Source organism: Massilia sp. TSP1-1-2, assembly GCF_049896185.1.
In the GTDB taxonomy this organism is placed as follows: domain Bacteria; phylum Pseudomonadota; class Gammaproteobacteria; order Burkholderiales; family Burkholderiaceae_D; genus Telluria_A.
The window spans coordinates 115,343-170,723 of sequence record NZ_JAFCTU010000009.1; the positions used below are offsets into that span (position 1 = coordinate 115,343).

The following is a 55,381-nucleotide window of genomic DNA, read 5'->3' on the forward strand; positions in this document are numbered from 1 at the left end:
TTGCCCTGGCCGCCGTGCTGTTCGGTGCAATCCTTCCGCTGACCTTTACCTATGCGAACGAGATCGCCGCCGCCATCGTGATGGCTGTTTCGGTCGGCATTGTGGGCTACCGCATCCTGGAGCTGCGCAGCGTGCAGCTGTATTACGACGACGTGGGCGTGTGGGTATTTTCCGGCGTGCTGCCCTGGAAAAAAGGCCTGGCCGGCGTCAAGTGGCGCGACATGGATGAAGCCACTTTCGAACAGGGTTTCTGGAGCTGGATCTCGCGCTCGTATACGATCCGCATCGGCCACCGGTTTACCAAGGCAAGTGAAATCCGCCTGACTAACATCGCAGGAGGCAAGGATGCCGTGGGCACGCTGAACGCCAAACAGCAGGCCATGATCAGGGCCGGCGACGGCGACTGACGCAATCGGCGCATTGCACAACGCGCCGCCATGCTGGTCCCTGTTACAAATGCGCTCAAACAGCCTGATTGATGCTACTCTGGCGCGCGCTACAACGCTGCGGCATCAGTATTTTTTGCCCATCTTTTAAGAGGCTTTCACACAATGATCAAAACCAAAATCGCCCTTGCTGTCCTGTTGACGACATTCGCGCTGGCGCCTGCGGGCGCCGCCAAGTCCAAGAAGGCAGGCAAGGCTACCATCAGCAAATCGGTCAAGCCGGGCAAGGCCGGCAAGGCGGTCAAAGCGCCCAGGGCCAAGCCGGGCAAGGGCAAAAGCCACGCAGCCGCTGCCCCGGTGCGCGAACGCGCGCAGAGCGTACCCGTCGCCGCGCCATACGAAGCGCCGGCCAGTTCGGAAGGCTCGGTCGACAAACGCTTCAATACCGTCAGCATGCAGTTCCTGACAGCGCTGTGGCGCATGGACCCGGAAAGCGCAATCTATGTCGGCAAGTACGACAGCGCCGCCAGCGTCACCATCCCAAGCCCTGAGACGCGGGCAAAGCAGCTTGCCTTCATCGACGAGTGGCTGCAAAAGTTTGCCAAGATTGATACGGCAAAGCTGTCCGACAAGCGCCGCACGGACCATGCGCTGGTGATCAACAAGCTTAATTCAGACCGCTGGTACCTGACCACGTTGCGCGAATTCGAATGGAATCCGGCGTCCCACAATATTGCCGCGCCGCTCGACCTGATTCTCGGTTCCGAATACGCGGCCAAGCCGCAGCGCTTGCGCACGCTGTCCAAGCGCCTTGAGGCGGCGCCGGCGTTTTACCGCGCGGCCCAGGCCAGCATCGTCAACCCGACCCACGAACACACCGAGCTCGCCATCGAGCAGGCGCCCGGCACCCTGGTGGTGCTGGCCGACCTGGGCAAGGCGGCGCAAGAGTCGATTCTCACGTCCGCCGAGAAAGCGCAGTTCGCGCAGCGCATCGCCGCTGCCGGCAGCGCGGTGCTGGGCTATGTCGACTTCTTGAGCGCGCTCGACAAAAAACAGCAGGCCGCGAATAACGCGCGCTCCTTCCGCATCGGAAAGGCGCTGTACGAACAAAAATTTGGCCATGATATCCAGGCCGGCGTGAGCGCCGAGCAAATGTACCAGAAGGCGCTTGCCGCGCGCGAGCAGCTGCTGCAGCGCATGGATACCCTGGCCGACGAATTGTGGACCAAGGTCATGGGCGCTACGGCCAAGCCGGCCGAGCGCACCAAAAAAATCGGCATGGTGATCGAGCGCCTGTCGGGCAACCACGTGGCGCCGAAAGACTTTGTCGCTGAAGTCAAGCGCCAGATTCCGGAACTGTCGGACTGGGTCGTGAAGAACAACCTGCTCACGCTGGACGCCAGCAAGCCGCTGGTGGTGCGCGAGACGCCGATGTACCAGCGCGGCGTGGCCATGGCCAGCATCGACGCGCCGGGACCGTACCGGCCGCAGGACCGCACCTATTACAACGTCTCGCCGCTGGACGGCATGACGCCGGCGCAGGCGGACAGCCAGCTGCGCGAGTACAACCAGTGGATCCTGCCGATCCTGAACATCCACGAAGCCATTCCCGGCCACTACGCGCAGCTGGTGTATGCGAACAAGTCGCCGTCGCTGATCAAGTCCTTGTTCGGCAACGGCGCCATGGTCGAGGGCTGGGCGGTGTACGGCGAGCGCATGATGCTCGAGTCGGGCTACGGCGGCAACACGCCCGAGATGTGGCTGATGTACTCCAAGTGGAACCTGCGCACCGTGTCCAACACCATCCTCGACTACAGCGTGCACGTGCTGGGCATGACCGAAGCGCAGGCCATGGACCTGCTCGAGCGCCAGGCCTTCCAGTCGCACACCGAAGCGGTCGGCAAATGGCGCCGGGTGCAACTGAGTTCGGTGCAGCTGACCAGCTACTTCAGCGGCTACAGCGAGATCATGGACCTGCGCGAGCAGCGCAAGCAGGCACTCGGAGCGCGCTTCGATCTGAAGCAGTTCCATGAGCAGTTCCTCGGCTACGGCAGCGCGCCGGTCAAGATGATCAAGGAACTGATGCAATGATGCGCACCGCGGCCGGGATCCTGATCACCGCCGCAGTGCTGTATGCGTTCGCCTGCCTGGTGCTGTTCCTCAGCCAGCGTTCGCTGATTTTCTTTCCCCAGCCGCGCCGCGCCGGCAGCGAGGCCGGGATCATGAAACTGCGGGTGGACGATGGTGAGCTCAATGTCACCACGCGCGCGCTCACGGTCCCGGACGCGGTGCTCTACTTTGGCGGCAATGCGGAGGACGTGTCGGGCAGCTTGCCGGACCTGGCTGCCGCGTTTTCGCAGCAGGCGCTGTACCTGATGCACTATCGCGGCTACGGCGGCAGCGCGGGCAAGCCAAGCCAGGCAGCGCTGTTTGCCGACGCGCTGGCGTTGTTCGATCAGGTTCAGGCGCGGCATGCCCAGGTCACCGTGATCGGTCGCAGCCTTGGCTCCGGCGTGGCGCTGTACCTGGCCAGCGCGCGGCCGGTGGCGCGCCTGGTGCTGGTCACGCCCTACGACAGCATGGTGGAATTGGCCGCCGGGCAGTTCCCGCTCATGCCGGTGCGCTATCTGATGACCGACAAGTTCGAATCCTGGCGCTACGCGCCGCTGGTGAAGGTGCCCACCACGCTGGTGACGGCCGAAAACGACGCCGTCATCCCGCGCGCGAGCACCGACTTGCTGCTCACGCGCTTCCAGCCGGGCATCGCGCGCCAGGTCGTCATTGCAGGGACCGGCCACAATACCGTGTCGGACAGCCCGCTATACGCGCTGGCGCTGGACGCTAGTACTCGTTAGGAATCCAGGCCAGCAAGTCCGTCATGCCCAGATCGATGCCCGCCTGCGAGAGCAAGGTGCTGGCCTGGCCGCGGTGATGGGTCTGGTGATTGAAAAAGTGCAGCACCAGGCTTGAAAAGCGCTTTTGCGCCGGCACGCCTTTGGTGTTTTTATACTGCAGCACATGCTGCAGGTCGGCGTCGGCCAGCCCGGCCACCCATTGCCTGATGATCGCGTCGAGCTTGCCGCGCTGCACGGACAAGGTCGCCAGGTCGCGACTGTAGATGGCCGTCAAGCCGGCCGGCGCCGCCATTGCCAGCACTGGCTGCAGCGCCGCAAAGCGGGCCGGGTGGCCGGCAAAACGCTGCAGCCAGATGGTGTCGCCGGCCACAATATGGTTCATGGTGCCGCTCAGCGAGCCGAAAAAAGCCCCCCTGTCCTCATTCAATTGCTCGGCTGACAGCTGCCCCGCAGCCTGGTAGAGCTTGGTGTTCATCGCCTCGTTGTATTCGGCTAACAAGCCAAATAGTGCGCGTTCTGACATCTGATTTCCTTCCGGTGAGAGAGAAGTCTTGCCCGTTCCCGTGCAATTTCGCACACAGGGCGTGCCGATACCCCCCGTCAATCTTAGCATCCAGAAATTATTAACTGCGTAGAATAAATTCGATCGGTTGACGCTGCGGGCACCAATGCGCGCCGCGACGGTCGTACCACAAGAGCGAAAAGCCACCTCACAATCAGAAAATAATGGAGACTATCAATGGTAAATACAACACACGCCGTTCTGCGGCGGGCCGCTGCATCGCTGCTTATCCTGTTGCCCCTGCTTCCCCAGTCCGCCCAGGCGCAAGTGGCAGCGGGCCCCGGTACGTGGAGCGCCAACCAGACCTGGGCGGCGGACAGCATCAACGGCGGCAACCTGACCGGCTACTTCTACTGGCCCGCAAGCGCACCTACCCTGGGCGGCAAGCGTGCACTGGTACTGGTACTGCATGGCTGCGCGCAAACGGCGGCCGGCGATATTATTGACTCGACAGCGGACAAAGGGTTCAACTGGAAGGCGGCGGCGGACCAGTACGGCGCCGTGGTGCTGGCACCAAATGCGACCGGCAATGTGTACGGCAGCCACTGCTGGGATTACACCAGCACCAACCACAATCGCACATCGGGGCACGACGCCGTCCTGCTCAATCTGATCAACCGTTTCGTCACCAATCCCCAATACGCGATCGATCCCAAGCAAGTCTACGTCACCGGCCTGTCGTCGGGCGGTGGCCAGACGATGGCGCTGGCCTGCATGGCGCCGGACATTTTTGCCGGCGCCGGCATCAACGCCGGGCCGCCGCCGGGCACCACCACCGGCCAGATCGGCTTCGTGCCATCCGGCTACACGGCAGCGACGGCAACCACCAATTGCAGGAACCTGGCGGGCGCCAACGCAACGAATTTTTCAACGCAAATAGCCAGCGTGGTCTGGGGCACGGGCGACTACACCGTGGCCCAGGCCTACGGCCCTATGGATGCGGCGGCCATGCGCGGCGTGTACGGGGGCGCTTTCACCAAGGCAGCGGCGGTGACGGTGCCGACCGGCGGCAGCAATATCGCCTATACCGACAGCAACGGCAAATTGCGCACGTCTGAAATCACCGTGACCGGCATGGCACACGCGTGGCCCGCCGGCCCTGGCGGACAGAACGCCAACTATGTGGATGCAACCAAAGTCAGCTATCCCGGCTTCGTGATGGATTTCTGGTTCAAGAACAACTTGCGCGTGAGCGCCGTCGCGGCGCCTGTGATGACGGCATGTAATGCCGCGGTCTCGGGCAATGCCGCCACGGTGACCGGGTCGGCCAGCGGCACCATCGGCAGCTATCGCGTGGTGCTGAACGGTACGACCGGCGTGCATGACCCGGCTGCCGGCAGCGGCGCCAGCTTCAGTATCGGCTACGCGCTTGCCAACGGCTACTACAGCGGCAGCGTGACGGCAACCGACAGCGTCACCGGACAGACCTCGGCGCCATGTGCCATCGGCCAGTTCCTGGTCGGTCCCGTGCCGGCGGTTCAGCCACCTGCCGGTTTGGCCGTCACTGGCAACAGCGCCAGCTCGATCGCCCTGGCGTGGAGTGCCGCCAGCGGCGCCACTGGCTACAACGTCTACCGCAATGGCGCCAAAGTCACACCGGCCCCGCTGACGGGCACCACGTTCAACAACACGGGCCTGGCGGCCAGCACCAGCTACAACTTCCAGGCGTCGTCGGTCAACGGCAGCGGCACGGAAAGCGCATTGTCGGGCGTGGTGACGGGAACGACGACGTCGGGCTTTGTCTGCACGGCGACGAGCGCGACCAACTATGCGCATGTGCAGGCCGGGCGCGCGCATGACAGCGGCGGCTATGCACTGGCGAACGGCTCGAACCAGAACATGGGGCTGGACAATACGTTCTACACCAAGACGCTGGCGCAGACGTCCGCCGGGTTCTACATCATCGGAAATTGTCCCTAGCATGAAGGACTAGGCTGACGAGCGCCTGCGACGAACGCTTACTGACGTCGCAGGCTGCACTGGCTATGATGACTGTTGACCCTACAAGGAGAAACAGCTATGTTTTCTTTGAGTAAACTCAGTCCGTCGATTACCGACATGATCCGCTTCGACCATTCGCATGTGCTGGTCACGTTTCACCAATACACCGGCACGGCAAAAACCAGCGTCAAGAAGGCACTTGCAAAGACTATCTGCGATGCACTGGAGATACATGCCACGCTGGAGGAAGAAATTTTTTATCCCGTCATGCGCCGCCTTGACGACAGCCCCGTGTTGCAAAAAAGCGAGCCGGAGCATATGGAGATGCGCCGCTTTATCGACGAATTGCGTCAGACCAAGGCGAGTGACGCCCGCCATGACAAGCTGATGCATGAATTGATGCGCGACGTGATGCACCACGTCGCCGATGAGGAAACGGTGCTGCTGCCGCAGGCGGAGCGCTTGCTGGGAAAGGACCGGCTGAGCGAACTGGGCGCGCAGATGACGAGCCGCCGCATTGAGCTGCTCAAGCCCAAGGCGGGCAAGATCGCCAGGAACACGGCGGTGGGTTTTTCAGGCAGTACGACGGCGATTGTGGTTGGCTTGGCCGGCGCCTTAATGGCGGCGCGTTTTGTCTCCAGGCATACGCCTGAGCTTAGCAGCCGGCACTGAGGGGCGCGTGCGCTTGTTGCTTACGCTGGTGCCGTGATCGGCGCGGAAAACGTCAGCAGGTTGCCATCCACATCGAGAATTGAAAATTCCCGCAATCCCCATGGCTTGTCGCTGAGGGGATCGTCGGGATGAATAATGTCGAGCAGCTGGAATTCGGCGTACAGCTTGTCGATGCCGTCCACGTTGACGCGGCAACCCGTCAATTTGGGGATCGCAGGATCGGTCGTCAGCCAGAAATGGATGTCGACGCTGTCGCGCGTGACCATGGCGGCCGTGGGATAGACGGCGGTGCGGGTAAAGCCGATCTGCTCGAAGAACGTCACGCTGCGCTCGATGTCGAGCGACGCCAGTTTGGGAATGGCGGTTTTCAACCACGCATGCATAAACGGCTCCTCAGCTTGGATCTTCAGGGGCTTGGGTCGCTTTTACGAAAACGGGCGCCAGCAGCAGGCCCAGTTCATACAGCAGGCACATCGGGATAGCGAGCGCCAGCTGGCTGACGATATCGGGCGGCGTCACGATCGCGGCGATCACGAACGATCCCACGATAGCGTAACGGCGCACTTCCTTGAGCTTGGCCACGGTGACAATACCCATGCGCACCAGAATCACCACCACCACCGGCACTTCGAAAGTGGCGCCAAAGGCCAGGCACATGGACATGACGAAATCGAGATAATTTTCGATGTCCGGCATCATGTGAATGGAGTCGGGCGAGAATGACGAAATAAATTTGAAAACGCGTCCGAACACGAAAAAGTAGCAGAAAGCGACGCCGCCGATGAACAGCAGCGAGGACGACAGCACCAGCGGCAGCACCAGGCGCTTTTCATGCTGGTACAGCCCGGGCGCGACGAAGGCCCACATCTGATAAAACACCCACGGCAGCGAGATGATAAACGCGAGCACCAGCGTGACCTTCATCGGCACCAGGAAAGGCGAAATGACGCCGGTGGCAATCATCATCGACTTGGGGCCGAGCGAGGCGACCATTGGACTGGCGATGAAGTCATAAATTTCGCGCGCGCCGGGCCAGGCAAACAGAGCGGCGCACACGACAGCAACGCCGATCAGCGCCTTGACGATACGGTTGCGCAGTTCAATCAGGTGCGATACGAAAGTCTCTTCGACGGGGGCGTGGTCTGTCATTTAAAAGAACGAAGAGGTGGAGGAAGCGCGCGGACGGAACTTCTTGACGCGGGCCGCGCCGGACATAATGTGCGACTTGCCACCGTGACGCTGTTTGTACCAGCCAGGAACGGCCGAGTTGCGCACCAGTTTCTTGCGCCGGAAGTCGCGCGCCTTGCGCTCGAGGTCCGACATGCTCGCGGTCGCCACGGTCGGGGCCGTGGACGAGGGCAGGTCGCGCCAGGCGGACTCGACGTCGTCAATACTTTCCTTGATCGACGATTCGACATCGGAGCGGATGGTGTTGGCCGACTCCTCGAATTCTTTTTTGAGGTTACGCAGCTCGTCGAGTTCGATCTCGCGGCTGACTTCGGATTTAACTTCGTGCAGGTAGCGTTGCATGCGGCCATACAAACTGCCGGCCATGCGCGCTACTTTCGGCAGCTTTTCAGGGCCGATGACAACCAGCGCGACAACGCCGATGATGGCGAGTTTCGAGAGTCCAAGATCGATCATGCGTGTTCAAGTCAGCGAGGCGCGTGGCGGACACGCGCGCTCATCAAAACTTGTTTTTCTCTTTCGCTTCAACGTCGATCGTCGTCTTGTCCGCAACTTGCGACGGAGGGACAACGACGGTTGGCTTTTCCTCTTCGCCCTTGACGCCATCCTTGAAGCCTTTGACAGCCTTGCCGATGTCGCCACCCATATTGCCCAGCTTTTTGGTGCCGAACACCAGTACCACGACCAGCAGCACGATTACCCAGTGCCAAATACTCAATCCACCCATCATTTTCTCCTTGCCAGGCGAACACGCCTGAAATCGTCAAGCCTAAGCGGGTATTTTACGCGATGCATGCCCTGCGTGCCCTAACGCCCACCCGCGCGAACAAATATTGTTCCGTGAAAATAATATCCGCGATCTCCACCGGGGTCTGAAGTGCGCTGTGAAGGGATTAGCGCTGGCCTTTCCACGGGTGGGCGCCGCCAATCAGGTGCACGTGCAGATGGTACACCTCTTGCCCGCCGTCAGGACCACTGTTGATCAATGTCTTGTAGCCACCGCCCGGCGTGCCGTCGGCGTCGAAGGTGACGGCGCAGCCGTGCTCGGCGGCCAGCCTGGGCGCCAGCGACAGCATCTTGCCCAACAGTGGGGTATGGGTGCCGTTGCAGTCGGACAGGGTGGCTATGTGCTGCTTGGGAATGATGAGCAGGTGCACCGGCGCCGCAGGGTGAATATCCTTGAATGCCAGCAACTCGTCATCTTCAAAGACGATGGTCGAGGGAATCTGTTTTGAGGCGATTTTGCAAAAGAGGCAGTTGTCCACGAATGCTCCGGATTAGTGTTTGTCAGTCTCGAGGGCGTCGCGCAATTCGTCCTTGCGGGCAGCTTTTTCTTCGATGCCGGACACGCCTTCGCGCCGCGCCAGTTCATCCAATACTTGCTGGGGCGTCAGGTTGAAGTTGGCCAGCATCACCAGCGAGTGGAACCACAGGTCGGCGCATTCGTAGAGCACCTTGCTGGTGTCACCGTCCACCCGCGCATCCTTGGCGGCCATGACCAGCTCGGTCGCTTCTTCGCCAATCTTTTTCAGGATGGCGTCGTCGCCCTTGGCAAACAGGCGCGACACGTACGATGCGGCCGGGTCGCCGCCGTTTTCAATTTTGCGCGACTCGATGACCGCGGCCAGCCGGGAAAGTGTAATGCTCATGGTTATTTCTTCGGTGTGGTGTAAATGGTCGCGGGGTCTTGCAGCACCGGGTCGGTCACTTGCCAGTCGCCGCTCTTGGCGTCGCCATCGAATTTTTGATAGAAGCACGAGTGGCGCCCCGTGTGGCAAGCAATGCCGCCCTTTTGCTCGATTTTCAGCAGCACCACGTCTTCGTCGCAATCGAGCCTAATTTCCAGCACTTTTTGCGTGTGGCCCGACTCTTCACCCTTGTGCCAGAGTTTCTTGCGCGAACGGCTCCAGTACACCGCTTCACCCAACTCGACTGTTTTTGACAAGGCGTCGCGGTTCATCCAGGCAAACATCAGCACGTCGTTCGATCCTGCTTCCTGCGCGATCACCGGCACCAGGCCGTTCTCATCCCACTTGACCTTCTTGAGCCACTTCGCATTCGCGGCACTTGCAATCGTTCCATTAGGCATAATTGCTCCTCGCATCGCCCTCGCGCACGCGGGGGGCCATATTAATCTAGCCTCATGGGAATACCTTGCGCGGCCATGAAGCGCTTCGCTTCCTGGACCGTATGCTTCCCGAAGTGGAAAATGCTCGCCGCCAGCACCGCATCGGCACGGCCAATCTTGATGCCGTCGGCCAAATCCTGCAGGCCGCCCACGCCGCCCGAGGCGATCACGGGAATCCCCACCGCGTTCGACACGCCGCTCGTCAAACCAAGGTCGAAGCCGATCTTGGTGCCGTCGCGGTCCATGCTGGTGAGCAGGATTTCGCCGGCGCCCAGGCTTTCCATCTTCATGGCCCAGGCGATCGCGTCCAGCCCCGTGGCTTTGCGCCCGCCGTGGGTGAAGACTTCCCACTTGCCGGGCGCTACCTGCTTGGCATCAATGGCCACGACGATGCATTGCGAGCCATGCTTTTGGGAGGCGTCAAACACCAGTTCGGGATTGGTCACCGCCGACGTATTCATGCTGACCTTGTCGGCGCCGGCATTTAACAGCCGGCGCACGTCTTCCACCTTGCGCACGCCGCCGCCGACGGTCAGCGGGATGAACACTTTCGAGGCCACCGCTTCAATGATGTGCAAAATCAGGTCGCGGTTGTCGGAGGTGGCCGTGATGTCGAGGAAGGTGATTTCGTCGGCGCCCTGCTCGTCGTAGCCGCGCGCGATTTCCACCGGGTCGCCCGCATCGCGCAACTCGGTGAAATTGACGCCCTTGACGACGCGGCCATCGGTCACGTCCAGGCACGGAATGATTCGTTTTGCAAGCATAAGATTTTCTTAGCCTTTAGGCCAAATCGCCTTCACTCAGTTCGTCGGCGCGCGCTTGCGCTTGGGCCAGGTTGATGGTGCCTTCGTAGATCGAACGCCCGCAGATCACCCCTTCGATGCCTTCTTCCTGCACCGCGCACAGCGCTTCGACGTCGCCGATATTGTGCAGCCCGCCCGAGGCGATGATGGGAATGCGCACGGCCTGCGCCAGCTTGACGGTCGCCTCGATATTAATGCCGCCCATCATGCCGTCGCGGCCGATGTCGGTATAGATGATCGATTCCACGCCATAGGCTTCAAACTTCTTGGCCAGATCGATCACTTCGTGGCCGGACATCTTGCTCCAGCCATCGGTGGCAACCTTGCCGTCCTTGGCGTCCAGACCGACAATGATGCTGCCCGGGAAGGCGCCGCAGGCGTCGTGCAAGAACCCGGGATTTTTCACCGCCGCCGTGCCCACGATGATGTAGGTGATGCCGTCGTCCAGATAGCGCTCGATGGTGTCGAGGTCGCGGATGCCGCCGCCCAACTGCACGGGAATTTCATCGATGTCGTTCTCGAGCGCGAACGCCTGCACCACTTGCAAGATGGATTTGACGGCCGGCTCGTTCTTCGGCTTGCCGGCAAAGGCGCCGTTCAGGTCCACCAGATGCAGGCGGCGCGCGCCTTGCTTGAGCCAGTGCAGCGCCATCTCGGCAGGGTCTTCGGAAAAGACGGTGGCAAGTTCCATGTCGCCCTGTTTGAGGCGCACGCAGTGACCGTCTTTGAGGTCGATGGCAGGAATAAGCAGCATGATCGTTTGTCTTAAAGGTTAGGTTGGAAATCAAGGATTCCAGTGAACGAAGTTCTTGTACATCTGTAGTCCCGCCGCGGCGCTTTTCTCCGGGTGAAACTGGGTCGCAAAAATATTGTCGCGCGCCACGGCGCAGCAAAACGGCTGCCCGTAGTCGGTTTCGCCGGCAACCAGTGCTGCATCGGCCGGCTGCACATAGTAGCTGTGCACAAAATAGAAATACGCGTCGTCGGCAACGCCTTCCCACATCGGGTGTGACCGCACTTGCTTGACGCGGTTCCAGCCCATCTGCGGAACCTTGAAGCGCGAACCATCGGCCTGCAGCTTGCCGTCCAGCTGAAAACGCACGACCTTGCCAGGCATCAGGCCCAGGCCCGGCTCATCGCCTTCGTCGCTGATGTCAAACAGCATTTGCTCGCCCACACACACGCCCATCAAGGGCCGGGTGGCGGCGGCGCGCCGCAGCGCCGGTTCCAGGCCCGCCGCGCGCAGCGTGGCCATGCAGTCGCGCATGGCGCCCTGGCCCGGCAGCACCACGCGGTCGGCGCTGTCGATATCGGCCGGGTTGCTCGATACAATCACATTCGCTTCCGGTGCGACGGCGCGCAGCGCTTGCGCCACCGAGCGCAAATTGCCCATGCCGTCGACCACAACAATTTTATTCATAGATTTTCAATCCGGCGCGACGACGCTCAGAGGCTGCCCTTGGTGGAAGGAATCGTGCCGGCCGAGCGTGCATCGAGTTCGGCCGCCATGCGCAGCGCGCGCCCAAAGGCCTTGAACACGGTTTCGCACTGGTGGTGGGCATTCTCGCCGCGCAAGTTGTCGATGTGCAGGGACACCAGCGCGTGGTTGACGAAGCCCTGGAAAAACTCATGCGCCAGGTCGACGTCGAAGGCGCCGATCATCGAGCGCTTCCAGGGCACGTGCATTTCAAGGCCGGGACGGCCGGAAAAGTCGATCACCACGCGCGAGAGCGCTTCGTCCAGCGGCACATAGGCGTGGCCATAGCGGCGGATGCCTTTCTTGTCGCCGATCGCCTTGGCGACCGCCATGCCGAGCGTGATGCCGGTGTCTTCGACGGTATGGTGGGCGTCGATGTGCAGGTCGCCCACGCATTCGATGTCCAGGTCGATCAGGCCGTGGCGCGCGATCTGGTCGAGCATATGGTCAAGAAAGGGCACGCCCGTATTGAGCTTTTGAATGCCGGTGCCGTCAAGGTTGATGGCGACGCGGATTTGCGTCTCGTTGGTGTTGCGCGTAATTTCTGCGGTGCGGGTCATGGACGTTTGCTCGATTGTTGGTAAGCTGAAGATTGGTAAGCTTAAGATTGGGGCATCAGCGATGCCTTGAAGGCATCCAGGAAGGCGGCATTTTCTTCGGGCGTACTCACGGTCACACGGATGCAGTTGGCAAGCGTCTCGTGCATTTTACTCACATTTTTGACAAGGACCTTGTCCGCATTGAGTTGCGTGATCGTCGCCCCCGCGTCGGGCACGCGCACCAGGAGAAAATTGGCCGAGGACGGGTACACCGTCACGCCGGGAAGTGCACTCAGCTCGGCGGCCAGCGCGCCGCGCGCCGCCACGATCAGGGCGGCCTGCTCGTTGAGCAGGTCGATATGGTCGAGCGCAAACTCCGCCGCCAGCTGGGTCAGCACATTGATGTTGTAGGGCGGGCGCACTTTTTCAAACTGCGCCAGCAGCGCGGGCGCCGCCGACATGTAGCCGAGCCGGATGCCGGCCAGGCCCAGCTTGGACACGGTGCGCATGACAATCATGTTCTCGAACTCGGGCAGGCGCGCCATGAAGCTCGAGCGCGCAAACGGCGCGTACGCTTCGTCGAGGATGGCAATGCCCCGCTCGCCCAGCTCTTGGATGATCTCGACGATGTCGTTTTCATCGAACAGGTTGCCGGTCGGGTTGTTCGGGTAGGCGAGAAACACGGCGGCCGGGCGGTGCTCCCGGATGGCGGCCAGCATGGCGTCCTTGTCAAGCGTGAAGTCTTCGCGCAAGGGGACGCCGACAAATTCGCAACCGGCCAGCATGGCGGTGCGCGCGAACATCACGAACGCCGGCACCGGCGCCATGATCACGGGCCGGCGCTGGCCGCCGGTAATCGCGGTGGCGATCATGGAAATCAATTCGTCCGACCCATTGCCCAAGATCACGTCGTACCCGTGCGGCACGCCCATGCGGGCGCACAGCTTGTGCTTGAGGCTTGCATAGCTTGGCACCGGATAGCGGTTCAGCACCGCGTCGGCCAGGCGCCGGCCCAGTTCGGCACGCATGTGCAGCGGCAGCGCGTACGGGTTTTCCATCGCGTCGAGCTTGATGAAGCCGGTGGAATCGGGCACGTGGTACGACTCGTCGTTGCGCACGACGTCGCGGATGGTATTGGCAATCAGTTTGTCGAGAAAAGGCATGTCAGCTCTCCATCAGCGGCAGTTCGAGGTTCAGGTTTTCCGGGTCCGGCTTGGAGGCTGGTTTGCGGGCTGGCTTGGTTTTCGCCGGCTTGGGCGCCTGGTCTTGCGGCGCGGCCAGGCGGTTGCGGATCACCTCGCAGTAATCGGGGTTCAGTTCAAAGCCGACAAAATCGCGCCCGCAGTTCTTGGCCGCCATCGCCGTGGTGCCGCTGCCCAGGAACAGGTCGAGCACCACGCCGCCCTGCGGACACGATGCCTTGACCATGCGCTCGATGATTTCCAGCGGCTTTTGGGTCGGATGGTCTTCGCGCTCGGGATGCTCCTTGTGCAGACGCGAGACGCTCCACAAATCCTTCGGGTTGTAGCCCTGCTCGAGCCACTTGGCGCCGACGAAAATGGAGCGCGAGCGCGCCTTTTTTGTCTCGGCGTCGTATGGAATGCGCACCGCGTCCAGGTCGAAATAATAGTCCTTGCGCTTGACGAAAAAGCCGATCGTGTCGTGCACCGACGTAAAGCTGCGCACGCTGCCGCCCATCGAGGGTACGCGCCGGTCCCAGATGATCTCGTTCATCATCGTCATGCGCTGCTTGAGCATCACGAAAATCTCGGGCGAAAAGCGCCACGTCAAAAAGATATACAGGCTGCCGTTCGGTTTGAGCTTGGGCAGCGCCTTGGTGATCCAGTCCTCGGTCCAGGCCAGGTAGGCGGCCACGCTTTGCTGGTCCGAGTCGTTGCCGTAGTCCTTGCCCAGGTTGTAGGGCGGATCGGTCAGGATCAGATCGATGGCGCCGTCGGGAATGCGCGCCAGGCCTTCCAGCGCATCCTCGCAAAACACCTGGTTGATCCAGGGCGCGCTCATGGCAGGCGCGTCAGACGCAGTTCGGCGCTGAGGGCGTGCGCCTGCAAGCCTTCGCCGTAGGCCAGTTCGGCGGCAACTTTGCCCAAGGTTTGCGCCCCCGCTTCGCTGACAAAAATGATCGATGAACGCTTCTGGAAGTCGTACACGCCCAGCGGCGACGAAAAGCGCGCCGTGCGCGACGTGGGCAGCACGTGGTTCGGGCCGCAGCAATAGTCGCCCAGCGATTCGGACGAAAAACGGCCCAGGAATATGGCGCCCGCGTGGCGGATCTGGTCGGCCCACTGCTGCGGATTGTCGGCCGAAATTTCCAGGTGTTCGGCGGCGATCGCGTTGGCGATCTCGCACGCTTCAGTCATGTCGCGCACCTTGATCAGCGCGCCGCGGTCGGTCAGGGAGGTGCGGATGGTGTCACTGCGCGGCATGCTCGGCAGCAGCTTGTGGATGCTCGCTTCGACCCTGGCAATGTAGGCTTCGTCGGGGCACAGCATGATCGCCTGCGCCAGCTCATCGTGCTCGGCCTGCGAAAACAGGTCCATGGCCACCCAGTCCGGGTCGGTGGTGCCGTCGCACAGCACCAGGATTTCGGACGGACCGGCAATCATGTCGATGCCCACGGTGCCAAACACGCGCCGCTTGGCCGCGGCCACATAGGCGTTGCCGGGGCCGACGATCTTGTCGACCGGGGCGATGCTGGCCGTGCCGTAGGCGAGAGCGGCCACCGCTTGCGCGCCGCCGATGGTGATCACGCGCGTCACGCCCGCAATAGCGGCCGCGGCGAGCACCATCTGGTTCTTGATGCCGTCGGGCGTAGGCACCACCATGATGATTTCCTGCACGCCCGCCACGTGCGCGGGAATGGCGTTCATCAGCACCGACGACGGGTAGGCCGCCTTGCCGCCCGGGACGTAAATGCCGACCCGGTCGAGCGGGGTGATTTTCTGGCCCAGCACGGTGCCGTCAGGCTCGGTATAGGTAAAACCGCCGAGCTCCTGCTTCTGGCGCTCGTGGAACACGCGGATACGTTCGGCCGCCGTCTGCAGGGCGGCGCGCTGGGCCAGCGGCAGCGACGCGAGCGCGGCGTCGAGTTCAGCCTGGCCAACGTCGAAGTGGGCCATGCTTTGGGCGCCGCCAGGGATGCGGTCGAAGCGGTTGGTGTACTCGAGGACAGCGGCGTCGCCGCGGGTTTTCACATCATGCAAAATGGCCGCTACGGCTTGTTCGAGCGCTTCATCGGCGTGCGCTTCAAAAGCGAGCAGCGTCGCCAAGCGTTGTTTGAAGTCCGGCTGGGCCGAATCGAGTTTGCGGATCTGTAGCGACATAAGCTTGACTTGAGTTCTTCAGTTTAGTTTTTCAACTTCGCGGCGCGTTCGAACGCCTCGAGGATGGGTTGCAAACGCTCGCGCTTGAGCTTGAGCGCGGCCTGGTTGACGACCAGGCGCGACGAGATGTCCATGATTTCTTCGACTTCCACCAAATTGTTGGCGCGCAGCGTGCTGCCGGTCGAGACCACGTCGACGATGGCGTCCGACAGGCCGACAATGGGCGCGAGCTCCATCGAGCCATACAGCTTGATCAGGTCCACGTGCACGCCCTTGGAGGCAAAATGCTGGCGCGCCGTTTCGACGAACTTGGTGGCCACGCGCAAGCGCGCGCCGGTGCGCACGGCCTTTTCGTAGTCAAAGCCCGCGTTCACCGCGACCGACATGCGGCACTTGGCGATATTTAAGTCAATCGGCTGGTACAGGCCTTCGCCGCCGTGTTCGAGCAGCACGTCCTTGCCGGCCACGCCAAAGTCGGCCGCGCCGTGCTGCACGTAGGTGGGCACGTCGGAGGCGCGCACGATGATCACGCGCACGTTCGGGTCGTTGGTCGCCAAAATCAGTTTGCGCGACGTTTCCGGATTTTCCAGCACGGTGATGCCGGCCGAGGCCAGCAGCGGCAGCGTGTCCTCGAAAATGCGGCCCTTCGACAGCGCAAGAATGAGCTGCGAACTGGCCGGGATGGTGCTAAATGGGTTCATCGCTCTCGCTTTACGTAATATCGGTTATTTGACGCGCACGATATCGGCGCCCACCGCCGACAGCTTCACTTCCATGCGGTCGTAGCCGCGGTCGAGGTGATAGATGCGGTCGATGATGGTTTCGCCACGGGCGGCCATGGCGGCGATCACCAGCGAGGCCGAGGCGCGCAGGTCGGTCGCCATGACGGGCGCGCCGATCAGGTGGTCGACGCCCTTGATGAAGGCGGTGTTGCCTTCGGTCGAGATCGACGCGCCCAGGCGCACCATTTCCTGCACGTGCATGAAGCGGTTTTCGAAAATGGTCTCGGTCACGCGGCTGGTGCCGGCGGCGATCACGTTGACGGCCATGAACTGCGCCTGCATGTCGGTTGGGAAGCCCGGGTATTCAGTGGTGCGAAACGACACCGGCTTGGGACGGCCGCTCATTTGCGCGCGGATCCAGTCCGGGCCGGACGTCATTACCACGCCAATGTCGCGCAGCTTGTCGAGCGCCACGTCAAAAATGTCGGTGCGAGTGTTTTTGAGCAGGATGTCGCCGCCGGTGGCCGCCACGGCGCACAAAAACGTGCCCGCTTCAATCCGGTCCGAGATCACGGCGTGGCTGGCGCCATGCAGTTCGGGCACGCCCTGGATCACCAGGCGGTCGGTGCCGATGCCTTCGATTTTGGCGCCCATTTTCACCAGCAGGTTGGCCAGGTCCGTCACTTCCGGCTCGCGCGCGGCGTTTTCCAGAATCGTCTCGCCTTCGGCCAGGGTGGCGGCCATCAGCAGGTTCTCGGTGCCGGTCACGGTGATCATGTCGGTGTGGATGCGCGCGCCCTTGAGCTTTTTGCACTTAGCGTAGATGTAGCCGCCTTCGATGGTGATCTCGGCGCCCAGCGCCTGCAAGCCCTTGATGTGCTGGTCCACGGGGCGCGAGCCGATCGCGCAGCCGCCCGGCAGCGACACCTTCGCTTCGCCAAAGCGCGCCAGCAGGGGGCCGAGCACCAGGATCGAGGCGCGCATGGTTTTCACCAGTTCGTAGGGCGCTTCGAGCGTGTCGATGGCGCTGCCGTTCAAGGTCACCTGTTCGTCGGCGACCTGGTCCACCTTCAGGCCGGTCTTGGCCAGCAGTTTCAACATGGTCTTGACGTCGTGCAGGCGCGGCACGTTGGTCAGCACCAGGTCGCCGGCCGTCAACAGGCCCGCGCACAGGATAGGCAGCGCCGCGTTCTTCGCGCCCGAAATGCTGATTTCCCCATCAAGGCGCTTGCCGCCGACGATCTTGAGCTGGTCCATGTCTTATCCTTGGTATTCGTCGGGGGTGAGTGTCTTCATCGACAGGGCGTGGATCTCTTCGCGCATGCGCTCGCCCAGCGCGGCGTAGACCAGCTGGTGGCGCTGGATCGGGCGCTTGCCGGCAAATGCGGGCGAGACGATCAGGGCGTTGAAGTGCTGGCCGTCGCCGTCCACTTCAAGGTGGGTGCATTCGAGGCCGGCCTGGATGTAGCCGTGAATCAGTTCGGGAGTGGTGGTCACGAGGTTTCCTTGTCTTGGCTGATGTTAGTGGCGCAGATTGTAGCCGCGCTTGAGCAGATTGATGGCGATCCCCGCGAGTAGCGCGAAGAACACCGACACGATGGCCAGGCTGGTCCACGGCGAAATGTCGGACTGGCCGAAGAACCCGTGGCGAAAACCGTCGATCATGTAGAAGAAGGGATTGAAGTGCGACACCGCCTGCCAGAACGGCGGCAGCGACTTGATCGAATAGAACACGCCCGACAAAAACGTCGCCGGCATGATCAGGAAGTTCTGAAAAGCGGCCAGCTGGTCGAATTTTTCGGCCCAGATGCCGGCGATCAGGCCCATGGTGCCCAGGATGGCCGCGCCCAGCAGCGCGAACACGATGATCCACACCGGCGCCGCAAAGCTCATGCTGGTGAACCAGATGGTGACGATGAACACGCCCAGCCCCACCGCCAGGCCGCGCACGACGGAGGCGAGCACGTAGGCGGAAATGATCTCCCAGTGCGACAGCGGCGGCAGCAAAATGAACACCAGGTTGCCGGTGATCTTGGACTGGATCAGCGAGGACGAGGAGTTGGCGAACGCATTTTGCAGCACGCTCATCATCACCAGGCCGGGAATCAGGAAGGCGGTGTAGCTCACGCCGGGCAGCATGTTGACGCGCCCCTCGAGCACATGGCCGAAGATCAGCAGGTAGAGCATGGCGGTGAGGACCGGCGCGGCCACGGTTTGCGTGGCCACCTTCCAAAAGCGCAGCGTCTCTTTGTACAGCAAGGTCTGGAAACCGACGGAGAACACACTCATACCGCCCCCTTGTCCATGATCTGCAAGAAGATGTCTTCCAGGTCCGCTTGCTGCAATTGCATTTCATCGATCACGGCGCCGCTTTGGCGCAGGCGCGCAAGAATCGGCTCGACTTCCGCGTATTCATTCACGCGCAAGCTGTATTTGTTCGCCTGCCCACTATCTTGCTCGTCGTGCGCGACCAGATGGCGCAGGTCGTCGGGCAGTTGGCCGCCCGCCAGGTGCACGATCAGCTGCGAACCGGAGATGCGGCGAATCAGCGCGCTCATGGTGTCGAGTGCCACCACGGTGCCGTTCTTGAGCATGGCCACGCGCTGGCACATGGCTTGCGCCTCTTCCAGGTAATGGGTGGTCAGGACCACGGTGTGGCCTTCGCGGTTCAGGCGCGAGATGAACTTCCACAGCGTCTGGCGCAGCTCCACGTCGACCCCGGCGGTCGGCTCGTCGAGCACGATCACGGGCGGTTTGTGCACCAGTGCCTGGGCCACCAGCACGCGCCGCTTCATGCCGCCGGACAGGGCGCGCATATTCACGTCGGCCTTGTTGGTCAGGTCCAGGTTGTCCATGACCTCGTCGATCCACTTGTCGTTGTTCTTCAGACCGAAATAGCCCGACTGCAGGCGCAGCGTTTCGCGCACCGTGAAGAAGGGATCGAACACCAGTTCCTGCGGCACCACGCCAAGCTTGCCGCGCGCGGCGCGAAAGTCGGTGATGACGTCGTGGCCATGGATCTTGACGCTGCCCGCGTCGGGCCGGATCAGGCCTGCGATAGTCGAGATGAGCGTGGTCTTGCCGGCGCCGTTGGGCCCGAGCAGTCCGAAGAATTCGCCTTCTTCAATCGTCAGGGTAACGCCGGCCAAGGCCTTGAGGGACTTGTAGCTTTTTTCGACGCTGTTAATCTGAATCGCTGTCATGCTTTAAGTAGTAGTTGTTGTATATACAGCATGCCACTGTATAAGGAGGTGCGCGACGAGGTGAGCCGTCAATTATAGGTGATATCGGGGGGTAATGAAGTGAGCCAGCAATAACAGCTCGTATAGACATGTCCCGAACCAGGCACCGTTGCGGCACATGGTTCGGTACATAAAAGGCAGGATCAATGGTGCTGCAAATTGGCGGGCGTATCCACCAGCAAGGCATCGACACCGTACAGCGCCGACAGGCTGATCAAGCTGGCCGGCAAATTAACATACGACAGCGCAACGCCCGACTTGCGGGCAGCGCGTTTCCACGCCAACAGCACCGCGACTGCGGACGAGTCGGCCGTTTTCACGGAACCGAAGTCGAACACGGTCTGGCCGCCCTTGATGGCAGCGAGACCCTGGCCCAGCGCCGCGGTGGCGTTTATGACGGTCAGGGTTTCGATGCTTTCCAGCTTGTTGGTCTGAGACATGGCTTGCCGGCTTTACTTTGGCGACTTCAGCGGCTTGTCGGCCAGCTTCTTGTTACGCTCGGCCAAGGCCTTGATCAAGCCATCGATACCGGACTTGCCAATTTCAGTGGCGAACGTACCCTTGTAGGTCTCGACCAGCCATGCGCCAAGCACATTGATGTCAAAGATTTTCCAGCCTTGCGGACCCTTGGCCAGGCGATAGTTCAGCGTCACAGGCTCGCCACGGGCAACATTGACCGACGAACGCACTTCCACTTCCTGGTCGGCCGGGTCGGCGCGCAGCGGCTTGAACTCGACGGTTTCATTCTTGATCTGCGACAGCGCGCCCGAGTACGTAAAGATCAGCAGGGTGCGGAACTCGTTGGACAGCTGCTTTTGCTGCTCAGGCGTAGCGGTGCGCCAGTGGCGGCCGGCTGCCAGCGAAGTCATGCGCTGGAAATCGACGTGCGGCAAGATCTTGCTCTCGACCAGGTCCATGACTTTCTTTTGATTGCCGGCCTGGATATCCTTGTCGTTCTTGGCCGTGTCGATGACGTCGGCGCTGATGCGCTTGACGAGCGCGTCCGGTGCTTCGGCAGGAGCGGCAATGGCGTTGGTGGCTAGCGCGACAGTGGCGACGGCGATAAGTTGTTTGATCAGTTTCATAAGCTCTTTTCTGAATAGTTGCAATTTAGGAAGGCCGCAACCCGATGAGGCGGGTTCAGTTCCCCTGTTAACTACTTGGTGACAGTTTCGGATGACACAGGCTTGCCGTTTTCCTTCGCAGCATTCTTGTCAACGCCTTTCGGTGCAACCTTGACGCCATCCTTGGGCGCTGGTTGCGGGTCTTCGTCGTCGGCGTAGGCCGCGGCGATCGCCTTGGCATCAGGCACGGCATCCGAATCTTCCTTGCGCGCTTCTTTCGCTTCGGCGCGCGAGCCTTCGCCATCGAATGCCTTACTCTTACGCTGCTGCAGATAGCCGTCACGGATAAATTCGTAGCGGTCCAAGGCAGCGCCTTCCAGAATATTACTCGCGTCCAGTAACACGGCACGCTGATCAACTACCCTGACCAGCGTACCGATGTTGCGTGCACGAGAGGATATACCATAACCCCAGGGATCCCCCGCAATGTCGAGCGGCAACGCGGCGGTATCGCGCAGCGTGGACGGCCCGAGCAGCGGCAGCATCACGTAAGGACCGGGCGGTACGCCCCAATAACCGAGGGTCTGGCCGAAGTCTTCCGTATGGCGCTGCAGGCCTGCGTCAGACGCGATATCGATCAGGCCACCCAGGCCGAAAGTGGAATTGATGATCACCCGGGTGAAGTCGGACAGGCCGCGTTCGCCCTTGCCCTGCATCAGGTTATTGGCGCTGCTCCAGACGTCGGACAGGTTGAAAAAGAAGTTGTTGACGCCCGTTTGCACGAACGACGGCAACACCTTTTTGTAAGCAGTTGCGGCCGGCTTGAGCGCGTTACGGTCGATCGCATCGTTGAACGTAAATACCGAACGATTAAACTTTTCGTACGGGTCTTTTTCGCCCATTGATGCACAACCCGTCAGGGACAGGGCCAGCGCCGCCAGGGCGCCCAGTTTAGCTAAAGTCATTTTGCGCTCTTTTCTTCTTTGCCGTCGGCGGCCTTGCTGTAGATGAACTGATTGATCAGGTCTTCCAGTACCGTGGCCGACTGGGTGCGGGAAATCTTGTCACCATTGGCCAGGTTGACCGTGTCGCCGCCCGCTTCAATACCGATGTACTGCTCACCCAACAGGCCGGCAGTGAGAATTTTCAAGGAGCTATCTTTTGGAAATTTATAGCCCGCTTCCAGTTCCAAGGTTACCAGCGCCTGGAAAGTCTTGTCATCAAACTTGATGTCGCCGACGCGCCCCACAACAACACCTGCGCTCTTGACGGGCGCCTGCGGCTTGAGGCCGCCGATGTTGTCGAACTTGCCGGTGATGGCGTAGGTATTGGCAAAGGATAGGGTGCTCATATTGCCCGCCTTGAGTGCGAGAAACAACAGTGCGGCCAGTCCCAGCAGGACAAACATTCCAACCCAGACGTCGACAGATTTACGATGCATTTTTATTTCCTAATACTTGTTATTCGGTGCGGCAGCCGCGCCGGATTCAGGTTTGTTTGATTATGTGCTTATTTGTTAAACATGATTGCGGTCATCACGAAGTCCAGACCCCAGACCATCAGCGACGCAATCACCACGGTACGCGTGGTGGCGCGCGAAACGTCTTCCGGTGTCGGCTGGGCGTGGTAACCCTGGAACAGTGCGGTAAACGTCACCGCAATGCCGAACACAAAACTCTTGACCACGCCGTTCATCACATCGGCCTGGACATCCACATTGGCTTGCATCTGCGACCAGAAGGCGCCTTCGTCCACGCCGATCAGTTGCACGCCGACCAGATAGCCGCCGAGCACGCCAACCGCGCTGAAAATCGTTGCCAGGATCGGCATGGCGATCACGCCGGCCCAGAAACGGGGCGCCAGCACGCGCTGCACAGGATTAATGGCCATCATTTCCATCGCTGACAATTGCTCGCCGGCTTTCATCAAGCCGATCTGCGCGGTCAGCGAGGTACCGGCGCGGCCGGCAAACAGCAGTGCCGTGACGACCGGACCCAATTCGCGCACCAATGCCAATGCGACCACCTGGCCAAGCTTTTGTTCCGCCCCGTAGGGCGTGAGCGTGATGTAACCCTGCAGGCCCAGCACCATGCCGACGAACAAGCCGGAGACAATGATGATAACGAGCGAGTAGTTGCCGATGAAGTGAGTCTGCTCGGAAATCAGGCCCGGACGGCGGAACGCGCCGGGCGACACGCCCAGCAGGTTCAGGAAGAAGCGGGTGGCAAAGCCCACGCTTTCCACGCCCTCGCGCAGGTAGCGGCCGATGGCGGCAATCCAGTCGAGAACGATCATGCCGGCGCTCCCAAACCCAGGTCGTCGGCCAGCGACTTGCCGGGATAGTGGAAGGGCACGGGTCCGTCGGGCTGGGCATTGACGAATTGCTTCACGTACGGGTCGTCGGAGACGCGCAGGTCAGCTGGCGTACCTTGGGCCACAATTTTTCCAGCAGACATAAAGTAGACATAATCAGCGATCGCAAAGCACTCATGCACGTCGTGCGAGACCAGGATCGAGGTGGAACCGAGCGCTTCGTTGAGGCGCTTGATCAGGTTGGCGGTGACGCCCATCGAGATCGGGTCGAGGCCGGCGAACGGTTCGTCATACATCACCAATTCCGGGTCGAGCGCGACGGCGCGGGCCACGGCCACGCGGCGCGCCATGCCGCCCGAAATCTCGGCCGGTTTGAGCATCGCGGCATTGCGCAGGCCCACGGCGTTGAGCTTCATCAGCACCAGGTCGCGAATCAGTTCGTCAGGCAGGTTGGTATGCTCGCGCAGCGGGAAGGCGACGTTTTCAAACACCGACAGGTCGGTAAACAGCGCGCCGAACTGGAACAGCATGCCCATCTTGCGGCGCAGCCGGTACAGGCCGTCGGTATCGAGTTCGTGCACGACTTCGCCGGCGACCTTGACCTCGCCTTTTTGCGGGCGGATCTGGCCGCCGATCAGGCGCAGCACCGTGGTCTTGCCGCAGCCGGAACCGCCCATCACGGCGATCACTTTCCCGCGCGGGAAGTCCATGTTCAGGTTCGACAGGATCGAACGGTCACCATAGGCAAAGTGGAGATTGCGGATTTCGACAAGATTAGGCACGGCACTGTTCATTTTTCGAGAATGCCGTATTGTAGTGCAGAAAGGTCAATCTCTGCTTGTGAGGGGGCCGTTTGTCCGGGCCGAAAAGGGTAAGAATACAACACTAATGAACAGCGGGTCAGATATTTCCGCGCGCAAGTGCTTGTTTCATTTGGGGAAATTTTAGCCATCCTCACGGAGCGCCGTGATTTTGTTGTCACCCGGGAATCTTGTGCATATAAAAACATCTGACAAAAAGTGTCGTCTGATGAGCCCTGCGGTATCGCCTCAAGGTACCTGACATAAGTTGTTACAAAGCCGCTGACCCCTTCCGTGCGCGCCCTGCGTTTCACAGGTATTGGCCCCGCATGTGCGCTGCCACCTCACGGAGAAGAAAATGAACCCCTTGCGCCACCCCGCCTTGATCGCTGCCATGATGCTGGCCGGCTTTGCCGGCATGCCCGCCCAGGCTGCCCAGCCCCATTTGTCGCAAAACGCGCCCAACGGGCAACAAGCGGCACGGCGCGCGACCATCGAACTGCTGTTTGTGCTGGACACGACCGGCTCGATGGGCGGCATGCTGGAAGGCGCGAAGGCCAGGATCTGGGGCATTGTCAACGATGTTCTGCAACAGCAAGGCAATGGCGGCGCCACCATCCGGGTGGGACTGGTGGCCTACCGCGACCGGGGCGACGCCTACGTGACGCGCATCACCCCGCTGACCGACAATCTTGACGCGGTGTATGCGCAGTTGATGCGCTTTCGCGCGCAGGGCGGCGGCGACGGGCCGGAAGATGTGCGCAGCGCCATGGCCGAGGCGGTACGGGTCGGTGGCTGGTCGGCCCCGGGGCCGCGCACATCGCAGGTCCTGTTTTTGGTGGGCGATGCGCCGCCGCACAACGATTATCGGAATCTGCCGCCCACCGATACCAGTGCGCGCAATGCGGCCACCCGGGGCATCATCGTCAATACCATCCAGTGCGGGGATGACGCCGACACGACCCGGGCCTGGCGCACTATTGCCCAGTATGGCGGCGGGGAATACTTCGCCATCGCGCAGGACGGCGGAGTCGATGTGGTGGTCACGCCTTATGACGAGCCGTTGGCCCGGCTGGGCGAGCAGATCGGCGGCACCTACATGGCGTACGGCGCCAGCGACAAGCGGGTGGCGCGCCAGTCGGCGCAGGTGGCGATGGAGACGAGCGTGGCGGCGGCCGCGCCTGCTGCCGCCAAGGCAGAGCGGGCGCTGAACAAGGCGCTCAATGACAAGGCGTATGACGACAGCGACCTGGTGCAACAGGCCGAGTCGGGCAAGCTGGCGTTGCCGCAGATCGCCGAAGCCGAGTTGCCCGATTCCCTGCGCAAGCTGGCGCCGGCGCAGCGCCAGGTCGCGCTCGACAAAGCCGTGGCGCAGCGCAAAGCGTTGCGCGAGCAAATCGTGGCGCTGTCGAAGCAGCGCGAAAAGTATCTGGCCGAACAGCGCGGGAAAGGTGGCAGCAAAGGTGGTTTCGACGCGGCGGTGTCGCATGCGCTGGCGCGCCAGATCAAATAGGCCAGCGCCGCCTGCCAGAGCCGCGGGGTCTGGCCCCGGCCGCTGATCGCCGATGTTGTGGCCCGCCCTAGGATAATGCCGAGCGGCCAATAGGGCGGCGCCTCGCGCAGTCAACGGGCGTGGCGCAAGTTGTGCCATTTAGGTTGCGAGGGCAACTGCTGCCGCAGACGTGCCGATCGGGACAATTGCGTATCGTTGGTACGGCTGGCCTCATGAGCGTTCAACTAGTTTTGTATTTCACGTTACGTGAACGAAGAATTAAGTTGAACGCCCGCGTGTTTTCGGTCACTATAGAAAAGTGTTCACGTTTCGTGAAAAGGAAATAGATATGAACAAGCGAACAAATGCCGGGTTGATGCTCGAAGCGCAGCTAATCGGCGAGGCCTTGAATAGCTTGAAAGAAACGACAGGAATTTCGAGCGAGCTGCTGGCTGGCGATGAAGACCAAGCAGGCAGCGTATCCCTGCTAGTGGCTGGAACACGACTGGACTATGTTTGCGAAGTAAGGCGCAATGTCGACAGAATCGCCATCCTGAACGATATGAAAGCGCGCTGCGCCGCCGGAAAAAAACGGCTCCTTGTCTCCAGTCTATTGACGAACGCGATGGCAACGCGATGCCGGGAACTGGACATTGAATTCATAGACACGGCTGGGAACGCCTTGATCACCAACGGCGACGGGATCCTGATCAGTATTACAGGATACAAGATCGAAAAAGGATCAACACTCACTTCCGACAAAACCATCACGCCGGCCGCCCTGCGCCTGATGTTCGCCGCCCTCGCTCAGCCATCGATATTAAACGCATCTTATCGAGAAATATCTTCGTCAGTGCGGGTTGCAACCGGTGCAATCGGAACCGCCCTGCAAACCTTGGAGGCACGCGGATTTATCGGCACCACGCCAACCGGGCGCCGCATCATCAATGCACCCGAACTGATGTTGAGCGAATGGGCGACCGGTTACATCAGCCGACTGCGTCCCAAACTGAAAAAATTCCGATTTGCGACCGCCAACCCAACTGAGGTAATGCAACAGTGGAGTCCCGAAATGCGGGTTTCGGCGTTGGGAGGCGAGCGGGCCAATATGGCGTGGGGAGGCGAGGTCGCTGCGGAAAAAATAACACAGCATCTGAACCCGTCCACGTTCACCATCTATATGGAATTTAACGATACCCGAGACCTGACAGAACTGGTCAAACGTTTCAAACTGCGCGCGGACCCGCAGGGCACAATCGAAGTCATCCAAGCTTTCTGGAATATGGACTATTTTTTCGAGAGCTTTCCCACGGTTCCGCTTCACCTGATTTATGCCGACCTTCTGGCAACGAACGATTCACGCAATCTGCTTATTGCCAGGAAAATTTATCAAGAGGTGATCAACTATATACATGGTACAGAAGACTAGGCCCCTCAATTCTGTTATCCACATTATCCTCAAGGCACTGCACGACATTGCTGCAACGCATCAAGCCAGTTACTTCCTCATCGGTGCGATGGCAAGGGATATCGTGATGACCCATGTTTTCGGCATCGAGGCCGACCGGGCCACGCGCGACGTCGACTTCGCCATTGCCCTCGAGGACTGGTCGCAATTCGACATAATCCGACAGGCATTCATTCACAGCGGCGACTTTCAATCGCTGACCGCCACAACCCACCGCCTGTATTACCGACCAGGCGCGCATCAAACTGCCTATCCGCTCGACCTTATTCCGTTCGGGAAAATAGCCAGCGCCAACACGATAGCTTGGCCGCCGGATATGGCAGTCGTCATGAACGTTACCGGCTATGCTGATGCGCTGGAGCACGCAATTAAGGTGGATGTGGGGACAGGACTGATCGTCAATGTCGTGTCGATACCTGCCTTGGCTATCCTAAAAATACTTGCATGGAATGATCGGGGCCGGGGGGACAACAAAGACGCGCAGGACCTCCTTTACTTGCTAAGGAACTACCACGCTGCCGGAAACTCCAACCGCTTATTTGACGACGCGTCGTCAATTTTGGAAAGTTGCGACTTTGCGATCGACCTCGCTGGAGCAGCGTTGCTAGGTCACGATGCGCGCTTGTTCATGGAGGAATCTACACGCCGTAGCGTTCTGGCTGTGTTGAATGATCCCGTCAAACTAGACCGTCTGACGGTCCAGATGAGCAGATCGCTGAAAATTGATATCGCTATCCCCGCCAGCTTTATTCATCAATTCCAGCGCGGAGTCAATTTGGCCCAGCCTTGATGCACCAAGCCGACGTTCTCCGCACTGTCAATCCAATCAGCGCGGCAGCACCGATGAGCCCATCAGGAATTCATCGACTGCACGGGCCGCCTGGCGGCCTTCACGAATCGCCCACACCACCAGCGATTGTCCGCGCCGCATGTCGCCCGCCACGAACACTTTCGGCACGCTGGTCTGGTAGCAGCCTACGCCGTCGGTGGTCGCCTTGGCATTGCCGCGTCCATCTTTTTCCACACCGAACGCTTCGAGCACTTGCTGCACCGGCGAAACAAAACCCATCGCCAGCAACACCAGGTCAGCCTTCATCTCGAATTCGGAATTCGGCACTTCAGTCATCTTGCCGTCTTTCCACTCAACGCGGCAGGCGATCAGCTTGTCGACCTTGCCGCCCTTGCCTTCGAAACGTTTGGTCGCCACGGCCCAGTCGCGCTCGCAGCCTTCTTCGTGCGACGAGGACGTGCGCAGCTTGGTCGGCCAGTACGGCCACACCAGCGGCTTGTTTTCTTGCTCCGGGGGCATAGGCATCAGTTCGAACTGGGCCACGGAGGCGGCGCCATGGCGGTTCGAGGTGCCCACGCAGTCAGATCCGGTATCGCCGCCGCCGATCACGACCACATGCTTGCCGCTGGCCTTCATCTGGTCCTTGACCTTGTCGCCGGCATTGACCTTGTTTTGCAGCGGCAGGAAGTCCATCGCGAAATGCACGCCCTTGAGCTCGCGCCCCGGCACGGGCAAGTCGCGCGGTTGCTCCGCGCCGCCGGCCATGATGACGGCGTCAAATTCCTTTTCCAGGTCTTCCGGGAAAATCGTTTCTTTCGCCCAGTTGTTGACGCTGGCCGGGAAGTCCTTGCCGACCAAGACGCTGGTGCGGAACACGACGCCTTCGGCTTCCATCTGTTCCACGCGGCGGTCAATGTGCAACTTTTCCATTTTAAAGTCGGGAATGCCGTAACGCAGCAGGCCGCCGATGCGGTCGCTCTTTTCAAACACCGTCACCGCGTGGCCGACGCGGGCCAATTGCTGGGCCGCTGCCATGCCGGCCGGACCGGAACCAATGATGGCCACTTTTTTGCCGGTCAGGACGGACGGCGGCTGCGGCACCACCCAGCCATGTTCCCAGCCGGTATCGATGATCTTGTGCTCGATCGACTTGATGCCGACCGGATCGTCATTGATGCCCAGCGTACAGGCCGATTCGCACGGCGCCGGGCAGATGCGGCCCGTGAACTCAGGGAAATTGTTGGTCGAGTGCAGGTTCTCCAGGGCAGCGCGGTAATTGCCGTGATAAACCAGGTCATTCCAGTCCGGGATGATGTTGTTGACCGGGCAGCCGCTGTTGCAAAACGGGATGCCGCAATCCATGCAGCGCGCCGCCTGCACCTTCGCTTGCGGGTCCGACAGGTGCAGGACAAATTCCTTGTAGTTCTTGAGGCGCGCGGCAGGCTCGAGATAGCTTTCGTCCTGACGCTTGAATTCCATGAAGCCGGTGATTTTACCCACGATGTTTTCCTTTTATTCTTTAACTTGCGCTTACGCGGCGATCTTTTCGGCAGCTTCTTCCATGCTGCTGTTGTGCATTTCTTCCAGCGCGCGCTTGTAGTCGGTCGGGAAGACTTTGACAAACTTGCCACGGCTCGCTGCCCAGTCGTCGAGCAGGTTGCGGGCGCGGGTGCTGCCGGTGTGCTTGAAATGGCGTTCGATCAGGCGTTTCAGGATTGTTTCGTCCGCTTCGCGCGCGCTCTCGCGGCTCTGGCTGTGCCATGCCGCCACGTCGCTCTGGTCCTTGCTGCTCATGACGCGCTCGAGGTTGACCATCGTGGTGTTGCATTTCTTTTCAAAGTCGCCGCTTGGATCGTAGACATACGCCACGCCGCCCGACATGCCTGCGGCAAAGTTGCGGCCCGTTGCGCCCAGCACCACGACGGTGCCGCCGGTCATGTATTCGCAACCGTGGTCGCCGCAGCCTTCGACAATGGCCGTGGCGCCCGAGTTACGCACCGCAAAACGCTCGCCGGCCACGCCGTTGAAGAAGGCTTCGCCGGAAATCGCGCCGTACAGCACGGTGTTGCCGACAATGATGTTGTCCACTGCCCAGCCCCGGAATTCCGTATTCGGACGCACGATGATGCGGCCACCCGACAAGCCCTTGCCCACGTAATCGTTGCCTTCGCCTACCAGGTCGATCGTGATGCCGGCGGCCAGGAAGGCGGCAGCCGACTGGCCTGCCGTGCCTTGCAGCTGGATGTGGATGGTGTCGTCCGGCAAACCGGCATGACCGTAACGCTTGGCCACTTCGCCCGACAGCATGGTGCCGACGGTGCGGTGAACGTTGCGCACTGGCGAGATGAACGAGACGCGCTCGCCTTTTTCCAGCGCTGCCTTGGCTTGCGCGATCAGCTTGTGATCGAGCGCCTTTTCCAGCCCGTGTTCCTGGAACTCGGTATGGAAAATCGACATGCCCGGCTGCGACTTTGGCTGGTAGAAAATGTTCGAGAAATCCAGCCCGCGTGCTTTCCAGTGCTCGATGGCTTGCGACTTGTCGAGCAGGTCGGAACGGCCGATCAGCTCGTCAAAGGTGCGGATGCCCAGTTGCGCCATCAGCTGGCGTGCTTCTTCCGCGACGAAGAAGAAATAGTTGACGACATATTCAGGCTTGCCGGCGAACTTGGCGCGCAGGATCGGGTCCTGGGTTGCCACGCCGACGGGGCAAGTGTTCAGGTGGCACTTGCGCATCATGATGCAACCTTCCACCACCAGCGGCGCGGTGGCGAAACCGATCTCGTCAGCGCCCAGCATGGCGGCGATGACCACGTCGCGGCCGGTTTTCATCTGGCCATCGGCCTGCACGCGGATACGGCTGCGCAAACCATTGAGCACCAGCGTCTGCTGCGTTTCGGCCAGGCCCAGTTCCCACGGCGTACCGGCATGCTTGACCGACGACAGCGGCGAAGCGCCCGTACCGCCATCATGGCCGGCCACGACCACGTGGTCCGCTTTCGCCTTGGTCACGCCGGCAGCGACGGTACCGATGCCCACTTCCGAGACCAGCTTGACCGAGATCGAGGCGCGCGGATTGGCGTTTTTCAGGTCGTGGATCAGCTGCGCCAGATCTTCGATCGAATAGATGTCATGGTGCGGCGGCGGCGAAATGAGTCCCACGCCCGGCACCGAAAAGCGCAGGCTGGCAATGTATTCCGACACCTTATGGCCTGGCAACTGACCGCCTTCGCCAGGCTTTGCGCCCTGCGCCATCTTGATCTGGATCTGGTCGGCCGAGTTCAAGTACTCGGCCGTGACGCCGAAGCGTCCTGACGCGACTTGCTTGATGCGCGAACGCAGCGAGTCGCCGTCTTTTAACGGGATGTCGACCACGACGTTCTGCGCGCCGATAACGGACGACATTGTCTCCCCCTGCTTGATCGGAATGCCCTTCAGTTCCATCGCGTAGCGTGCCGGGTCTTCGCCGCCTTCACCGGTGTTCGACTTGCCGCCGATGCGGTTCATGGCAATGGCCAGCGTGGCGTGCGCTTCGGTCGAGATCGAGCCGAGCGACATGGCGCCGGTGGCGAACCGCTTGACAATGTCCTTGGCCGATTCCACTTCATCGAGCGGGATCGCCTTGGCCGGGTCGAGCTTGAATTCGAACAGGCCGCGCAGCGTCAGGTGACGGCGGCTTTGGTCGTTGATGATTTGCGCGTATTCCTTGTAGCTGGAAAAATTGTTGCTGCGGGTCGAATGCTGCAGCTTTGCAATCGCGTCTGGCGTCCACATGTGTTCTTCGCCGCGCACGCGGAAGGCGTACTCGCCGCCCGCGTCGAGCGCGTCGAGCAGGACCGGATCGTTGCCAAAGGCCAGCGTGTGCAGGCGCAAGGCTTCCTCAGCCACTTCAAACACGCCAATGCCTTCGACATTCGACGCCGTGCCCTTGAAGTACTTGTCGACCAGCGACTTGTTCAAGCCGATGACTTCAAAAATCTGCGCGCCGCAATACGACATGTAGGTCGAAATGCCCATCTTGGACATGACCTTCATCAAGCCCTTGCCGACCGCCTTGGTGTAGTTGTAGATCGCCGTTTCCGGCGACAGGTCGCCATGCATGCCTTGCGCCATTTCGGCCAGCGTTTCCATGGCCAGGTAGGGGTGCACGGCTTCCGCGCCATACCCTGCCAGCAAGGCAAAATGGTGGGTTTCACGGGCCGAACCGGTCTCCACGACCAGGCCGGTGGAGGCGCGCAAGCCGCGCGCGACCAGGTGCTGGTGAATGGTCGAGGTTGCCAGCAGCGCGGGAATGGCGACCTGGTCGGCAGCCACATTGCGGTCCGACACGATCAGGATGTTATGGCCGGAACGCACCGCATCGACCGCTTCGGCGCACAGCGACGCGAGCGAGGCTTCAATGCCTTCCTTGCCCCAGGCGACCGGATAGCAGATGTTCAACTCATATGACTTGAACTTGCTGCCGGTATGCGCGCTGATGTTGCGCAGGCGCGCCATGTCGTCAAAGCCGAGCACCGGCTGCGACACTTCCAGGCGCATCGGTGGATTGACGTTGTTGGTGTCGAGCAGGTTCGGCTTCGGTCCAATGAACGAGACGAGCGACATGACCATCGCTTCGCGGATCGGGTCGATCGGCGGGTTGGTCACTTGCGCGAACAATTGCTTGAAGTAGTTGTAGAGCGGCTTGAGCTTGTTGGACATGACGGCCAGCGGCGAGTCGTTGCCCATCGAGCCGGTGGCTTCTTCGCCCAGCAATGCCATGGGCGCCATCAGGAACTTCAAGTCTTCCTGGGTGTAGCCGAACGCTTGCTGGCGGTCGAGCACCGAGGTCAGCGGCTTTTCGCCCTGTGCCGGCGCCGCATCCTTGGCGCGGTTGTGGCCCAGCTGGCTTTCGCTCAGCTTGATTTCATTGAGCTTGATGCGTACCGAGTTGATCCATGCCTTGTAGGGCTTGGCGTTCGAATAGGTGTCTTTGAGCTCTTTATCGTCGATGATGCGGCCAGCTTCCAGGTCGATCAAGAACATCTTACCCGGCTGCAAACGCCACTTCTGGATGATTTTCGATTCGGGAATCGGCAGCACGCCCGACTCCGACGCCATCACGACCAGATCGTCGTCCGTGACGATGTAACGCGCCGGACGCAGGCCATTGCGGTCCAGCGTGCCGCCGATGTGGCGCCCGTCGGTGAAGGCCATCGCGGCCGGGCCGTCCCATGGTTCCATCATCGCGGCGTGGTATTCATAGAAAGCGCGGCGGTTATCGTCCATCATCGTGTGGTTTTCCCACGCTTCCGGAATCATCATCATCATCGCTTGGGCGATCGGGTAGCCGGCCATGATCAGCAGTTCGAGCGCGTTGTCGAAGCAGGCGGTGTCGGACTGGCCTTCGTAGATCAGCGGGAACAGCTTTTGCAGGTCTTCGCCCAGCACGGCCGACTTCATCACGCCTTCGCGCGCGCGCATCCAGTTGAAGTTGCCCTTGACGGTGTTGATTTCGCCGTTGTGGGCGATCAGGCGGTACGGGTGGGCCAGCGGCCATTCCGGGAACGTATTGGTCGAGAAACGCTGGTGCACCAGCGCCAGCGCCGAGATGCAGCGTGGATCTTGCAGGTCCTTGTAATAGACGCCCACCTGGTCGGCGAGCAGCAAGCCCTTGTAGACAATGGTGCGGGCCGACATCGATGGCACGAAGAATTCTTTGCCGTGCAGCAGTTTGAGTGCCTGGATGGCGTGGCCGGACGACTTGCGGATCACATACAGTTTGCGCTCGAGCGCGTCGGTGACCATGATGTCCGGGCCGCGACCGATGAAGATCTGGCGAATCACCGGTTCCTTGGCGCGCACGGTGGGCGACATCGGCATGGCGTCGTCGATCGGCACGTTGCGCCAGCCGAGAACGACCTGGCCTTCGATGCGCACGGCGCGTTCAATTTCCTGCTCGCAAGCGATGCGGGACGCGTTTTCCTTCGGCAGAAAGACCATGCCGACGCCATATTCGCCCGGGGGCGGCAATTCCACGCCCTGCTTGGCCATTTCGTCGCGGTAGTACTGGTCGGGGATTTGGATCAGGATGCCGGCGCCATCGCCCATCAGCTTGTCTGCGCCGACGGCACCCCGGTGATCCAGGTTTTTCAGGATCAGCAAGCCTTGTTCGATAATGGAGTGGCTCTTGTTGCCCTTGATATGGGCGATGAAACCGACGCCGCAGGCATCGTGTTCATTGGACGGGTCGTACAAACCTTGAGCAATCATGCGTTTTCTCCACAGCTTTTTAAGTCGAAGGCCAAGGTTAGTGCAATGCAGCAGAAATCTCAAGTGAATTAATTAGGGTCGGAGTCGAATAAAACTTATTTTGCGTTCCTTGAATTTTAATTAGGGACATAGTCGACCGGACCGCTTATCCGGCGCTGTGATGCCTAATTCTTGCCCTTACGTGCTTCAGAGGTGATGATTTTTGGTAACGGCAAATGCGGGACGGGAGTTTCCGCATGGCATTTTGTTCCATGCTACAGCGCAAACACCGACTGGCGCGGCCTTCAACATGGACGTGTTTGGCCCCGCACTGGCCAAGAACGTCCAATTCAACTGGAGTGGGATGACAGGGAAGTGTTTTACACCGCGCGCGCGACCGAGGACGAAATTCGCGAGCTCCTGCGCTTTTCTGATGAATTGAGGAAAAGAAGAACGGAAAATACCAACAACCGGGGCCGCCTGTCAGCGATGACTGTTCATGTTCCAGCCCGACAGCAGTATCGTAAAGAGGCTCAAAGCGATTAGCGCGGCTGTGGCGCCCAGGAGCAGGATGCCGACAACGAGATAAGCTATCGATGCCGGATTGCGTAGTTCCGCATCCCGCAAAGCGGGAATCGCCACAGCAACAATAGCCAACGAACTGCCCAGTATCAGCACGTGCAAAGGCCGCTCCAGATCAATCGACGTGAACCAGCCATTGCCCAGCACAAAGGCTAGCAACGCTCCCCAAATGGCTGCCATCACGGCGTTAATTTTCATGCAGTAGGAAGGGGAAGCTTGCTGAGTCGTCATATTAGCCGCGTGTGAGGGACGCGAAGGCGACGTCCGGAGCGCACAGTGCCTTACAAGATTGCCTAAACGGCAAGATTATTCTTTCATTCCCCGGCTGCGTATTACGGCGCGGCCGGTTTGACTTTGAACGGCCTGCCGCGCTTCGCCGGCAACACCTGGCGCTTGGCACGCTGTTGCAATTCTGTCTTGAAGGCATCCGACCCCAAGGGCCATCCCCTCAGGACAGCGGCATCCACAATGGCCATTTCCTTTTCACTGAGCAGAGGCCGGCTCAACTCCCGATACGCCGCTTCCCTCTGGAAAGGCGTATTCCCCAGCGCCCAATACAGCGCATGATCAGTAATCACCGGATCCGGCTGCACTCCCGCGTGATGGGGATAGCTTGACCACTGATACTCGAGTGGATCCGATACCACCTGCGAGCGCAGCGGATTGGACTCGATATACCTGCTGCACACCATAAAATACTTCTCCGAATCGATCAGCGAGGTTTTGAACCTGCCTTTGAACAGCCCACCGCTGCGGCCATATTTGGAGTTGTACCAAGGAACGTAGTACCGACCAAGCCGCTGCATCATCTGCGCAAGGCCTTCCACCGTTCCCGGCGAGGCCAGCAGGTGCAGGTGGTCCGGCATCAGCACATAAGCGTGGATGGCTACCTTGAATTCCTTTGCGCTCTCGCGCAGCCATCGGAGGAAGCGCTGGAAATCCTCGGCCTCGCGAAAAATCAGCTGGCCGTCATTTGCCGACTGAATGATGTGATGGGGATGGTTTGGCAAAACAAGGCGGGGCAGGCGGGCCATGGCGAAATAAAAAGGGTCAGGGAAGAAGGATTCTAACCAACCCTTCATGTCCTGTCCCTAATTAATTCCCTGAAGCGTCAGATCCGGGCTGAACCTGTCCCTGCTTACGCCAATGTGAACCCTGCAGACAGGCTATAGCCCTCGCCGTACGCGCTGCGCAGCGGCAAATCCTGGCCCAGTCCACTGCGCGCCTTCTTGCGCAGCCTGTAGACCAGCATGTCAACCCGGCGGCTGGCATCCGGATCTTCCCCACCCATGCCGGCCACGATCACCTGGCGCGGCACTGGCCGGGTGTTGATGGTGAGCAGATGCAGGAAGTTGCACTCTTTTTCCGTCAGATCAATCACCGAATCCATCAGTTGCAGTTGGCGCGCGCTGATTTTCAGCGTCCACTTGGATGGTTGCGGCGTGCTCGGCTCAGGCGGCCGCACGCGGCGGTCGAGCGCCTCGATGTGGGCGGCCAGCTCCGGGAACTTGATCGGCTTGGTCAGGTAATGGTCGGCGCCCAGGCGCAAACCCAGGATACGGTTATCGAACGCAACCCGCCCGGTCAGCACCAGCAGCCCGATTTCGGGATACAGCTGGCGCATGCGGGGGATGACGTTGAAGCCATCCTCGTCCGGCAAGCCCAGGTCCAGCACGACCACGGCAGCGGGCGTTTTGGTCAGCGCGGCCCACATTTCGCCGGCGGTAGTGGCAATCGATACATCATGGTGAAGTTCAGTGAGAAACTCCGCCATATCTCCGGCGTAGTCGCCGTTGTCTTCAACAATCAGGATTTGCGTCATGGGTTGGCCAATTTTTTTTCATTTCGTGAACCCCGAGGTGATTTTCGAGAAAATCCCGGCGCCAACCTTTGTACTTTATTCATCGGAATTATCACTGTTGATCACTTTCTGCGCAACACTTTTCCCCGGGATAGCCCGTGCCGGGAGCCAAATGCGAAATTCAGCGCCGCTCGGCGCAACATTTCTTGCGGAAATATGCCCACCGCATACTTCGACCACGGAACGGGCCATATACAGGCCCAATCCCGACCCGAAACCCGTAGCTTTGCTGCCCCGGTAGCGTTTGTCGAAGATGCGCGGCAGATCGGCAGCGGGAATACCGGCGCCGCCATCGCGCACCAGCAGTTCAACGCCGCCTTCGGCGCGCTGCCCGGACACGGTGATCGGCAGCCCGGCAGGCCCGTATTGCAGGGCATTGTCGACCATGACCTTCATGGCCACGCGCAAGCCGCCGGGCTGGCAGCGCAACTGGGCCGGCAAGTCGCCGATTTGTAAAATTGCCTGGCGTCCTGCGGCGCGCACCATCTGCGCCGCTTCTTCGAGCAGCAGTGCGGGCGAGACGGATTCGGCCGGACGAGTGGCGCTGGCCTCGTCCATGCGTTCCGGCGACAAGTGTTCGTCCAGCAAGCCGATCAAGCGATCGACGGCCGCCTGAATCTTGCGATAACGCAGCCGCGTTGGCTCGTCGGCGTTCGCCCCGGTCACTTCCAGCCGCTGGATCGCACCGTCGATGGTGGACAGGGGCGTGCGAAATTCGTGGTTCAGCATGCTGGTAAAACGCCGCTGCTCGGCCGCTTTTTCGCGCAGTTCATGGCGCAGTTCACTCACGTCGCGCGCCGTTCCCACCACGGCCACGGCTTCGCCGGCGGCATCGACAACAATACTGGAAGTTACTTCCAGAGGAATGACGCGCCCGTCGGCGAGCGCTTGCTCAAAACTGCGCACCAGCCGCTTGCGCGACAAGTCGCCGGCGGCAAAGCGGCGCAGGCGTTCGGCCAGCCCGGCGCCCAGATCGGCCAGGGGGCCGCCGATCCAGTCTACTTCGACGTGGCTGTGAAATTGCTCCAGCCCATAACCGGACAGGGCGATCGCGGCCGGACTGACATAAGTGAGCAAGCCTGACGCGCAATCAACCGTCCAGGCAATGTCGCCGTGCAATTCGGCGATGGCGCGGAATTGCTCATCCTTATTGCTGCGCGCCAGGCTTTGCTGGCCCGTGAGGCCGGCGCTACGATTCATTGGGCAGGCCTTTCATACCGTTCGCAAAAATTGCTTACTAGTATACCCCCAATGTTGACATTATGTTTATATTGTTACAATTACTCTTCCAGGGGCGCAAAGATCGCCTGCAAATCTTCTTGCGTCAGCGCCATCTTGTGCGCCTCGCCGTCGGCCAGGATCGACTGCGCCAGATCAGACTTCTTCTGTTGCAGCAACTGAATCTTTTCTTCCAGCGTCCCCTTGGCGATCAGCTTGTAGACGAAGACGGGCTTGTCCTGGCCGATCCGCCAGGCGCGGTCGGTGGCCTGGTTTTCCGCGGCCGGATTCCACCATGGATCGTAGTGGATGACGGTGTCGGCCGCGGTCAGGTTCAAGCCCACGCCGCCCGCTTTCAGGCTGATCAGGAAAATCGGCACGGCACCCTGCTGGAAGGCAGCCACTTGCGCGGCGCGGTCCTTGGTGTCGCCGGTGAGCAAGGCAAACGGGATGCGGCGCGCGTCCAGTTCTTCCTGGATCAGCGCCAGCATGCTGGTAAATTGCGAGAACACGAGGATCTTGCGGCCTTCTTCGAGCAAATCATCCACCATTTGCATCAGGTCGATCAGCTTGGCCGAGCCACTGTCCTTCTTTTTGGCCGGCAAGGCTTTCACCAGGCGCGGGTCGCAGCACACCTGGCGCAGCTTGAGCAGCGCCTCGAGGATGACGATCTGGCTGCGCGCAACGCCTTTTTTGTCGATCTCGTCGCGCACTTTCTTGTCCATCGCCAGGCGCACCGTCTCGTACAGGTCGCGCTGGGCGCCCGACAACTCGACCTTGCGCACCATCTCGGTCTTGGGTGGCAATTCCTTGGCCACATTGTCTTTGGTACGGCGCAGCAGGAACGGCCGGATACGCCGGTTCAGCATGCCACGCCGCAGCGGGTCGTCCTGGCGTTCGATGGGGTGGCGGAACTGGCTGTTGAAGGTCTTCTCGTCGCCCAGCAAGCCCGGCAGCAAAAAGTGGAATTGCGACCACAGCTCGCCCAGATGGTTCTCGAGCGGGGTGCCGGTCAGGCACAGGCGATGGCGCGACTTTAACAGGCCGGCACTTTGCGCCGCTTTCGAGCGATTATTCTTGATGTAATGGGATTCGTCGAGGATCACGAGGTGATATTCGTGCTCGCGCAGCTTTTCCTCGTCGCGCGGCAACAGCGCATAGGTCGTCAAGATGATGTCGCACTCGTCAATCTTGTCGAACTGTTCCAGCCGCTCCTTGCCTTGCAGCAGGAGCACGCGCAGGTCCGGCGTGAAGCGGGCCGCTTCGTCTTGCCAGTTGGCCATCAGGCTGGTGGGGGCGATCACCAATGCCGGACGGGTCAGGCGCCCTGCTTCTTTTTCCAGCAGGATGTGGGCCAGCGTCTGGACGGTTTTTCCCAGGCCCATGTCATCGGCCAGGATGCCGGCCAGGTCGTACTCGCGCAAAAATTGCATCCACGCCAGACCATCGGCCTGGTAGTCGCGCAGGGTCGCTTGCAGCCCAAGCGGCGGCGCCACCTTCTGGACCGAGCCGAACAGGCTGAGCTTGCGGCCCGTTTCGCGCAACTGTTCGCCGCCGAACCAGCGCAGCTCAGTGCCGCGCGCCAGCTCTTCAAGGCGGGCCGCGTCCAGCGTCGACAGGCGGACCTTGTTCTTGATCTTGTCGCTGAAATACAGTTCGCCAAGCGTATTGAGGATGGGTTTCAGGCGGCCCCATGGCAGCGCCACGCGCACGCCGTCGGGCAAGGTCGCCAGCATCTGGTCGGTATCGGGGTGGGCGGCCAGCACTTCCGGGTTGAAGTCCAGCGGCGCGCTGCGGATCAGCTGTACCAGCACCGGCAGCAGCGGCACGCGTTTTTGCGCGACCACGATGCCCAGTTCCAGCTCGAACCAGGCATTGCCGGCGTCGACCGGTTCGTCGATCTCGGCATACCAATCCTCGACCGCCACCACGTCATAGCGGTATTTGGCCGACTTGTGCAGGTGCCAGCCGGCCTCGCCCAGGCCATCCAGTTCGCCTTCGGCAAAGCGGATCCAGTGGGCCTGGCTTTCTAGCTGCAGCGCCCCGGCCAGCCCGTTCAAGGGCGGCGTCAGCGGCTTGCGAAAACCAAGCAAGGTCAGCGCCTGCAGTGCCTGCGCCTCGGCCGTGCTGTCGCGCGCAATGACTTCGGTGACGTCGCCCACCTGGCGCACCACGCGCTGGGCCGGATCGAAGGAAACGCGCTCGCCATCGTAATCGAAGGAAATGACGGCGTAATCGTGCCAGCGCTGCAGCGGGCCGTCGGCCAGGTGCACGCTGTCGAGCAGCAAGTGGGCGCGCGGCTTGACGTCGTCGCGCAGGCGCTGGGTCAGCGGTTGCGGCAGCGGCATCAGTTGCTGCAGGCCATGGGCGAGCAGCAGTTGCGACACGCGTTTTTTATCGTTGCCGGTCAGGGGGGGCGCCTGGGCGACCAGCGCCTGCAGGTCGGCCAGCGAAATATCGACCCCGCCGCGGTTGAGCGCCAAGGCGCCGCACGACAGGTTGTCGATGTACCACGGCGGATCGGTCGGCAGCATGTAGTCGATCTGGTCGGCCGCGCTGTGCGTGGCCCCGCTGGGCGGCGCGACCTGCCAGCCCAGGCGGGCGGTACGGCCTTCGTCGCGCCAGACCAGGTTTGCTTCGCGCACCGGGCCGTGCTTGAGCGGGTAAATCAGCCCGCCGGACATATCCTGCCAAGAGTTTGCCCACAGCAGTTTGTCTTGTTTTAGCAACATTTCCAAAAGAATAGCGCCGACTTTACCCTTGGGTTCGGTGGCGCTGCCGCCTTGCGAGGAGGCGCCGCTGCGCATGGCAATGAAAAAACGCACCAGGTCTTCATCGTCGCCTTCCAGGTAAGCGGGCGGGGCCGACAGCAGTGAGAATACTTCGCTGACGGGGCTGGCCGCCGCCACTTCGCCGTTCGGCTTGAGCCGGGCCTTGCACAGGCACAGGGCCACATGCCGCCCGCCACTGGTGGGGGCCAGCACATAGACAAATTTGTACTGCGCAATCTTGGGATCCTTGAGTTCAAGGTCCAGCTTGGGCTGGGGGTGCGCGGCCGCCTCGACCCGTTGCAGCCAGCTGGCAATTGGCGCCGGCAGGGCCGACGTAGAGGGGGCGTGCGGCGCAGCAGGCGTCGCGGGGGTTCCTACACGGGCGCCATCGCGCGTTAAATCCATCGTGTGCATTGGTTCTGTATGGGCAGTATCGAAAACGATAACACTCGATATTATCAGCCCGAGGACATTTTGTGTTTTGTTCTCTTCCGCACGCTGAGCCCGGTTATCAGCCTTGATTTGTATCAATACGGAAATATATAGTGCAGGGTAAATCGCGCGAGGATAGCCCCGCTACAGTCGGTACTCACCGGAAACAATTGTCCTGTCACACTGCGCGCTGGTCTTGCACACGACGCCGGCACTGTCAAGACTGGCGCATTCGCCGCGATTGCGTATGATTCCGCTCTTGCGTTTTGCGTTTTGCCTTTTGTTTTTGACTCACCAGGATGTCCCATGCTCCCTACCATTGAACAACGCCTCGCCATTGAACTTGCCGCCAAACCGGTGCAAGTTGCCGCCGCCATCGCCCTGCTCGACGAGGGCGCCACCGTCCCGTTTATTGCACGTTACCGCAAGGAAGCGACAGGCGGCCTGGACGACATCCAGCTGCGCCTGCTCGAAGAGCGCCTGCGCTACCTGCGCGAACTGGAAGACCGGCGCGCCGCGATCATCGCCTCGATCACCGAACAGAACAAGATGACGCCGGCGCTGCTTGACGCCGTCACCCATGCCCAAGACAAGACCCGCCTCGAAGACCTGTACCTGCCGTACAAGCAAAAACGCCGCACCAAGGCCCAGATCGCGATCGAAGCAGGCTTGATGCCGCTGGCCGAGGGCTTGCTGGGCGACCCGATGCTGGTGCCTGAAGAACAGGCGGCCAATTATCTGCGCGATGCGTTTACTACCGACGACGGCAACAACCCGGGCGTGGCCGACACCAAGGCGGCGCTGGACGGCGCGCGCCAGATCCTGATGGAGCGCTTCGCCGAAGACGCAACGCTGCTGCAGTCGCTGCGCGAATACGTGCAGGAACACGGCATCGTCGAATCCAAGGTGGTCGAAGGCAAGCAGGACGAAGGCGAAAAATTCGCCGACTACTTCGATTATTTGGAAACGATTTCCACCGTGCCGTCGCACCGCGCGCTGGCGCTGCTGCGCGGACGCCGCGAAGGCATGCTCGACGTCACGCTGCGCCTGGACACGGAAGCGGAAAAACCGAAGTGGGACGCGCCGCACAATCCGTGCGAAGGGCGCATCGCCGCGCGCTTTGGCATCAAGGGCCAGGGCCGCCCGGCCGACAAGTGGCTGCAAGACACGGCGCGCTGGACCTGGCGCGTAAAAAGCTTCATGCACCTCGAAACGGAGCTGATGGGCGCCTTGCGCGAGCGCGCCGAACTGGACGCCATCAATGTGTTTGCCCTCAACCTCAAGGCGCTGCTGCTGGCCGCGCCGGCCGGCCAGCGCGCCACCATGGGCCTGGACCCCGGCTTGCGCACGGGCGTGAAGGTGGCCGTGGTCGACGCCACCGGCAAGGTCATGGACACTGCCGTCATCTACCCGCACCAGCCGCGCAACGACTGGGATGGCTCGCTGCACGTGCTCGGCGCGCTGGCGGCCAAGCACAATGTGTCGCTCATCTCGATCGGCAACGGCACCGCCTCGCGCGAAACGGACAAGCTGGCGCAAGACCTGATCAAGCAGCGCGCCGAGCTGAAGATGACCAAGATCGTGGTGTCCGAAGCGGGAGCGTCGGTGTATTCGGCCTCTGAATTTGCCTCGCGCGAACTGCCCGACATGGATGTCTCGCTGCGCGGCGCGGTGTCGATCGCGCGCCGCCTGCAAGACCCGCTGGCCGAACTGGTAAAAATCGATCCCAAGTCGATCGGCGTGGGCCAGTACCAGCACGACGTGAGCCAGAGCCAGCTCGCGCGCTCGCTCGACGCGGTGGTGGAAGATTGCGTCAATGCGGTGGGGGTGGATGTGAATACCGCGTCGGCGCCGCTGCTGGCGCGCGTCTCGGGCCTGTCGTCGAGCGTGGCGCAGGCGATCGTCACCTACCGCGACCTGAAAGGCGCGTTTGTCTCGCGCGCGGCGCTCAAAGCCGTGCCGCGCCTGGGCGAGAAGACGTTCGAGCAGGCGGCCGGATTTCTGCGCGTGATGGGCGGCGACAATCCGCTCGACGCCTCGGCGGTGCACCCGGAATCGTATCCGCTGGTCGAAAAGATCCTGGCCGATATAAAGAAGGAGATGAAGGCGGTGATTGGCGACGCTGGCCTGCTCAAGACCTTGAATCCGGCGCGCTACGCCGATGAAAAATTCGGCGTGCCGACCATTACCGACATCTTGAAGGAGCTGGAAAAGCCGGGGCGCGACCCGCGTCCGGAGTTCACCACCGCCACCTTCAAGGAAGGCGTGGAAGAGATCCGCGACCTGCGTCCCGACATGATCCTCGAGGGCGTGGTGACCAACGTGGCCGCGTTCGGGGCGTTTGTCGACATCGGCGTGCACCAGGATGGCCTGGTGCATATTTCGGCGCTGTCGAACACCTTCGTGAAGGACCCGCATACCGTGGTCAAGGCTGGCCAGGTGGTGCGCGTGAAGGTGCTGGAAGTGGACGAGAAGCGCAAGCGCATAGCGCTGACCATGCGCCTGACCGACAGCGCGCCGCAGCCGGGCGCCAAGGTCGAGCAGCGCGGCGACCGCAACGACCGCAAGAGTCTGGCGCAGCACCAGCAAAAGCAGGACAAGGCGCCGGCACCGGCGGGCGGCTCGATGGCGGCGGCGTTCGCCAAGCTGCGCGGCTGATGATCGTCCAGGCGTGCGACCCCGGCAGCGCCGAGGCGCAGGTACTGGTCGCGGAACTGTCGGCGGCGCTGGCAGCGCTTACCGGATCGAGCGGACAAGCTTCGTTTTCGGTGGATGATGCGCGCGCGGCGCGCTCGCTGTTCGTGGTCGCCAAGGGGGACGATGGCGCCTTGTTGGGCTGCGGCGCGCTGCGTCCACTCGAGGGCGAGGTGGGCGAAATCAAGCGCATGTATGCCAGGCCTGGCACGCGCGCCGTTGGCGCGGCACTGCTGGCGCACCTGGAACGCGAGGCGCAAGGCTTCGGGTACCGGGAGCTGTGGCTGGAGACGCGGCGGGTCAATGCGCGGGCAGTGGCGTTTTACGTGGGCCACGGTTACGCCGAGATTCCCAACTACGGCAAGTATGTGGGGCGCGCCGAGGCGGTTTGCTTTGGCAAGCAGCTTGCGTGAGCCGGGCAGACTGCCTTGCGGTATATTGTCAAGGCGCACGCGGGGATCGATGAAACCGGACCGTAGGTAGCCAACTCTTTTGCGACATCCGCGTTCGCGATGATGTCGTTGCCCGAGGTTTTTTTCGATAATGACAGCTTCGTAAGCTGGAAAAGCGCGCAGCCCACCTTCCACCCTGCGCCGCCACCGCCGCCATTTACGCCCTCCACCCCGTTTTCTTATAAAATGACGCCGTACCCCCATTTCCCAACAGAGGCAAGCCATGAGCGACGTAAAAACCTGGATCCAAGAAACCGTGACCAGCACCCCGGTGGTGCTCTTCATGAAGGGCACCGCCCAATTCCCCCAATGCGGCTTTTCCGGCCGCGCCATCCAGATCCTGAAAGAATGCGGCGTCGAGAACATCGCCACCGTCAACGTGCTGGAAGACCCGGAAGTACGCCAGGGAATCAAGGATTTCTCGAACTGGCCAACCATCCCCCAGCTCTACGTCAAGGGTGAATTCATCGGCGGCTCGGACATCATGAACGAAATGTTCGCCTCGGGCGAACTCAAAGCCTTGATCGATGCCTGATGTAAAACTGCGGCGGCTGGTCGTTGCCATCACCGGCGCTACCGGCGCCGTGTATGGCGTGCGCCTGCTGCAGCAACTATCAAGCACGCCGGGCATCGAGACCCATCTGGTGGTCTCCGACGCCGCAGTCCTCACGCTGCACCAGGAAACCGGCCTGCAGCGGCGCGACGTCGAGGCCATGGCCCACGTGGTCCACAAGAACCGCGACATCGGCGCTGCCATCGCCAGCGGTTCCTTCCAGTCCGATGGCATGGTCATCGCCCCCTGCTCGATGAAAACCCTGGCTTCGGTGGCCCTGGGCATGTCCGACAACTTGATCGCGCGCGCGGCCGACGTGGTGCTCAAGGAGCGCCGTCGCCTGGTGCTGATGGTGCGCGAAACGCCGTTCAACCTGGCGCACCTGCGCAATATGACGCTGGTGACCGAAATGGGTGGGATTGTGTTTCCGCCGCTGCCAAGCTTCTATCACAAGCCGGCGAGCATCGAAGAAATGGTGGACCACACCGTGGGCCGGGTGATCGATCTGTTTGGCGTCGAGCATGCGCTGGCGCCGCGCTGGGCCGGCATGAAACCCGATCCGCTTGCCTGAATCAGGCTGACACTGACGGCGCAGGCCTGGCGCCGGCGTTGCTGGTCAGCCTGTGCAAGGTCACTGCTTGTCGAACTGCCAGGATTCAGCCTTCTTTAATTCTTTCGCTTCTTCCACCATCCTGCGGTGCGCAATTCGTTTGCGCATGACTTCGGCGTGCTGGGCAGCCGTCATGGGCGGAACGGTCATCAGGTCTTTGAGTTGCGCGGTGTTGCTGTAGTTGCTTTTCATAAGACGGCTAGATCCTCGCTCTTCGTTGCGTAACAAATTGCCAATGTGCTATTGCTGCTTTGATTATGAGCCACTATCGCCGTTTTGTGCTGCGGAATATACAAAATTGCCCGGCAGAACAATTTTGACCACCTTACATTGTGCTTCACATTTCTGCGCGTACGTTGATTCTGATTAAGCAAATGCTCATCTTCACGTACGCGACACTGTATCTACACAAAATTGTAGCTGAAATAGCAAAAACTTGATGCCCCGGGAGCGTGAGACGGTCTTGCGACCGGTGATGGTAGCGCAACAAGACCACTACTTTTGGTAGTTTATTCGTACAAGCATCCGAATAAATTCACGTGCAATTTGACGATGATGTTCATCTAATCGCTGCAAATCGGCAATTAATTTAACATCGGCGGACTCAAACCGTGACAAGGCGCTGCCCGCGTCGCTGCCGGGCGCGGCACTTTCTGCGCCGCCAAAGCGCAGCCACTCGGCGGGTACGCCGAGCCATTGGGCGATCATGCGCAGTTTCTCCTGCGTGGGAATAGCCTCTCCTACCAGCCATTTGCGGGCTGCATGTACTGTGATGGGACGTCCATCGAAGCGAATGTTAAATTCCCGCGCCAGGCGGGTTGGACTGTCAGGTGAGTAATGGGCGTTCTTCAGCGCTTGCTGCAAGCGTTCGCTGAAACTCTCACGTTCGTTAAATGAATTCATGGGTGGCACTATTTCACGCAACGTCATGAAAGTCAGTCTCTTGAAGGTTAGCGCCAATTGTGAAAAAACGCGGAACGAATGTCACAATGTGGCGAAAAAAAGTGGACGCGAAACACCTTATGGAGTTCGGTACTCGTTGCTCAGCAAATATATATGCCTGGTTTTCAGGCGCTGGCTCGCCCGTGGAAAGCCAAGGACTCAGTGTAGAGAGAATCTGAAAACGGAGCGCCACGCACAAATCCACAGTTTGTCTTAGGTCAGATGGAATCGGATGATCCCATCGTCCCCGATTACGCGGCGCAACAAACCATCGAACCAGAGCTTGTGCAGGTGCGCCAGCGCCTCGCCCAGCGCAAAGGTCAGCGTGTGTGCGTCCAGCGGGCGGCGGAACATCAGCGGCACGATGTCGACGGCGCTCTGCGGCGTGCGGCAAGCCTGCATGACTTCAGCCAGGCGCGCACCATGGTGCTCGCGCAATTGCGCAATGCGTGTATGCAAGCCCTGGAACGGTCGCCCATGCGACGGCAATACCAGCGTGTCGGCCGGCAAATTCTTGAATTTGCCCAGCGAATCGAGATATTGCTGCAAGGGATTGCCTTCAGGCTCGATGGCGAATACCGAGACGTTGGTGGAAATACGCGGCAGCACCATGTCCCCTGAAATGAGCACGTTCAAGGCAGCGCAATACAGCGCCGCGTGCTCGGGCGAGTGGCCAAAGCCGGTGATCACGCGCCAGGAATGATCGCCAATGGCGAGCTGGTCGCCATCTTGCAAGCGCGTGTAGGCCAGCGGAACGGCAGGCACCAGGGACGGATAGTAATTGCGCCGCTCGGCCATCTGGTCGCGCAGCACCATGTCCACCAGGCCGTGGCGCTCGAAGTGGGGGATGGCGGCGGTTCCGTCCACGCCGGGCAAGGCGGCTGACATCATGCGGGCAAAAGCATACTCGGCGGCAGTGGCCAGGAATGGGACGTTGAATTTTTTGCACAGCCAGTCCGACAGTCCCACGTGATCCGGATGGCAATGGGTGGCGATCACGCGCGACAAGCCTGCGCCACCGACTTCGATAGTAAGCACTTGCTCCCACGCATCGCGCGTGGCGTCAGTCGCCACCCCGCAATCCACAGCGCACCAGGGCGCTGCAGCGCTGTGGCCGTCGGCGATCAGCCACAGGTTGATATGGTCGAGCGCAAACGGCAGCGGCATGCGCAGCCAGTGCAACCCTGGTGCGATGGGGAGGACGGCGCCGATATCCGGCACGGTGTCGCCAAAGGGATAGGCGAGCTGGGCTTCAAGATGGTTCATGGTCGATCTTTCGGTCGGACTGGCGGCGGGCGCGCTACAATGTGCTTGACGTTGACGTTAACGGAACCTAAACAAGAACCCCGACGGGAAGCGAAGCGCCAATTCTAAGCGATTTGCTTTCCAGCCCCCAACCGCTCCTATCCCGCTGCCCATGCGTACTTACACCATTGCCGAACTGTCACGCGAATTCGACATCACCGCGCGCGCCATCCGTTTTTACGAAGACCAGGGCTTGCTCTGCCCCAAGCGCGAAGGCGTGGGCGGGCGCAACCGGGTCTACACCCCGCGCGACCGCACCCATCTGAAGCTGACGCTGCGCGGCAAGCGCCTCGGGCTGACTTTGTCGGAGATCAAGAGTATCGTCGACATGTATGAGTCTCCCAAAGATACGGTTGCGCAGATGAACCGTTTTCTCGGTGTGCTCGCGGCTCAGCGCGCCACGCTCGAGCAGCAGCGGATCGATATCGAGATGGCGTTGGCCGAGATCGTCGCCCATGAGGATGAATGCAAGCGCATGCTGGCCGAGTCGGCCAAGAACGGCGAAACGGCGTAGGCCTGCTTTACGTTTACGTAAACGTCAAACATCGGTATGATTAACTTTTCCTTTTCCGAACCCCATCGAGGACGACAATGCTGCATCTTCCAGGCCTGACCTTTGACCACGGCGAAGACATCGCCGCACTGCGCGAAACCGTGCAACAGTTCGCCGCCGCCGAAATCGCGCCGCGTGCAGCCGAAATCGACCGCAGCGACCAGTTCCCGATGGACTTGTGGCGCAAGATGGGCGACCTGGGCGTGCTCGGCATCACGGTCGACGAACAGTACGGCGGCGCCCAGATGGGCTACTTGGCGCACATCATTGCCATGGAAGAAATTTCGCGCGCGTCCGCGTCGGTCGGCCTGTCGTACGGCGCCCACTCGAACCTGTGCGTGAACCAGATCAAGCGCAACGGCACCGAAGAACAGAAGCAGAAGTACTTGCCCAAGCTCATTTCCGGCGAGTACATTGGCGCGCTCGCCATGTCCGAGCCGAACGCCGGTTCCGATGTCGTGAGCATGAAATTGCGCGCCGACTTCAAGGGTGACCGCTGGGTGCTAAACGGCACCAAGATGTGGATCACCAACGGCCCGGACGCGGACGTGCTGGTGGTGTACGCCAAGAGCGACCTCGAAGCCGGCCCCAAGGGCATGACGGCATTCCTCATCGAAAAGGGTTTCAAGGGCTTTTCGATCGCGCAAAAGCTCGACAAGCTGGGCATGCGCGGCTCGCACACGGGCGAACTGGTATTCCAGGATTGCGAAGTGCCCGCCGAAAACGTACTCGGCGGACTGGGCAAGGGTGTCAATGTGCTGATGTCGGGCCTGGATTTCGAGCGCACCGTGCTGTCGGGCGGTCCGCTGGGCATCATGTCCGCGTGCATGGATGCCGTGGTCCCGTATATTCACGACCGCAAGCAGTTCGGCCAGCCGATCGGCGAATTCCAGCTGATGCAGGGAAAGCTGGCGGACATGTATTCCACCATGATGGCGTGCAAGGCGTACGTCTACGCGGTCGGCCAGGCGTGCGACCGGGCCAAGACGCCGGAAGCGATCCGCAACCTGCGCAAGGATGCCGCCGGCGCCATTTTGTACAGCGCCGAAAAGGCAACCTGGATGGCGGGCGAAGCGATTCAGGCGCTGGGCGGCAATGGCTATATCAATGAGTATCCTGTGGGACGCCTGTGGCGTGACGCGAAGCTCTACGAAATCGGCGCGGGCACGAGTGAGATTCGGCGCATGTTGATTGGCCGCGAGTTGTTTTCAGAGACCAAGTAAGGTGACGCATTGGCCGATTGCATCCGCCCCACGGAAGGCTTTCGTAGGGCGGATGCAATCCGCCATAGCGCCGACGACGACCTCAACCGCCCGTTGCATCAGCCCATCTTATAGAATAGCCGTTCCCTAGCCGTCCCTATCGAGAAGCCCGATGACACAAGTTGCGTTCCCCAAACTGCTGTCTTCCCAGATAGCGTTCGATATTGCCCGCACCATCCTCGACGGTTTCGACAAGCACTACCGCCTGTTCCGCCAGACCAGCCAGACCGCAAAGCGCCACTTTGAAACCGGTTCCTGGGTGGTCGCGCAACAGGCCGCGCGCGAGCGCATCGGCTTTTACGACCAGCGCGTACAGGAATGCGTGCAACTGCTCGAAGACGAATACGACAATGGCGAGCTGACCGACGAAGTCTGGCGCGAACTCAAGCTGCACTATATCGGCATGCTCTCCGACCACAAGCAGCCCGAACTAGCCGAAACCTTCTTCAATTCAGTCTGCTGCAACATCTTGCACCGCACTTATTTCCACAACGATTTCATCTTCGTGCGTCCGGTCGTCTCCACCGAATACATTGAAACCGAGGAGTTGCTGCCGACCTACCGCGTGTATTACCCGTCCAAGGATGGCCTGCGCTTCGCGTTGAAACGGATCGTCACCAATTTCCAGCTGAACTGCCCGTTTGCCAACCTCGACCGCGACATCGGCCAGGTGGAAGCACGCCTGAAAGCGCTCTTCGGCAACGAAACCATCGAGCCCAACCACCAGATCCAGGTACTGTCCAGCCTGTTTTTCCGCAACAAGGGCGCTTACATTGTCGGCAAGGGCATCAACGGCAACCGGGAATACCCGTTCGTGGTGCCGATTCTGCACAACCGCCACGGCCAGTTGGTGCTCGATACGGTGCTGTTCGACCACGAACAAATCACCATCCTGTTTTCGTTTACGCGCGCTTACTTCCTGGTGGACATGGAAGTGCCCTCGGCCTATGTGCAATTTTTGCGCACGCTACTGCCGCGCAAGCCGCGCAGCGAAATCTACACCGTGCTCGGCCTGCAAAAGCAGGGCAAGACGCTGTTTTACCGCGATTACCTGCAGCACCTCAAGCACACTTCCGACCGCTTTGAAATCGCACCCGGCATTCGCGGCCTGGTGATGCTGGTGTTCGCGCTGCCATCGTTCCCGTACGTGTTCAAGGTCATCAAGGATTTTTTCCCGGCGCCCAAGGAAACCACGCGCGCCCAGATCAAGGAAAAATACTTGCTGGTCAAGAACCACGACCGCGTGGGCCGCATGGCCGACACGCTCGAGTATTCCAACGTCGCCTTTCCGCTCGAGCGCTTTTCCGAGGAATTGATTGCCGAACTGATGCACCACGCGCCATCGCTGGTCGAGTACGAGGAAGACCGCATCATCATCCGCCACCTGTACATCGAACGGCGCATGGTACCGCTGAACATGTTCCTGGCAAACGCGGAAAAAGATGGCAAGGAAGCGTTGATCGAACACGGCATCCTCGAGTACGGCAATGCCATCAAGGAATTGGTCGCCGCGAACATTTTCCCCGGCGATATGTTGTACAAAAACTTCGGCGTCACCCGCCATGGCCGCGTGGTCTTCTACGACTACGACGAGATCGAATACATCACCGACTGCATTTTCCGCGACATTCCCGAAGCGCGCACCGAGGAAGAAGAAATGTCGGCCGAGCCGTGGTACACGATCGGCAAGCACGATGTTTTCCCCGAACAGTTCGGCCGCTTTTTGCTGGGCAACGCCAAGATCCGCAAGTACTTCATGCTGCACCATGCCGACTTGCTGACGCGCGACTTCTGGCAGGCGCGCAAGCAGCGCATCGTGGACGGCCACGTCGACGACGTGTTCCCGTATCCGCAGCACATCCGCTTTAGTCACACGACAAGTCACACGACAACCACCGTCACCCCGGCAGTCAATCTGCCAACCTATTTGGAGAACCTGAACAATGAATGATCCAGTCGTTATCGTCGGCGCAGCCCGCACGCCAATGGGCGCCTTTCAAGGCGATTTTTCATCCAAGTCCGCCAATGAGCTGGGCGCGGTCGCGATTGCCGCCGCGGTCGAGCGCGCCAAGCTCGACCCCAAGCTGGTCGAACACGTCTACATGGGCAACTGCCTGATGGCCGGCCAGGGCCAGGCGCCCGCGCGCCAGGCCGCGATCAAGGCCGGCCTGCCACTGTCGGCCGGCGCTGTGACGCTGTCCAAAATGTGCGGCGCCGCGATGCAAGCCACCATCTTCGCCCATGATGCCATCGTCGCCGGCAGCGCCGACATCATCGTCGCCGGCGGCATGGAGTCGATGACCAACGCGCCCTACCTGCTGCCCAAGGCCCGCGGTGGCCAGCGCATCGGGCACGGCATGATGTTCGACCACATGATGTACGACGGCCTGGAAGACGCCTATTCGCGCAACGAAAAGACCGGCGAAGGCCGCTCGATGGGCACCTTTGGCGAAGAGTGCGCGGCCAAGTATGCGTTCACGCGCGAAGCGCAAGATGCGTTCGCGATCGCGTCGGTGCAGCGCGCCCAGGCCGCCGCCAAGGACGGCAGCTTCAAGTGGGAAATGGCGCCGGTGACGGTGAGCAGCCGCGGCGGCGACACCGTCGTGGAAGCCGACGAAGGCCCGCTCAAGGCCAAGCTGGACAAGATCCCGACGCTGCGCGCGGCGTTCGCCAAGGATGGCACCATTACCGCTGCCTCGTCGTCGTCGATCAACGACGGCGCCGCGGCGCTGGTGCTGATGCGTGAATCGAAGGCCAAGGAATTGGGCCTGGAAGTAATCGCCAAGATCGTCGGCCACGCCACGTTTGCGCAGGCGCCCAATCTGTTCACGACCGCGCCGGTCGATGCGATGAAAAAGCTGTTTGCCAAGACCGGCTGGAAAGCGTCGGACGTTGACCTGTTCGAGATCAACGAAGCCTTTGCCGTGGTGCCGATGGCGGCCATGCATGACCTGGATATCCCGCACAGCAAGGTCAATATTCATGGCGGCGCGTGCGCGCTGGGCCATCCGATCGGCGCTTCCGGCGCGCGCATCATCGTCACCTTGCTGGGTGCCTTGAAAAAAACCGGCGGCAAGAAGGGCGTGGCGTCGCTGTGCATCGGGGGTGGTGAAGCAACCGCCATGGCCATCGAAATGGCGTAAGCCACGGGCGGCGCATGGCGCAATGCGCTGGCGCTTTTCCGCCCTACGGGAATCTATTTTCGTAGGGCGAAAAAGCAAAGCGCATTGCGCCACGAGCCGTCGAAACGCTTTTTTTAACCGGGACACCCTATGCCAACAGCCCTCATCATCGGCGCCTCGCGCGGCATCGGCCTCGAACTGGCGCGCCAGTACAAGGCCGACGGCTGGCGCGTCATCGCCACCGCCCGCACTGAAAAAGACTGCAAGAAGCTCGTCGCCATGGAATGCCACGCCTACCAGCTCGACGTCACCAGCGCCGAATCGATCGCCGCCCTGGGCTGGAACCTGGACGGCGAAAAACTCGACGTCGCCTTCTTCAACGCCGGCGCCTTCGGCCCGCGCGCGAGCTTTCCGACGCAGGAAGAATTCGACCTCGTCATGCACACCAACGTGTTTGCCGCAATGCGCGTGCTGCCGGTCATCGCGCCGCTGGTGTGCAGCGCCAACGGCAAGCTGGCGGTCCTGTCATCCCACATGGGATCGATTGGCGATCGCAGCGCCTCGAATGCCACGCTGTACCGCGCCAGCAAGGCGGCGCTGAATTCGGTGCTGGCCGACACCGCCGTCGCCTTCGGCCCCCAGGGCGCGACCTGCATCGCCTTTCACCCCGGCTGGGTCAAGACCGACATGGGCGGCGCCGGCGCCGAACTCGAGGTCGACGTCAGCGTAACGGGCATGCGCAGCACGCTGGCCGGCGCGCTCCCTGCCGCCAACGGCACATTTTTGAACTACGACGGCACCCCAATACCCTGGTAAGCCACTGCCACAGCCACAGAAAACGAGACCCATGATACTGACCGACGAACACCAGATGATCCGCGACGCATTGCGTACCTTTTCGCAGGAGCGCCTGGCGCCCAACGCGGCCCGCTGGGACAAGGAACACTACTTCCCCAAGGACGAGCTCAAGGAACTGGCTGCCCTGGGCGCCTTTGGCGTGGCCGTGCCCGAGGAACTGGGCGGCGCGGGCCTGGACTATGTGTCGCTGGCGCTGGTGCTCGAGGAAATTGCGGCCGGCGACGGCGGCACCTCGACCATCATCTCGGTCAACAACTGCCCGGTGTGCTCGATCGCGATGATGTACGCGAACGACGCGCAGAAGGAAAAGTGGCTGCGTCCGCTGGCCCAGGGCCAGATGCTGGGGGCCTTTGCGCTCACCGAGCCGCACACCGGCAGCGATGCGTCGGCGCTGCGCACCACTGCCGTGCGCGACGGCGACGAGTACGTCATCAACGGCACCAAGCAGTTCATCACCAGCGGCAAATACGCCGATGTGGCGATTGTGTTGGCAGTGACCGACAAGGCGGCCGGCAAGAAAGGCATCAGCGCGTTCTGGGTGCCGACCTCCAACCCCGGCTATATCGTGGCAGGCCTGGAACAGAAGATGGGCCAGCACTCGTCGGACACCGCGCAGATCCTGTTCGAGAACTGCCGCATCCCGCTTGAAAATCTGATCGGCCTTGAAGGCCAGGGCTACAAGATCGCGCTGTCGGGCCTGGAAGGTGGACGCATCGGCATCGCCTCGCAGGCGGTCGGCATGGCGCGCGCGGCCTACGAGGCGGCGCTTACCTATGCCCGCGAGCGCGAGAGCTTTGGCAAGGCGATCTTCGAGCACCAGGCGGTGCAGTTCCGGCTGGCCGACATGGCCACCCAAATCGAAGCGGCGCGCCAGTTGATCGCCCATGCGGCATCGATGAAGGATGCCGGCCTGCCATGCCTGAAAGAGGCGGCGATGGCCAAGCTGTTCGCCTCCGAAATGGCCGAACGGGTCTGCTCGGACGCGATCCAGGTTCACGGCGGCTACGGGTATGTGAGCGACTTCCCGGTCGAGCGCATCTATCGCGATGTGCGCGTGTGCCAGATTTATGAAGGCACCAGCGACATCCAGAAAATCCTGATTGCGCGCGCGCTGTGACGCGCGAACGAGCCCGATGACGTACCCGATTCGCGCCGCCACCGGCGCCGATCTGCCGGCCTTTTTCGCGTACCTGAACGACCATTTGTCGGACAACGGCAGGGACGGCACCGCACTGTTCATGCCGATGCCGCGCAGCGCATCAGGCTTGCCGCCAGAGACGCAAGCGGGTATGCGCAATGGCATCGGCATCCCGGTGGGCCAGCCTGGCTGGCGCCGGCCGTGGCTGGCGTTTGCCACCGATGGCAGCATTGCCGGCCACGTGGACTTGCGCGCCCGTCCTGAGGCCGTATCCGCGCACCGCGCCCTGCTGGGCATGGGCGTGCACCGCGACCACCGCCAGCAAGGTCTGGGCGCGCAGCTGGTCGGCGTGGCCGCAGCATGGGCCCGGGACCAGAAGATCGCATGGATCGATCTGGACGTGCTGTCGGCGAACGCACCGGCCATCGCCCTTTATGCGCGCTGCGGTTTCACCCGCACCGGCGAGATGGCGGACCTGTTCCGCATCGACGGCACATCGCTCGCCCACACCTTCATGACGCGCAAGATCTGACTTAGCGCTTGCGCTCAAGGGCCACCGAGTAGGGATGCAAGGTGGCCGTCATCACGCCGGCCATGACCGCCGGGTCGCCTTCCATGAATGCCTTGGCGGCAGCTTCGCTGTCCGCTTCAAAGATCACCAGACCGAATGTCTTGTCGAGCGCTTCTGTGGTGCGCCCGGCGAGAATCACCTTGCCCTCGGCAGTAGCTTTTTTCAGCCGTTCGAAGTGCCTGGCCGCCGCGGCCTTTTCCTTGTCGCTCCATTTCGACTGGTCCTGCAGATGGGCGGCCACGCGCAGCATGTACAGGTATTGCTGCGGCTTGGCCGTCGCGTGCGGGGACGGGGGCTGGGCCTGGGCCAGCGGGGTAGTCAACAGCGCGGCGAACGCTGCCTGCAGCAGGAAACCTTTGATACTTGCCATGGGTGGTCCTTTTTTATTGGTCGGTAGTCCGATTGTGCCACATCAGTTTGGCGAAACGGGTACCCCAGAAACGAAA

Annotated in this window: 56 protein-coding genes (1 of these 56 only partly in view); 19 read left to right on the forward strand and 37 right to left on the reverse strand. The window is 61.1% G+C overall.

Annotated elements, in window-relative coordinates; genetic code table 11:
• From ACP7BV_RS10110 to ACP7BV_RS10120, 3 genes are all read left to right on the forward strand, one after another.
• Positions 1 to 407, forward strand: partial view of a hypothetical protein gene (locus ACP7BV_RS10110; RefSeq protein WP_426103682.1) — the 3' portion only. The gene continues 82 nt to the left of window position 1, outside the view; 407 of the gene's 489 nt are visible here — the last part of the coding sequence; the start codon falls outside the window, past its left edge; it ends in the stop codon at positions 405 to 407.
• Between the two features lie 144 nt (positions 408 to 551).
• Positions 552 to 2,477 (forward strand): DUF885 domain-containing protein, encoded by a 1,926-nt coding sequence (locus ACP7BV_RS10115; protein WP_426103683.1) that lies wholly within the window; start codon positions 552 to 554, stop codon positions 2,475 to 2,477.
• Positions 2,474 to 3,241, forward strand: coding sequence for an alpha/beta hydrolase (locus ACP7BV_RS10120; RefSeq protein ID WP_426103684.1), 768 nt, complete (start codon positions 2,474 to 2,476; stop codon positions 3,239 to 3,241). The genes ACP7BV_RS10115 and ACP7BV_RS10120 overlap by 4 nt, the downstream gene beginning before the upstream one ends.
• Here ACP7BV_RS10120 and ACP7BV_RS10125 read toward each other — a convergent pair.
• Entirely contained in the window at positions 3,228 to 3,764 is a 537-nt protein-coding gene (locus ACP7BV_RS10125) for a DinB family protein (RefSeq protein ID WP_426103685.1), read from the reverse strand. The two genes, ACP7BV_RS10120 and ACP7BV_RS10125, sit on opposite strands and share 14 nt — an antisense overlap.
• A 216-nt stretch (positions 3,765 to 3,980) precedes the next feature.
• On the opposite strand from ACP7BV_RS10125, the gene ACP7BV_RS10130 reads away from it, so the two are divergent.
• Entirely contained in the window at positions 3,981 to 5,723 is a 1,743-nt protein-coding gene (locus ACP7BV_RS10130) for an extracellular catalytic domain type 1 short-chain-length polyhydroxyalkanoate depolymerase (RefSeq protein ID WP_426103686.1), read from the forward strand.
• A 99-nt stretch (positions 5,724 to 5,822) separates the two neighbouring features.
• Complete coding sequence (locus ACP7BV_RS10135; protein ID WP_426103687.1) at positions 5,823 to 6,416, forward strand: hemerythrin domain-containing protein; 594 nt, start codon at positions 5,823 to 5,825, stop codon at positions 6,414 to 6,416.
• Between the two features lie 20 nt (positions 6,417 to 6,436).
• Here the strand turns inward: ACP7BV_RS10135 and ACP7BV_RS10140 are convergent, their stop codons facing one another.
• The 25 genes from ACP7BV_RS10140 to ACP7BV_RS10260 all read right to left on the reverse strand — a co-directional run bounded on the left by ACP7BV_RS10140 (position 6,437) and on the right by ACP7BV_RS10260 (position 24,015).
• The gene (locus ACP7BV_RS10140) at positions 6,437 to 6,799 is read right to left on the reverse strand and encodes a bleomycin resistance protein (RefSeq protein ID WP_426103688.1); all 363 of its coding nucleotides are present in this window, start codon (positions 6,797 to 6,799) and stop codon (positions 6,437 to 6,439) included.
• A 10-nt stretch (positions 6,800 to 6,809) separates the two neighbouring features.
• Positions 6,810 to 7,565 (reverse strand): twin-arginine translocase subunit TatC, encoded by a 756-nt coding sequence (tatC, locus tag ACP7BV_RS10145; RefSeq protein WP_426103689.1) that lies wholly within the window; start codon positions 7,563 to 7,565, stop codon positions 6,810 to 6,812.
• Positions 7,566 to 8,060 carry a Sec-independent protein translocase protein TatB gene (gene tatB, locus ACP7BV_RS10150; RefSeq protein WP_426103690.1) on the reverse strand — a complete coding sequence of 165 codons (495 nt, stop codon included), beginning with the start codon at positions 8,058 to 8,060 and terminating at the stop codon, positions 7,566 to 7,568. It abuts the gene before it with no gap.
• A 43-nt stretch (positions 8,061 to 8,103) separates the two neighbouring features.
• Positions 8,104 to 8,331: a Sec-independent protein translocase subunit TatA gene (gene tatA, locus ACP7BV_RS10155; protein WP_426103764.1), complete on the reverse strand. Its 228-nt coding sequence runs from the start codon at positions 8,329 to 8,331 to the stop codon at positions 8,104 to 8,106.
• A 166-nt stretch (positions 8,332 to 8,497) separates the two neighbouring features.
• Positions 8,498 to 8,869: a histidine triad nucleotide-binding protein gene (locus ACP7BV_RS10160; RefSeq protein ID WP_426103691.1), complete on the reverse strand. Its 372-nt coding sequence runs from the start codon at positions 8,867 to 8,869 to the stop codon at positions 8,498 to 8,500.
• A gap of 12 nt (positions 8,870 to 8,881) precedes the next feature.
• Positions 8,882 to 9,253 carry a phosphoribosyl-ATP diphosphatase gene (locus ACP7BV_RS10165; RefSeq protein ID WP_426103692.1) on the reverse strand — a complete coding sequence of 124 codons (372 nt, stop codon included), beginning with the start codon at positions 9,251 to 9,253 and terminating at the stop codon, positions 8,882 to 8,884.
• 2 nt (positions 9,254 to 9,255) lie between these two features.
• The gene (gene hisI / locus ACP7BV_RS10170; protein ID WP_426103693.1) at positions 9,256 to 9,693 is read right to left on the reverse strand and encodes a phosphoribosyl-AMP cyclohydrolase; all 438 of its coding nucleotides are present in this window, start codon (positions 9,691 to 9,693) and stop codon (positions 9,256 to 9,258) included.
• Positions 9,694 to 9,734: 41 nt separating this feature from the next.
• Positions 9,735 to 10,496: an imidazole glycerol phosphate synthase subunit HisF gene (gene hisF / locus ACP7BV_RS10175; RefSeq protein ID WP_426103694.1), complete on the reverse strand. Its 762-nt coding sequence runs from the start codon at positions 10,494 to 10,496 to the stop codon at positions 9,735 to 9,737.
• A 16-nt stretch (positions 10,497 to 10,512) separates the two neighbouring features.
• Entirely contained in the window at positions 10,513 to 11,289 is a 777-nt protein-coding gene (hisA, locus tag ACP7BV_RS10180; RefSeq protein WP_426103695.1) for a 1-(5-phosphoribosyl)-5-[(5-phosphoribosylamino)methylideneamino]imidazole-4-carboxamide isomerase, read from the reverse strand.
• A 30-nt stretch (positions 11,290 to 11,319) separates the two neighbouring features.
• The gene (gene hisH / locus ACP7BV_RS10185; RefSeq protein ID WP_426103696.1) at positions 11,320 to 11,955 is read right to left on the reverse strand and encodes an imidazole glycerol phosphate synthase subunit HisH; all 636 of its coding nucleotides are present in this window, start codon (positions 11,953 to 11,955) and stop codon (positions 11,320 to 11,322) included.
• A gap of 26 nt (positions 11,956 to 11,981) precedes the next feature.
• Entirely contained in the window at positions 11,982 to 12,572 is a 591-nt protein-coding gene (gene hisB / locus ACP7BV_RS10190) for an imidazoleglycerol-phosphate dehydratase HisB (RefSeq protein ID WP_426103697.1), read from the reverse strand.
• A 41-nt stretch (positions 12,573 to 12,613) separates the two neighbouring features.
• On the reverse strand, positions 12,614 to 13,714 hold the full coding sequence (gene hisC, locus ACP7BV_RS10195; protein WP_426103698.1) for a histidinol-phosphate transaminase: 1,101 nt from the start codon (positions 13,712 to 13,714) through the stop codon (positions 12,614 to 12,616).
• A 1-nt stretch (position 13,715) separates the two neighbouring features.
• Complete coding sequence (locus ACP7BV_RS10200) at positions 13,716 to 14,573, reverse strand: DNA-methyltransferase (protein ID WP_426103699.1); 858 nt, start codon at positions 14,571 to 14,573, stop codon at positions 13,716 to 13,718.
• Positions 14,570 to 15,892, reverse strand: coding sequence for a histidinol dehydrogenase (gene hisD, locus ACP7BV_RS10205; RefSeq protein ID WP_426103700.1), 1,323 nt, complete (start codon positions 15,890 to 15,892; stop codon positions 14,570 to 14,572). Before hisD ends, ACP7BV_RS10200 begins: the two co-directional genes overlap by 4 nt.
• Before the next feature lie 23 nt (positions 15,893 to 15,915).
• A complete protein-coding gene (hisG, locus tag ACP7BV_RS10210) occupies positions 15,916 to 16,593 on the reverse strand; it encodes an ATP phosphoribosyltransferase (RefSeq protein WP_426103701.1) in 678 nt (225 codons plus the stop codon).
• A gap of 24 nt (positions 16,594 to 16,617) precedes the next feature.
• On the reverse strand, positions 16,618 to 17,871 hold the full coding sequence (murA, locus tag ACP7BV_RS10215) for a UDP-N-acetylglucosamine 1-carboxyvinyltransferase (protein WP_426103702.1): 1,254 nt from the start codon (positions 17,869 to 17,871) through the stop codon (positions 16,618 to 16,620).
• A 3-nt stretch (positions 17,872 to 17,874) separates the two neighbouring features.
• A complete protein-coding gene (locus tag ACP7BV_RS10220) occupies positions 17,875 to 18,111 on the reverse strand; it encodes a BolA family protein (RefSeq protein ID WP_426103703.1) in 237 nt (78 codons plus the stop codon).
• 24 nt (positions 18,112 to 18,135) lie between these two features.
• Positions 18,136 to 18,903, reverse strand: coding sequence for an ABC transporter permease (locus ACP7BV_RS10225; RefSeq protein WP_426103704.1), 768 nt, complete (start codon positions 18,901 to 18,903; stop codon positions 18,136 to 18,138).
• Positions 18,900 to 19,817, reverse strand: a complete 918-nt coding sequence (locus ACP7BV_RS10230) for an ABC transporter ATP-binding protein (RefSeq protein WP_426103705.1) — start codon at positions 19,815 to 19,817, stop codon at positions 18,900 to 18,902. Before ACP7BV_RS10230 ends, ACP7BV_RS10225 begins: the two co-directional genes overlap by 4 nt.
• Positions 19,818 to 19,999: 182 nt before the next feature.
• On the reverse strand, positions 20,000 to 20,296 hold the full coding sequence (locus ACP7BV_RS10235) for an STAS domain-containing protein (protein WP_426103706.1): 297 nt from the start codon (positions 20,294 to 20,296) through the stop codon (positions 20,000 to 20,002).
• A gap of 12 nt (positions 20,297 to 20,308) precedes the next feature.
• Positions 20,309 to 20,941 (reverse strand): MlaC/ttg2D family ABC transporter substrate-binding protein, encoded by a 633-nt coding sequence (locus ACP7BV_RS10240; RefSeq protein ID WP_426103707.1) that lies wholly within the window; start codon positions 20,939 to 20,941, stop codon positions 20,309 to 20,311.
• A gap of 71 nt (positions 20,942 to 21,012) precedes the next feature.
• The gene (locus ACP7BV_RS10245; protein ID WP_426103708.1) at positions 21,013 to 21,885 is read right to left on the reverse strand and encodes an MlaA family lipoprotein; all 873 of its coding nucleotides are present in this window, start codon (positions 21,883 to 21,885) and stop codon (positions 21,013 to 21,015) included.
• Positions 21,882 to 22,361 (reverse strand): outer membrane lipid asymmetry maintenance protein MlaD, encoded by a 480-nt coding sequence (mlaD, locus tag ACP7BV_RS10250; protein ID WP_426103709.1) that lies wholly within the window; start codon positions 22,359 to 22,361, stop codon positions 21,882 to 21,884. The genes ACP7BV_RS10245 and mlaD overlap by 4 nt, the downstream gene beginning before the upstream one ends.
• Positions 22,362 to 22,429: 68 nt before the next feature.
• Positions 22,430 to 23,215 carry a lipid asymmetry maintenance ABC transporter permease subunit MlaE gene (mlaE, locus tag ACP7BV_RS10255; RefSeq protein WP_426103710.1) on the reverse strand — a complete coding sequence of 262 codons (786 nt, stop codon included), beginning with the start codon at positions 23,213 to 23,215 and terminating at the stop codon, positions 22,430 to 22,432.
• Complete coding sequence (locus tag ACP7BV_RS10260; RefSeq protein ID WP_426103711.1) at positions 23,212 to 24,015, reverse strand: ABC transporter ATP-binding protein; 804 nt, start codon at positions 24,013 to 24,015, stop codon at positions 23,212 to 23,214. The genes mlaE and ACP7BV_RS10260 overlap by 4 nt, the downstream gene beginning before the upstream one ends.
• Positions 24,016 to 24,391: 376 nt before the next feature.
• On the opposite strand from ACP7BV_RS10260, the gene ACP7BV_RS10265 reads away from it, so the two are divergent.
• From ACP7BV_RS10265 to ACP7BV_RS10275, 3 genes are all read left to right on the forward strand, one after another.
• Positions 24,392 to 25,546 carry a vWA domain-containing protein gene (locus ACP7BV_RS10265; RefSeq protein ID WP_426103712.1) on the forward strand — a complete coding sequence of 385 codons (1,155 nt, stop codon included), beginning with the start codon at positions 24,392 to 24,394 and terminating at the stop codon, positions 25,544 to 25,546.
• 328 nt (positions 25,547 to 25,874) lie between these two features.
• Positions 25,875 to 26,954, forward strand: coding sequence for a type IV toxin-antitoxin system AbiEi family antitoxin (locus ACP7BV_RS10270; RefSeq protein ID WP_426103713.1), 1,080 nt, complete (start codon positions 25,875 to 25,877; stop codon positions 26,952 to 26,954).
• The gene (locus ACP7BV_RS10275; protein WP_426103714.1) at positions 26,938 to 27,783 is read left to right on the forward strand and encodes a nucleotidyl transferase AbiEii/AbiGii toxin family protein; all 846 of its coding nucleotides are present in this window, start codon (positions 26,938 to 26,940) and stop codon (positions 27,781 to 27,783) included. Before ACP7BV_RS10270 ends, ACP7BV_RS10275 begins: the two co-directional genes overlap by 17 nt.
• Before the next feature lie 36 nt (positions 27,784 to 27,819).
• Here ACP7BV_RS10275 and ACP7BV_RS10280 read toward each other — a convergent pair whose 3' ends face one another.
• The 7 genes from ACP7BV_RS10280 to ACP7BV_RS10310 form a co-directional block, all read right to left on the reverse strand.
• On the reverse strand, positions 27,820 to 29,283 hold the full coding sequence (locus tag ACP7BV_RS10280) for a glutamate synthase subunit beta (RefSeq protein WP_426103715.1): 1,464 nt from the start codon (positions 29,281 to 29,283) through the stop codon (positions 27,820 to 27,822).
• Between the two features lie 30 nt (positions 29,284 to 29,313).
• The gene (locus ACP7BV_RS10285; RefSeq protein WP_426103716.1) at positions 29,314 to 34,032 is read right to left on the reverse strand and encodes a glutamate synthase-related protein; all 4,719 of its coding nucleotides are present in this window, start codon (positions 34,030 to 34,032) and stop codon (positions 29,314 to 29,316) included.
• Between the two features lie 462 nt (positions 34,033 to 34,494).
• The gene (locus tag ACP7BV_RS10290) at positions 34,495 to 34,824 is read right to left on the reverse strand and encodes a hypothetical protein (protein WP_426103717.1); all 330 of its coding nucleotides are present in this window, start codon (positions 34,822 to 34,824) and stop codon (positions 34,495 to 34,497) included.
• Between the two features lie 101 nt (positions 34,825 to 34,925).
• The gene (locus ACP7BV_RS10295; protein WP_426103765.1) at positions 34,926 to 35,627 is read right to left on the reverse strand and encodes a transposase; all 702 of its coding nucleotides are present in this window, start codon (positions 35,625 to 35,627) and stop codon (positions 34,926 to 34,928) included.
• Between the two features lie 104 nt (positions 35,628 to 35,731).
• Positions 35,732 to 36,415 (reverse strand): response regulator transcription factor, encoded by a 684-nt coding sequence (locus tag ACP7BV_RS10300; RefSeq protein ID WP_426103718.1) that lies wholly within the window; start codon positions 36,413 to 36,415, stop codon positions 35,732 to 35,734.
• A 75-nt stretch (positions 36,416 to 36,490) separates the two neighbouring features.
• Positions 36,491 to 37,654 (reverse strand): ATP-binding protein, encoded by a 1,164-nt coding sequence (locus ACP7BV_RS10305; protein WP_426103719.1) that lies wholly within the window; start codon positions 37,652 to 37,654, stop codon positions 36,491 to 36,493.
• An 80-nt stretch (positions 37,655 to 37,734) separates the two neighbouring features.
• Positions 37,735 to 40,848, reverse strand: coding sequence for a DEAD/DEAH box helicase (locus tag ACP7BV_RS10310; protein ID WP_426103720.1), 3,114 nt, complete (start codon positions 40,846 to 40,848; stop codon positions 37,735 to 37,737).
• 333 nt (positions 40,849 to 41,181) lie between these two features.
• Here ACP7BV_RS10310 and ACP7BV_RS10315 point away from each other — a divergent pair, with 333 nt between their 5' ends.
• From ACP7BV_RS10315 to ACP7BV_RS10330, 4 genes are all read left to right on the forward strand, one after another.
• Positions 41,182 to 43,533, forward strand: a complete 2,352-nt coding sequence (locus ACP7BV_RS10315; protein ID WP_426103721.1) for a Tex family protein — start codon at positions 41,182 to 41,184, stop codon at positions 43,531 to 43,533.
• Positions 43,533 to 43,982, forward strand: a complete 450-nt coding sequence (locus tag ACP7BV_RS10320) for a GNAT family N-acetyltransferase (protein ID WP_426103722.1) — start codon at positions 43,533 to 43,535, stop codon at positions 43,980 to 43,982. The genes ACP7BV_RS10315 and ACP7BV_RS10320 overlap by 1 nt, the downstream gene beginning before the upstream one ends.
• A gap of 262 nt (positions 43,983 to 44,244) precedes the next feature.
• The gene (gene grxD, locus ACP7BV_RS10325) at positions 44,245 to 44,556 is read left to right on the forward strand and encodes a Grx4 family monothiol glutaredoxin (protein WP_426103723.1); all 312 of its coding nucleotides are present in this window, start codon (positions 44,245 to 44,247) and stop codon (positions 44,554 to 44,556) included.
• Positions 44,549 to 45,145 carry a UbiX family flavin prenyltransferase gene (locus ACP7BV_RS10330; RefSeq protein ID WP_426103724.1) on the forward strand — a complete coding sequence of 199 codons (597 nt, stop codon included), beginning with the start codon at positions 44,549 to 44,551 and terminating at the stop codon, positions 45,143 to 45,145. Before grxD ends, ACP7BV_RS10330 begins: the two co-directional genes overlap by 8 nt.
• A 60-nt stretch (positions 45,146 to 45,205) precedes the next feature.
• Here ACP7BV_RS10330 and ACP7BV_RS10335 read toward each other — a convergent pair whose 3' ends face one another.
• From ACP7BV_RS10335 to ACP7BV_RS10345, 3 genes are all read right to left on the reverse strand, one after another.
• A complete protein-coding gene (locus tag ACP7BV_RS10335) occupies positions 45,206 to 45,376 on the reverse strand; it encodes a hypothetical protein (protein WP_426103725.1) in 171 nt (56 codons plus the stop codon).
• Positions 45,377 to 45,679: 303 nt separating this feature from the next.
• The gene (locus ACP7BV_RS10340; protein ID WP_426103726.1) at positions 45,680 to 46,114 is read right to left on the reverse strand and encodes a hypothetical protein; all 435 of its coding nucleotides are present in this window, start codon (positions 46,112 to 46,114) and stop codon (positions 45,680 to 45,682) included.
• 225 nt (positions 46,115 to 46,339) lie between these two features.
• Positions 46,340 to 47,392 (reverse strand): MBL fold metallo-hydrolase, encoded by a 1,053-nt coding sequence (locus tag ACP7BV_RS10345; protein WP_426103727.1) that lies wholly within the window; start codon positions 47,390 to 47,392, stop codon positions 46,340 to 46,342.
• Positions 47,393 to 47,543: 151 nt separating this feature from the next.
• On the opposite strand from ACP7BV_RS10345, the gene ACP7BV_RS10350 reads away from it, so the two are divergent.
• The 7 genes from ACP7BV_RS10350 to ACP7BV_RS10380 all read left to right on the forward strand — a co-directional run bounded on the left by ACP7BV_RS10350 (position 47,544) and on the right by ACP7BV_RS10380 (position 54,896).
• Positions 47,544 to 47,945: a MerR family transcriptional regulator gene (locus ACP7BV_RS10350; RefSeq protein ID WP_426103728.1), complete on the forward strand. Its 402-nt coding sequence runs from the start codon at positions 47,544 to 47,546 to the stop codon at positions 47,943 to 47,945.
• Between the two features lie 77 nt (positions 47,946 to 48,022).
• Complete coding sequence (locus tag ACP7BV_RS10355; RefSeq protein WP_426103729.1) at positions 48,023 to 49,207, forward strand: isovaleryl-CoA dehydrogenase; 1,185 nt, start codon at positions 48,023 to 48,025, stop codon at positions 49,205 to 49,207.
• A 151-nt stretch (positions 49,208 to 49,358) separates the two neighbouring features.
• A complete protein-coding gene (gene aceK / locus ACP7BV_RS10360; protein WP_426103730.1) occupies positions 49,359 to 51,197 on the forward strand; it encodes a bifunctional isocitrate dehydrogenase kinase/phosphatase in 1,839 nt (612 codons plus the stop codon).
• A complete protein-coding gene (locus ACP7BV_RS10365) occupies positions 51,190 to 52,389 on the forward strand; it encodes an acetyl-CoA C-acyltransferase (protein ID WP_426103731.1) in 1,200 nt (399 codons plus the stop codon). Before aceK ends, ACP7BV_RS10365 begins: the two co-directional genes overlap by 8 nt.
• Positions 52,390 to 52,518: 129 nt before the next feature.
• Positions 52,519 to 53,184 (forward strand): SDR family oxidoreductase, encoded by a 666-nt coding sequence (locus ACP7BV_RS10370; RefSeq protein WP_426103732.1) that lies wholly within the window; start codon positions 52,519 to 52,521, stop codon positions 53,182 to 53,184.
• 31 nt (positions 53,185 to 53,215) lie between these two features.
• On the forward strand, positions 53,216 to 54,343 hold the full coding sequence (locus tag ACP7BV_RS10375) for an acyl-CoA dehydrogenase family protein (RefSeq protein ID WP_426103733.1): 1,128 nt from the start codon (positions 53,216 to 53,218) through the stop codon (positions 54,341 to 54,343).
• A 16-nt stretch (positions 54,344 to 54,359) separates the two neighbouring features.
• On the forward strand, positions 54,360 to 54,896 hold the full coding sequence (locus ACP7BV_RS10380) for a GNAT family N-acetyltransferase (RefSeq protein WP_426103734.1): 537 nt from the start codon (positions 54,360 to 54,362) through the stop codon (positions 54,894 to 54,896).
• Between the two features lies 1 nt (position 54,897).
• Here ACP7BV_RS10380 and ACP7BV_RS10385 read toward each other — a convergent pair whose 3' ends face one another.
• The gene (locus ACP7BV_RS10385) at positions 54,898 to 55,305 is read right to left on the reverse strand and encodes a YciI family protein (RefSeq protein ID WP_426103735.1); all 408 of its coding nucleotides are present in this window, start codon (positions 55,303 to 55,305) and stop codon (positions 54,898 to 54,900) included.
• Positions 55,306 to 55,381: the final 76 nt, after the last annotated feature.

What these genes read in the sequence shown, in the direction of transcription:
- ACP7BV_RS10125 (WP_426103685.1), bottom strand. Translation starts at nt 3,764, where the DNA reads ATGTCAGAACGCGCACTATTTGGCTTGTTAGCCGAATACAACGAGGCG.
- ACP7BV_RS10295 (WP_426103765.1), bottom strand. Translation starts at nt 35,627, where the DNA reads ATGGCCCGCCTGCCCCGCCTTGTTTTGCCAAACCATCCCCATCACATC.
- tatC (WP_426103689.1), bottom strand. Translation starts at nt 7,565, where the DNA reads ATGACAGACCACGCCCCCGTCGAAGAGACTTTCGTATCGCACCTGATT.
- ACP7BV_RS10330 (WP_426103724.1), top strand. Translation starts at nt 44,549, where the DNA reads ATGCCTGATGTAAAACTGCGGCGGCTGGTCGTTGCCATCACCGGCGCT.
- aceK (WP_426103730.1), top strand. Translation starts at nt 49,359, where the DNA reads ATGACACAAGTTGCGTTCCCCAAACTGCTGTCTTCCCAGATAGCGTTC.
- hisB (WP_426103697.1), bottom strand. Translation starts at nt 12,572, where the DNA reads ATGACCCGCACCGCAGAAATTACGCGCAACACCAACGAGACGCAAATC.
- ACP7BV_RS10375 (WP_426103733.1), top strand. Translation starts at nt 53,216, where the DNA reads ATGATACTGACCGACGAACACCAGATGATCCGCGACGCATTGCGTACC.
- grxD (WP_426103723.1), top strand. Translation starts at nt 44,245, where the DNA reads ATGAGCGACGTAAAAACCTGGATCCAAGAAACCGTGACCAGCACCCCG.
- ACP7BV_RS10115 (WP_426103683.1), top strand. Translation starts at nt 552, where the DNA reads ATGATCAAAACCAAAATCGCCCTTGCTGTCCTGTTGACGACATTCGCG.
- ACP7BV_RS10310 (WP_426103720.1), bottom strand. Translation starts at nt 40,848, where the DNA reads ATGGATTTAACGCGCGATGGCGCCCGTGTAGGAACCCCCGCGACGCCT.
- hisI (WP_426103693.1), bottom strand. Translation starts at nt 9,693, where the DNA reads ATGCCTAATGGAACGATTGCAAGTGCCGCGAATGCGAAGTGGCTCAAG.
- hisF (WP_426103694.1), bottom strand. Translation starts at nt 10,496, where the DNA reads ATGCTTGCAAAACGAATCATTCCGTGCCTGGACGTGACCGATGGCCGC.
- tatA (WP_426103764.1), bottom strand. Translation starts at nt 8,331, where the DNA reads ATGGGTGGATTGAGTATTTGGCACTGGGTAATCGTGCTGCTGGTCGTG.
- ACP7BV_RS10140 (WP_426103688.1), bottom strand. Translation starts at nt 6,799, where the DNA reads ATGCATGCGTGGTTGAAAACCGCCATTCCCAAACTGGCGTCGCTCGAC.
- ACP7BV_RS10370 (WP_426103732.1), top strand. Translation starts at nt 52,519, where the DNA reads ATGCCAACAGCCCTCATCATCGGCGCCTCGCGCGGCATCGGCCTCGAA.
- hisC (WP_426103698.1), bottom strand. Translation starts at nt 13,714, where the DNA reads ATGCCTTTTCTCGACAAACTGATTGCCAATACCATCCGCGACGTCGTG.
- mlaE (WP_426103710.1), bottom strand. Translation starts at nt 23,215, where the DNA reads ATGATCGTTCTCGACTGGATTGCCGCCATCGGCCGCTACCTGCGCGAG.
- ACP7BV_RS10365 (WP_426103731.1), top strand. Translation starts at nt 51,190, where the DNA reads ATGAATGATCCAGTCGTTATCGTCGGCGCAGCCCGCACGCCAATGGGC.
- ACP7BV_RS10225 (WP_426103704.1), bottom strand. Translation starts at nt 18,903, where the DNA reads ATGAGTGTGTTCTCCGTCGGTTTCCAGACCTTGCTGTACAAAGAGACG.
- ACP7BV_RS10345 (WP_426103727.1), bottom strand. Translation starts at nt 47,392, where the DNA reads ATGAACCATCTTGAAGCCCAGCTCGCCTATCCCTTTGGCGACACCGTG.
- ACP7BV_RS10320 (WP_426103722.1), top strand. Translation starts at nt 43,533, where the DNA reads ATGATCGTCCAGGCGTGCGACCCCGGCAGCGCCGAGGCGCAGGTACTG.
- ACP7BV_RS10165 (WP_426103692.1), bottom strand. Translation starts at nt 9,253, where the DNA reads ATGAGCATTACACTTTCCCGGCTGGCCGCGGTCATCGAGTCGCGCAAA.
- hisG (WP_426103701.1), bottom strand. Translation starts at nt 16,593, where the DNA reads ATGAACCCATTTAGCACCATCCCGGCCAGTTCGCAGCTCATTCTTGCG.
- ACP7BV_RS10380 (WP_426103734.1), top strand. Translation starts at nt 54,360, where the DNA reads ATGACGTACCCGATTCGCGCCGCCACCGGCGCCGATCTGCCGGCCTTT.
- ACP7BV_RS10265 (WP_426103712.1), top strand. Translation starts at nt 24,392, where the DNA reads ATGAACCCCTTGCGCCACCCCGCCTTGATCGCTGCCATGATGCTGGCC.
- ACP7BV_RS10290 (WP_426103717.1), bottom strand. Translation starts at nt 34,824, where the DNA reads ATGACGACTCAGCAAGCTTCCCCTTCCTACTGCATGAAAATTAACGCC.
- ACP7BV_RS10305 (WP_426103719.1), bottom strand. Translation starts at nt 37,654, where the DNA reads ATGAATCGTAGCGCCGGCCTCACGGGCCAGCAAAGCCTGGCGCGCAGC.
- ACP7BV_RS10270 (WP_426103713.1), top strand. Translation starts at nt 25,875, where the DNA reads ATGAACAAGCGAACAAATGCCGGGTTGATGCTCGAAGCGCAGCTAATC.
- ACP7BV_RS10245 (WP_426103708.1), bottom strand. Translation starts at nt 21,885, where the DNA reads ATGACTTTAGCTAAACTGGGCGCCCTGGCGGCGCTGGCCCTGTCCCTG.
- ACP7BV_RS10230 (WP_426103705.1), bottom strand. Translation starts at nt 19,817, where the DNA reads ATGACAGCGATTCAGATTAACAGCGTCGAAAAAAGCTACAAGTCCCTC.
- ACP7BV_RS10235 (WP_426103706.1), bottom strand. Translation starts at nt 20,296, where the DNA reads ATGTCTCAGACCAACAAGCTGGAAAGCATCGAAACCCTGACCGTCATA.
- ACP7BV_RS10240 (WP_426103707.1), bottom strand. Translation starts at nt 20,941, where the DNA reads ATGAAACTGATCAAACAACTTATCGCCGTCGCCACTGTCGCGCTAGCC.
- ACP7BV_RS10385 (WP_426103735.1), bottom strand. Translation starts at nt 55,305, where the DNA reads ATGGCAAGTATCAAAGGTTTCCTGCTGCAGGCAGCGTTCGCCGCGCTG.
- ACP7BV_RS10275 (WP_426103714.1), top strand. Translation starts at nt 26,938, where the DNA reads ATGGTACAGAAGACTAGGCCCCTCAATTCTGTTATCCACATTATCCTC.
- mlaD (WP_426103709.1), bottom strand. Translation starts at nt 22,361, where the DNA reads ATGCATCGTAAATCTGTCGACGTCTGGGTTGGAATGTTTGTCCTGCTG.
- ACP7BV_RS10130 (WP_426103686.1), top strand. Translation starts at nt 3,981, where the DNA reads ATGGTAAATACAACACACGCCGTTCTGCGGCGGGCCGCTGCATCGCTG.
- ACP7BV_RS10350 (WP_426103728.1), top strand. Translation starts at nt 47,544, where the DNA reads ATGCGTACTTACACCATTGCCGAACTGTCACGCGAATTCGACATCACC.
- ACP7BV_RS10285 (WP_426103716.1), bottom strand. Translation starts at nt 34,032, where the DNA reads ATGATTGCTCAAGGTTTGTACGACCCGTCCAATGAACACGATGCCTGC.
- ACP7BV_RS10120 (WP_426103684.1), top strand. Translation starts at nt 2,474, where the DNA reads ATGATGCGCACCGCGGCCGGGATCCTGATCACCGCCGCAGTGCTGTAT.
- tatB (WP_426103690.1), bottom strand. Translation starts at nt 8,060, where the DNA reads ATGATCGATCTTGGACTCTCGAAACTCGCCATCATCGGCGTTGTCGCG.
- ACP7BV_RS10355 (WP_426103729.1), top strand. Translation starts at nt 48,023, where the DNA reads ATGCTGCATCTTCCAGGCCTGACCTTTGACCACGGCGAAGACATCGCC.
- ACP7BV_RS10200 (WP_426103699.1), bottom strand. Translation starts at nt 14,573, where the DNA reads ATGAGCGCGCCCTGGATCAACCAGGTGTTTTGCGAGGATGCGCTGGAA.
- ACP7BV_RS10135 (WP_426103687.1), top strand. Translation starts at nt 5,823, where the DNA reads ATGTTTTCTTTGAGTAAACTCAGTCCGTCGATTACCGACATGATCCGC.
- murA (WP_426103702.1), bottom strand. Translation starts at nt 17,871, where the DNA reads ATGGACCAGCTCAAGATCGTCGGCGGCAAGCGCCTTGATGGGGAAATC.
- ACP7BV_RS10315 (WP_426103721.1), top strand. Translation starts at nt 41,182, where the DNA reads ATGCTCCCTACCATTGAACAACGCCTCGCCATTGAACTTGCCGCCAAA.
- hisH (WP_426103696.1), bottom strand. Translation starts at nt 11,955, where the DNA reads ATGAATAAAATTGTTGTGGTCGACGGCATGGGCAATTTGCGCTCGGTG.
- ACP7BV_RS10340 (WP_426103726.1), bottom strand. Translation starts at nt 46,114, where the DNA reads ATGACGTTGCGTGAAATAGTGCCACCCATGAATTCATTTAACGAACGT.
- hisD (WP_426103700.1), bottom strand. Translation starts at nt 15,892, where the DNA reads ATGTCGCTACAGATCCGCAAACTCGATTCGGCCCAGCCGGACTTCAAA.
- ACP7BV_RS10335 (WP_426103725.1), bottom strand. Translation starts at nt 45,376, where the DNA reads ATGAAAAGCAACTACAGCAACACCGCGCAACTCAAAGACCTGATGACC.
- ACP7BV_RS10300 (WP_426103718.1), bottom strand. Translation starts at nt 36,415, where the DNA reads ATGACGCAAATCCTGATTGTTGAAGACAACGGCGACTACGCCGGAGAT.
- hisA (WP_426103695.1), bottom strand. Translation starts at nt 11,289, where the DNA reads ATGCTGCTTATTCCTGCCATCGACCTCAAAGACGGTCACTGCGTGCGC.